Genomic DNA, 57,671 nt, shown 5'->3' on the forward strand with positions numbered 1-57,671 from the left:
TGACTGGGGGAAGCGGCTGGTGCTGGACGCGGGGCGACCCGTGCAGGCTACCAGTGCGCAGAGTCGAGGGCTTCCCTCCCTCGCCGCACGCGGCGGGGCAATGAGACGGTAGGTATATCCACGGGCGCTTCAGTTGGGAGGGTAGGACCCCCTCTGCCAGTGAGTGTGTGTGGAGCGTGGTGGAACCACCCCGTCCCATCCCGAACCGGGTCGTGAAACGCCGCAGCGCCGATATTACTGGGGCCTGAGCCCTGGGAAGGTAGGTCCACGCACTCGCCCATTGTACGCCGAAGCCCGCACCAGTTGGTGCGGGCTTCGGTGTGTGCTTGCCTGGGAGCGCGCGAACAAATAGGTGTGTGAGGGAACCTGGTTCCCTCACACACCTACAAGCAGTATAATGGCCCTATGGCATCAAGCAACCGTTTTTTGCGCCGTCAGATGAGAATGAACCCCGATGCTGCGCCGGGAGGGCCTGAGGAACCGAAGTCGTTTGGGGAGCGTTGGCGTGAGGCGCGGGCTGCGTTTCGGAATGTGCCCCGTGCGTTTCAGTTGGTGTGGCAGGCCCATCGGGGGGCGACGTTGGGTATGGCGCTGGTCGCCTTGATTGGTGGCTTGTTGCCCATTTCGCAAGCCTGGGTTGCCAAGTTGATTGTGGATGCGGTGGTTGCTGCGGTGGTTGATGGTATCGCTGCGGTGGTGGCGCTGCGGGCTGTCTTTCCGCTGCTGTTGGTTGAGTTTGTGCTGCTTACCACTGGTGCGGTACTCAATCAGGTGCGTACCCTGAGTGAGCATATCCTCCATTCACGCTTGGGCCATACGATCAATACGGCGATTATTCGCAAGTCGCTTGCGCTTGATCTGCACTACTTTGAAGATGCCCAGTTCTACGATAAGCTGCAGAATGCGCGCCGTGAATCCAATTGGCGGGCAATGAGCATGATCCGCACCAGCTTCAATCTGCTCGAAAATGTGATCACCCTGAGCTCTTTTGCCATTGGTCTGCTTGCGTTTAGCCCGCTGATTGCCCTGTTGCTCTTTGGGGCCACTATTCCCTCATTTGTCGTGCAGACGCGCTATAGCCGTTTGACCTTCCGGCTACTGACCTGGCGGGCGCCGGAGTTTCGGCGTATGAACTACTTTGAACATCTGTTGACGGTGGATAGCAGTGCGAAGGAGATTAAGCTCTTTGGTTTGGGCGAGCCTCTGTTGCAGCGTTACCGCGATCAGTTTTGGCAGATTGCCCACGCAGATGAAGCGCTGGCCAAGCGGCGTTCGGTACTCAGTACGCTTTGGGGTCTGTTGGCAACGCTGAGCTACTATGCCGCGTATGCTTGGATCGTCTTTCTTACTGTGGCCGGGAGCATTACCATTGGAGCGATGACCTTCTACCTGACGCTCTTCCGCCAGAGCCAAGGGACGTTCCAGGGTCTTTTTACCAACATTGGTCAACTCTACGAGAGTGGGCTATTTTTGGAGAATCTCTTTGGGTTCTTGGCGCTGACCCCGCAGATGATGACAGGTCAGGGGCGCGCGGTGCCGCATCCGGTGGTGCAGGGGCTTGAGTTTCGCAATGTGAGCTTTCGCTACCCTGATCGCGAGGAGTGGGCCTTGCGCGAGGTGAACCTTGTGGTGCGTCCAGGCGAGAAGATCGCCCTTGTAGGTGCCAATGGAGCGGGCAAGACGACACTGATCAAGCTACTCACCCGGCTCTATGATCCAACCGAGGGGCAAATTCTGCTTGATGGGGTGGATCTGCGCGAGTATGAGCTTGAGGCGTTGCGCCAGGCGATTGGCGTCATTTTTCAAGATTTTGTGCGCTACCAGGTTTCGGCGCGTGAAAACATTGGCTTTGGCCAGATCGAGCAGTTGGGCGACGAGCCGCGGATTGTGAGTGCGGCGGCACGCGGTGGTGCAGATGAGGTAATCGCGGGCTTGCCGCAGGGCTATGATACCATTTTGGGCCGTTGGTTCGAGAAGGGGGCCGAACTTTCGGGTGGCCAGTGGCAGAAGATCGCCTTGGGGCGGGCCTTCATGCGCGATAGTGAAATCTTAGTGCTTGACGAACCGACGGCTGCCCTCGATGCTGAACGGGAATATGAGATCTTTCAACGGTTCCGCGAACTTACGGCGGGACGGATTGCCTTCTTGATCAGCCACCGTTTCTCTACGGTACGCATGGCCGACCGCATTGTGGTGATTGAGCAGGGCCAACTAAGCGAAAGCGGCACCCATGCCGAACTGCTGGCGCTTGGGGGTACCTATGCGCGGCTCTTCCACATGCAGGCGGAGGGGTATCGGTGAGGAGCGGGAGGCAAAGAGGTTTTTTCACCACAGAGGCACCGAGAACACAGAGTGGAGAGCAATCGCCCCCCTTCAAAACCTCTGTGTCCTCGGTGCCTCTGTGGTGAATATCTCGGTATCTCTACTTCTTGCTGGGCTCAGCCGCATTGGGCGTACCAGCGGCCTTCATCATCATCTGGCTGAACTGGGTCTGGGCCTCGACCGCCTTCTGAGCGGCGTCCTGCCAGGTAGCCATCACCTTCTGCGCCTGGCTCATGTCCCAGCTTTGGGCGAGGGTACCGGGATCAGCCTTCTTGAGCATATCGAACCAATTCTCGGAGAAGCGAACCTGCATATCGGTCCATGTGCGGGTCATTTCGAGCATCTGGCGTGTCCACTCAATGGCGCTGGTGGGCATACCAGGCATAGCGGGCATGCCGGGGATCGTGGGCATACCGGGCATGCTGGGCATGTTGACCGAGTTAGCAGCCACACTCTCGGCCCAGAGGCGCGTCAGCTCAAGCTGCTGCTCGAGGGCATACTTCACGGTGCCACGCCAGGTCTCGACAGTCTTCTGCCAGGCTTCGGCACTCTGGGGGGTTGCCGCCAGTTGCATCGAGGACACCCAGCTCTCCCAGACCTTCTGCTGCGTGCTAGTGAAAGTCTTGAGCATATCGTTCGCCTGCTTCGTCCAGTCCATGCGGTCCTCCTTGTATCGGGCTCGTGATAATTAAGAGTGGCCCTGTAACGGTACTACAATTACGCTCGGCGTATGGATTGAGCGTACCAGAAATGGTTACAGATGAGTTACGTTGGGGCTACGCCCCAAACCCTTTTTTTTCTTTCGTGTTGGCGGCTTCGCCGCCAACACGAAAGTGAAGAAGTTTTTCGGGGGCGGCTTCGCCGCCCCTGCACCCCCGCCGGGGGTGGGTTTGACAAGCCTCGCTCTCTTCCCTACCATGAGAGCTTACACCTGCCTACTACTTTCTCACTGCTCTTTGCTATTTCCTAACCTGCTCTTTCCTATTTTCTCACCTGCTATGGATCCAAAAAACCGGGTCACGATCATCACGGGGGCTTCGGCTGGGATTGGGGCGGCAACGGCGCGGCTCTTTGCCGAGGCTGAGGCGCGTTTGGTGTTGGCCGCACGGCAACGCGAACCGTTGGAGGCGTTGGCGGCTGAGTTGCCTGGTGCGCTGGTGGTGCCGACTGATGTGGCCGATCCTGAGGCTTGTCGCCAGCTTGTGGCCCGCGCTAAACAGAGTTTTGGGCGGGTTGATCTTTTGATCAACAATGCGGGGGTTGGCTTGGCTGGGCCTGCGGCTGAGTTGCGAACGGAGGATGTGCAGCAGGCGTTGGCGGTGGATCTGTTTGGCCCGCTCTGGTTGATGCAGGCGGTGGTGCCGTTGATGCGTGCCCAGGGTTTGGGCCAGATTATTAATGTGTCGAGTGTGTTGGCGGCCCAACCGTTGCCCTATTTGGGGGCCTATGCTGGGGCTAAGGCGGCCTTGGAGCGGGTGAGTGAGGCGCTGCGGATGGAGTTGCGTGGTACGGGTGTGGAGGTTTCGGTGGTGCGGCCTGGTACGACCCGTACTAATTTTAGCGCCCATCGGCTTGGGATCGGGCGCGAACGGCGGAGTCGCTTCGCACCAGCGGGCGTCACGCCGGAGACGGTGGCGCGTACCATTTTGTATGTCGCCCGCCATGAACCACGGTGCGCCTATGTGACGCGGGGTGACCGTCTGGGCGTGTTTTTGGCTACACTCTTTCCGGGTCTGCTTGAACGTCTGCTGGCCCGGGCAATACGTTGGGAGCAACCGTGAGTGATCCTGCTGCTCAAGCTTTGTTTCGGATGTCTGCGATTGACCCTGATGGCCGCTGGGTTGCGTTTGTGCATGCTGGTGATCTCTGGTTGGTTGATGCGGCTGGTGGGGTAGCTGAACGTCTCACGGCCCATCCCGCTTCGCACTATAGTCCCCGCTTTAGCCCCGATGGGCGTCAGTTGGCCTTTACCTCCAATCGGAGTGGGAGTGGTGATGTCTATTTGCTGCCGCTGCATGGTGGTACGGCGCGCCAGTTGACCTTTCATGATGCGCGCCATACAGTAGAGGATTGGACGCCTGATGGCAGTGCGCTCTATGTGAGTAGTGGGCGTGATCAATGTGGCACGGCGCTCTATCGGGTGGGGCTGGAGGGCATGATGCCGACGTTGCTCTATGCCGAACCCTATGAGCAGTTGGGGCAGCTTAGTGTTGCGCCCGACGGCGTGTGGGTTGCTTTTAGCAACATGCGCGAGCGTTGGTGGCGGCGTGGGCCCAATCCGTTTGCACCGGGTGAGATCTGGCTGGGCCCGACCGATCCTGATGAGAATGCACTGCGCCTGATTGCTGGCCCTGGGCCGGTGGCGGGCTACCCGCAATTGGCTGCGCCCTATGCTGGGCGGAATGCTTGGCCACTCTGGGCCGCTGATGGGCGCGGGATCTATTTTGTCAGCGACCGCGATGGCAACGAGAATCTCTGGTATCAGCCCCTGGATGGAGGGCTGCCCAAGCAGATTACGTTTTTGCGCGATGGGCGTTTGTTGCATCCGCAGATTGCACGCAATGCGGGCCTGATTGTCTTTGAACGCGAGGGGCAGATCTGGCGTTGCGATCTTGAGACGGGTGAGGTTGCGCCAACTCAGATTACTGCGCGTGGCGATGGTAAGGTGATGCCGGTGCGCTATGAGCATTGGCAACGGGGCTTCAGTGATATGCGTCTGAGCCCTGATGGGAAGAAGGTTGCGTTTGTGGCGCGGGGCGAGATTTTTGCCGATTTTGCCGATAAAGAGACCGACCGTGAACTGCGGCAAGGGCCCAGTTTTCGGGTCACCGATACGCGGGCCCGCGAACGTCAGCCGGTCTGGACGCCCAATAGCCGCACGCTGCTCTATGTTTCTGATCGTCATGGCGAAGATGAGATCTACCGCTATGATTTTGTGACGCGCCAAGAGCAACGCTTAACGCATGATCTGCAACCAAAACAATTGCCGCGCGTCTCGCCCGATGGCACATGGCTGGCGTATCTCAGTGGCCATGATCGGGTGCAGTTGCTCAATTTGGTTGAGGAGGGCGCAGAGGTGCGCGAGCTCTGCCGGGCGCGCTTTGTGGTTGCGGCTGATCTGGCTTGGTCGCCCAATTCGCGTTGGCTGGCCTATATCGCCCAGGATGAACGCTTCTTCAGCAATGTCTATATTGTGCCGGTTGAGGGTGGTACGCCCCGTCAGATTACCTTTTTGAGCAACCTTGATGGTGGTGATCTATTGTGGGCACCCAATGGGCAGTTTATCATTTTTACGACGGAACACTATCGGGCTGAGGCGCAGATTGTGCGGGTTGATCTCTTGCCGCCCCATCCGCTCTTTCGTGAAGCGGAGTTTGAGAAGCTCTTTCAGGAGAAGAAAGAGAAGAAGGAACAGCAGCGCAAGGACGAAGGGGCGCCGGAACCGGAGGGCGATGAGCAGCCCACTGAAGAGGCGCCTGAGCCTGAGCAGGGCGTTAAGCATGCGCAGGAGCGTGCAGAGTTTGAACGGCTGCTCGCAGGGATTGAGCGGCGGCTACGCTTTTTGACTCCGATCCAGATGGATGCAACGGCGGCAGCGCTTAGTCCTGACAGCAAAGAGTTGCTCTTCACGGCGATAGTTGCGGGCAAACTCAATCTCTGGGCCTTGCCCTTGGATGAACCACGGGCTGATCATCCGCCGCGTCAGCTTACGGCGAGCGAGAGTAGCAAGTATGCGGTGCAGTTTGCGCCTGATGGGAAGACATTCTTCTACCTTGAAGATGGTGTCATAACCATGCGAAAGTTCCCGTCGGGCAACGATCCGGTGCGGGTGCATGTGCGGGCCGAAGTGACCGTGGACTTTCATGCGGAGAAGTTGCAGATCTTTGGCGAAGCGTGGCGCGCCTTGCGCGACAGCTTTTATGATCCGACCTTTCGGGGGCAAGATTGGAACGCGCTACGCGAACGTTTTGCCCCCTGGGTTGCGGGGGTACAGACCACGGGCGAGTTGCATAGCTTGATCAACCTGATGGTCGGCGAGTTGCGCACCTCCCACTTGGGCATCCGCTTTGGTGCTTGGATGGGCAGTGACGGGTATACTGGGATTATGCTTGATGCGGGGGTGTTGCGGCAGCATGGCCATGCGCGGATTGAGCGGATTATCCCTGACAGCCCTGCGGCGCTTGTTGCGCAGCCGCCTGTGGCGGGCGAATACCTCTGCAGCATAGACGGCACGGCTTTGGGGCCAGGGGTAAGCTTAGATCAACTCTTGCGGCGCAGCGTAGGGCGGCGGGTGCGGCTCGGCCTTGCGGCCACCCCAAGTGGCACCGAGGTGCGTGAGGTGGACGTGCGCCCGGTGGATGCGGCTACATACTGGCAGTTGCGCTACCGCGACTGGGTACACCAGAACGAAGCCTATGTCCATCGGGTGAGCCAGGGGCGTTTGGGTTATGTGCATATTGACAGGATGAGCTATCCAGCCTACCAGCAATTCTTGGCCGATCTGGATGCTGAAGCGCATGGCAAGGATGGCGTCATTGTTGATGTGCGCTACAATGGAGGGGGGCATACCGCAACCTTCATTCTTGACGTATTGACGCGGCGCTCTTCGTTGTTGAGTGGCTTTCGTGAGCGGGCAACGCTGGATGCGAGCCATCTTGCGGGTAACCGTGTGTTGAACCGACCCACTGTGTTGATCACCAACGAGCGCTCGGCCAGCAACACCGAGATGTTGAGCGAGAGTTACCGGCGGCTCGGCCTCGGGCGCGTGGTAGGGCGACCCACTGCTGGCGCGGTGATCTGGGCTTACACGATGCGCTTATTGGACGGAGCTGGCTTGCGCCTACCGCGCCTCTCGGTCGTGACCCCAGAAGGTGAAGACCTGGAGGGGCGGGGGCGTCCGGTGGATGTTGAAGTGGCGCGGCCCTTGGGTGAATGGAACCGTGGGCGGGATCGTCAGCTTGACGCGGCGGTAGAGGTGTTGCTTGGGAAGTAGTCATATGGACAAAAGAGTCCCAAGGTTTACAAAAAGCCAACAGTAGTATATAAAAGGTTTAGTACTACCAATCGTCATAGATTGCACAGAGCCGGGCGTTGCCCGGATAGCAGGTAGACTATGAGCAACCTTGCCCCCCTTCGTTTTTCGGTCTGTATCGAGACCATGTTCACCGAGATGCCCTTCGAGCAGCGGCTCGAATATGTGGCGGATCTGGGCTTTTCAGCCTTCGAGTTCTGGTCGCGCCAGGGCAAAGACATGAACATCACGTTGGCCCTCAAGCTAGCCTTACGGCTTGAGGTGAGCGCCTTTATTGGGAGTCGCGCAGCCCTTGTTGATCCAGCGCAGCACAACCAGTTCATGAGCGAAATCACGCATGCTGCCGGGTTAGCCGTTGATCTTTCATGCAATAATTTAATTGTGACCAGCGGCCCGGCCTTGCCCGATGTTTCGCGTGAAGAGCAATATGCCAGCATTGTGGCCGCGTTGCGTGAGGCTGCACCGATTGCCGATGATGCGGATGTGTGTATTGTGCTGCAACCCATGAATGCACGCGACAACCCAGGCACATTCCTGACCTCGTCGGACGAAGGCTTTGCGATTGTACGCGAAGTCAACAACCCGCATGTTAAACTCTGCTTTGACCTGTACCACCAGCAGATCAGTGAAGGCAACCTGACCACACGGATCATCGAGAATTTGGACATGATCGGTCACATCAAAGTTGCCGACGTGCCAGGGCGGCATGAGCCGGGCACCGGCGAGATCAACTTTGAACACATCTTTGGCGTTTTGCGCGAACACGGCTACCGCGGCTTCGTGGGGCTGGAGTATACGCCACTAGTGGATGCGATTGCGAGCCTCAAGGCGGTGCGGGCGCTGGGGCAGTAGGATGGATGTATCGGGCTGGATCTGAGAGACTGTCTGAGCAGGGGCTCAGTGTTGTTGCACACGATGTTGAATACGTTGGAGTGCCGGCTTTAGCCGGCTGAAACCGGCATTCCAACGCCAGTTCATAGACTTTTCAGACAGCCTCTCAGACCGGCTTGATCTATAGGAATTTTTGTGTTATCATACACGATATAGGATTGCATGGTCATATCATAGGGGTTGTAATCTTATGGGCAAACCATGGAAGCAGTGTGAGTTGCTATGGGATAATGGTATGTCTTCTGAAAATACAAACAAGAAACGGGTTGTCAAGAATGGCATAGCTACATCGAATGTTATTCAATCAGCACATGTAACAGGAAACGAGGATGTATTTCCTCAAATTCTCCAATTACATGTTCCAATTGGATCAATTGTTGCGGATGTAACCTGGGGTAAGGGTGTCTTTTGGAAAAATGTCTCAAAGGAAGATTATATCGTTCGGGCTTCGGATTTGAAAACCGGCGTTGATTGTCGAAGATTGCCTTATGCAGATGGTGAAATTGACTGTGTAGTGTTGGATCCTCCTTACATGGAAGGTCTGCTACGCAATAATGTTGATCATCTTGGTGCTACAGGGACGTATGCAGCATTTCGCGAATCATACTCCAATGGTAAAGCGGTTGATGGTGAACCCAAGTGGCATGATGCAGTATTAGATTTGTATTATAAGGCTGCTGATGAAGCATATCGTGTACTACGCAAAAAAGGAGTATTCATTGTTAAATGTCAAGATGAAGTAAGCGCTGGTAAACAGCGACTGACTCATGTGGAGATTATCAACGAATATGAGAAGAAGGGCTTTGTACCCAAGGATTTATTTGTAGTTGTTAGAAAAAATGCGGCATCGGTTAGCCGTATGGTCAAACAACTGCATGCACGCAAGAATCATTCCTATTTTCTAGTTTTTATCAAGAAGTAGTCTGAATTTTGCCTAAATCCGGATCAGGCTGAGAACACTCTTTCTTGGTATGTAAAATTAAGATCCGATTTGGTCTTTTTATGATCGTCATCTCGATAATATTCTGTGATGCCTAAAACATTGGTTAGATGTTTAGTAAATTCATATTCAGCTACATAACCATATGCCATTCCACGCAGGCTTGGGATTTTGATGACTTCCAACAAATCTTCTGCAACGGCCCAACGTTCGGGGTTGATAACATTCGACCGGATGGTTGCTAGGGCTTGCATCTGTTCTTCTGTTGGTTGATAGCGAGTGGTTCTATTGTGCTTCATGTGATTCCTCCTCACAACGGAAACGTCACCATCACGCGGGTGCCTTGCTCGCCTTCGATTTGGAGTTGGCCGTGGAGTTGGCGGGTGAGGTTTTGGACGAGGCGCATGCCGAGGGAGTTGCTGAGGTTCTGTTCGATGTTTTCTGGTAGCCCGATGCCGTTGTCCCAGACGGTGAGGCAGCAGTTGCTTGGGGCGCAAGCTTCGAGGGTGATGCCGATGCTGCCGTTGGCGCCGTTGGGGAAGGCGTATTTGAAGCTGTTGGAGAGTAGTTCATTGACGATGAGGCCGCAGGGGACGGCTTGGTCGAGGTTGAGGCTGACTTGGTTGGCGCTGATGGTGAGGTTGATGCGCCGCGCCGCCGGGCCGTAGATGCGGACCAGTTGTTCGGCAAGCTCCTGGAGGTAGGTTGCTGCATTGATGTTGGCGAGGTCGCCTTCGCGGTAGAGCAGTTCGTGGACGAGCGCCATGGTGACGATGCGCTGCTGGCTCTCGGCGAGGGCTAGGGCCGCCCGTTCGTCTTCGAGGGTGCGTGCTTGCAGGCGCAAGAGGCTGATGACCACTTGGAGGTTGTTTTTGACCCGATGGTGGATCTCTTTGAGTAGCGTCTCTTTTTCGGCGAGTGAAGCGTGCAGTTGGTTGACGACGCTGGTGAGGTTGGCCTCGGTGGCTTGTACGTCGCGAATGCGCTGCTCGAGGGCGGCAATGGTGGTCTGGAGTTGCTGGGCCATATGCTCGAAACTGGTTTCGAGGCTGGCGAGTTCTGCCACTTGGCTGGTACTCTGGTTGGTGATGGATGGGCTGTGCCCGCTGGCTAGATCGTCGGCCCTGATGACCAGGCGCTCAATTGGTTTGCTGATCTGACGGAGACCCCAGCGCTGCACGAAGGCGGTGAGTAGGGCGCTGAGCGAAAGGGCGACACTGGCTACGGCGAGCATCCAGAAGAGCGGGCGCATAGCAACACTCAGGGGTTGCTCGGTGATCACCAGCCAGTCTGCTGCGCTCATCAGGCTGGTGCTGCCGATCATCCAGTGGCCATGCTGATCATTGTAGAACATGCGTAGCGCTTGGGTGTTGCTCATACCATCTTGGAAGATAGCCAGATGGCTGAGGTTGCGCCGCTCTTGCACCCACTCCGGTTCGGGATGGGCCATCACGGTGCCGCGCTGATCGACAATCAGGACAAGTTCGTCTGGGTTGATGGGCAGGCTACTCAGGGCTGCTTGCAATTCTTCAAGGCTCAATTCGCCCATGAGGACGCCCTTACGCTGGTTATGTTCAAATACGGGGATGGCGAGGGTGGCTGCAATCTTGTTGGTGATAGTTGACATAAAAGGAGGGGAGATGCTGAACTGGCCCTCGTTTAGGTTCTTCGCTACATTGAAGGCAGGCTCACGCGAGAGATCAAAGCCGATGGCAACGTTGTTTGGATTGGAACTGGCCTGAACCTTCCCATCTTGATCGAGGAGGTAGAGGCCATTCAAGCCTGCACTGAGCTGAACGATCCCGCTTAATAGGGACGAGCGCGTTGTCTCGTTGGCCGATAGTGCTGCCTTGCCTGCAAGTTTAATCAAATGCTCCATTTGCAGTACAAACGTGTCACCATAGCGTGCCAGGGCATCGGTATTGGTCTGCTGGCGCTGGCTAATACTCTCTTTGAGCAACCCGATGCTGATCAGGGTCATGGCCATAATGATCAGCAGGGCGCCAAGGGCGATACCCCCGACAATGCGTAAGAGCATCACTGGCAAGGTGGGCGCCCGCATTATGGGAGTTCCTCGGCGGGAATGGTCGTAACAACTTGGAATGTTCCAGCACGGACGCTTGATATGTACAGATCACGGCGAACATCACCAAACTGATCAAACTCAAAGGTACCCTGTAGCCCAGCTATGGGCCCAAGCTCGCGCAGCACTTCGCGCAGCCCCGTAGTGCTGCCCTTGGTCTGATGCAAACCTTTGGCCAAGACGAGGATTGCTTCATAGCTAAAGGCTGCGGCAAAGGAGACGGGGCGTTGGTAGCGTTGGTCGAAACGTTCAATGAAGCGTTGAAAGGCTGGATCGGAATGTTGTGGGTTGAAGGCAATAATCAGGGTCATGCCCTCGACGGCGTTGCCGCCCTTGATTAGCAGTTCCTCGGTTTGGGCCCAACCCGACGAGAAGATGGGCGTCGTCGGATTGAGTTGACGAAAGGCTTGTACGATCAGGGCTGCATCAAAGGCTGAGGCAATCAACAAGAGTGCGGTTGGCTCATGGGTGGCCAAGCTTTGGGCAATGGTGCGTACATCATCGATGCGCGAGGTGAAGCTGAGAACTAGCTCAACCTCGCCGCCTAGTTTGTGAAATTCAGCTTCAAAATTTTCCTTAAAAGAATTGCTGAAGGTGAGATTTGTTTGATCATAGACAATCGCTGTTTGGGTGTACCCTTGGGTGTAGACGTAGCGGGCCAAGGCGCGCCCCTGCATGCTCGTGGTAGAGGTAATCCGGAAGAAGTAGTCATCCTGCCCAGTAAAGTAGTCACTCGACGTTGTGGGGCTAATCATCACCATATTGGCCTGATTGATCTGCTCAAAGACGGCCTCGGTCTGGGCGCTCGTACTGTGGCCAATGATCGCCACGACGCCCTGTTCAATCAATGCGCTACTCACTTGGCGTGCCACCTCAGGATCGCCCTGATCATCGTGGATGACGAGTTGCAGGGGGCGGCCATTGATCCCGCCTGCCGCATTGAGCGCTTCAACCGCCAAGATCGCGGCGTCGCGCCCATCCACACCGAGATCGGAGTGTGGCCCGGTGAGTTGCGCCGCAAAGCCTACGTGGATGGGCTTAGGGCCGCCACAGGCTGCACCCACAAGCAGGGTAAGGGTGAGGAGCAACAAGATTGTGTGATGTCGCATGGTAGCTCCTTACGTTTGCATGCAGAAGAGCGTTTTGAAGAGGTATATGAGTTTTTTACCACAGAGGCACCGAGAACACAGAGATGCTGAGGTGAGTGGATCACAGTTGTTTATACGCTCAATCTCAAAACCTCTGTGTCCTCAGTGCCTCTGTGGTGAATATCTCTATCCCCTCTACTCCAACATGACCATGAGGGCCGCACGTAGCGTATCATAGCGAAAAGGCTTCTGCAAAAAGCCTTTCAGTTCTAGGTTGGCATACTGGGCGGCAATCTCCTCGGCGCGGTAGCCGCTCATGAGCATGATCGGGGTGCCGGGGTAGATGCGGCGCACATGGGTGGCCAGTTGGTCGCCACTCATGCCGGGCATGGTGAGATCAATCAGGATGCCGCGTAGCTTGGGGATGCCAGCGGCAAGGCGGTCGAGGGCCACGAGGCCGTTCTCGGCGGTGATGACGTTGAAGCCCATGCGCTCGAGGTAGCGGGCGAGAATGGTTCGAATACCCGCTTCGTCGTCTACGACCAGGATGGTACCGCTGAGATTGCTGCTGGCGACCGGTTGTTCAGCCGTTTCCTCCTGCGCTGTTGGCGCACTCAGGCCCGGCGCGGCGGCCAAGAGGGCCGGGAAGATGGCGCGGAAGGTGGTGCCGCGTGTGGGCGCACTTGCGACATAGATGGCCCCGCCGTGGCCACGGATAATCCCATGGACTGCGGCTAAACCTAAGCCCCGGCCCATGCGTTTGGTTGTAAAGAAAGGATCGAAAATCCGTGCCATTGTCGCCGCATCCATACCACAGCCTCCATCGCGCACTTCCAGAGCAAGATACCATCCGCCATCCAGTTCGTCACCGTGTACGTAGGTGCCAAGCTGTTCGGGTGTACATTCGATCAGCTTGGTACTCACATGAATCAGACCGTCGGAGCTTGTAAAGGCCTCTGCCGCATTGGTGAGTAGGTTCATGACCACTTGGCGCACCTGGGTCGCATCGCCCTGGAGTGGCGGAAGCGCTTCGGCTAGTTCCAATTCTACTTGGGTGCGCTTGGCTAGATTGCCGCGTAGCAGCGCAACCACATCGCTCACGAGGGCATTGAGATCGAGGGCTTCCATCAGCATGTGGCCACGCCCGGAGTAGGCCAGCATCTGGCCGGCCAAGTCGGCGGCGCGGCGTAGGCCCGTGAAGGCTTGCTGCAATGAGGCGTAGATCGGACTAGCGCTGTTGAGGTCGAGCATGGCTAGTTCGATCTGGCCCTGCACCACACTGAGCAGATTATTGAAGTCGTGGGCGATGCCGCCAGCCAGCAGGCCGAGACTCTCGCGGCGTTGGGTTTCAAGCAATTTGCGTTCCATGCTTTGCCGTTCTGCCTGCATCGCGCGGCGTGCTGTCTCGTCGCGCAGCACCACCACCACGCCACTGACCACCTGGGGCAACTCGAGCAGCGGTGCGAGCGAGGCGCTCACGGCGTGCTGGCTGCTAGTGCGGCTCGTGAGGCTCAGATCGTCCAAATGGTTGGTGTTGGCGGGCAGATGGAGCGCCTGTGCTACCAAGCTGGCCAGAGAGGTATCGCTGGGGGCATGGTGGGCCACAAGTACCTCGGCTAGGGGTTGGCCCAGGGCCTGCGCCACGGGCCAGCCGGTCAACTGAGCCGCCACCGGATTCATAAAGCTCACATGGCCAGCCGCATCGCTCACCACCACCCCATCGGCAATCGCCTGCAGGGTCGTGGCAAAGCGCTGCTCACTCGCCCGTAGAGCCCGGTCACTCTGGCTCTTGAGCAGGGCCAACTCAACGGCAATCGCCAACTCACGCTCGGCGAAGGGCTTCAAGAGATAGTGGTAGGGCTGGAGCGCCTTTGCGCGACCGATGGTGGCCGCATCGGCGTGGGCCGTCAAAAAGATGATCGGCAGCTCCCAGTGGTGCTGCAACTCCTCAGCAATCGTAATCCCATCGGGGCCGCTACCCAGATGAATATCGAGCAGTACGAGATCGGGGCGCGCCCGCTGCACGGCTGCAAAGGTCTCTTGGGCATCACCCGCAATAATGGGCACCTGGTAGCCGAGGCTCTCTAGCAGCCCCTGCATATCCATAGCGATCACCGCCTCGTCCTCAACAATCAGGATGCGCTCCCCAGGCATAGGATTTCCCCGCTACGTTACCATTGATCTCGCTCCTCTTAGTATAGCCGTGATTGCGTCCCCTTGGATGCGCTCCGAGGGTAAAGATCGTGCTACCTTAAGGAGCGTTAAGGTGAGCGCAATGCCATCCTCAAGAACCCTGTTCGTCATGTTAGCGCATCCGAAAGCCTTATCTGCGGGGTTAGTATAGTACTAGCTTAGCTTGGACTATACTTTGTAGTCTAAGCTGGACTATACCTAGACTATACCTAGACTATACCTAAAGTATAGTGACATAACGGGAGAAATGGGTTACTATTATTGGAGGCATCAAGGATCTCGGTAAGGATGCGCGAGGCAACCTGGTTCCCTCGCACCCTCCTACACTGTGCGTCATACTACCAGAGGGTACTAGCTCCAAACAGGACTATGCAAAACGGAATCAGGTGCTACAATCGATTCCCCCCTGTAGCCAGACACCCCAACACGCACACACTACACAAGCTACATACAACCTGCACGGAACTTTATCTCGACGTACTATGTTGCCTAGCATATAATAGGATCACCGACAAGTTACCGTGTCAATCCCCTCGTAGCGTTATTGAACGGCGGACGTTATGTACGCCGGGTTTTATTGTCCCTTAGATGTTATTCCACAGGGAGCCAGTTATGTACCATCATGTTGTTCGTCGTCGTTCTCCCATTGCTGCACTCTTGGTTCTGGTGATGTTTGCGTTGGCGGGTCTGGCGGCGTTGCTGCCGGTTAGCACCGCCTATGCGCAAGGCCCCATCCTCAACCTGCGCCTTGAACTGGCCCCCGGCACACCCACTGATGCGCTCCCTTCGGGCGAGGTCTTTACCGTGCGCCTCACCTACGAGTGCAGCTCCTCACTTGGCGCGAATGAGTGTAACGATATGGTGGTGACCAGCACCCTCCCCCCGGAGTTTGAAGGGGTGGCGGTGCAGGGCAATAATGATGTCACGCTCACCTCATACGACCCGGATACCCAAGTTGCCACCTGGACCTTCCGTAGCCCGCTGCCCCTCGGCACTACTGGCCAGCTCGATTTCGAGGTGCGCTATGTGCCGGGTACGACGCTTGAGGGTACCGAGGGGATTATTAGCGCCGAAATTAGTGGCACTGGTGCAACGCCGGTCGAAAGCACCATCACGCCGCCCCCCGCTACCGCCGAGCCCCAACCAGAGCTCACTAAGAGCCTCGTCGCTGGTGGGGCCAATGATGATCTCAGTCTCTATAGTGTCAACCTCTGTGCTGGTACGACCGGTGCGCTCAACCTGACCAATAGCACCATCACTGATACCCTGCCGCTCAATGCGGTCTATATTAGTTCGAGCCCTGAGGGGGTCTTTAATCCGCTTGATCGCACGATTGTCTGGAGTGATGTCAATGTACCTGCGACTGGCACTGGTTGTCGTAGTTTTGATGTGGTGGTGAGCTACCCTGGAACTAATCCCGCGAACATCGAGGGTGCCGAGCGCATCAATGAGGTTGCTGCCAGCACCACGCCCTACAGCGGCACATTGCAGAGCCTGACTAGCAGCGTGACCCACACCCTCGCCGGCCCGCTCCCTGGCTTGGGTTTTAATAAGAGCGTTACCGGCGCTGAGGGTACTGCTGATACGATCGTTGGTGTTGGTGGTGAGATTACCACGCGTTTGCGTGTCGATAATACTGGCAATGTTGGTCTGAATAATATCCGTATTACTGATACGATTCCGCTTGAATATAGTGTTTTTGAAGTTAATACCGGCCAGGCAACCAGTGTTGACTACCAGCGCAATGACGATGGGGTCTGGATTAGCGGTGTTCCTCTTGGCGCTACGGTGGAGGTGACCAGCTTCCCCAGTTGGAATGCGGGCGACTATGTCTCGCACCTGCGCTTCAACTTCGCCACCCTGCCGCTCACCCAGACGAGCCAGGCGGTCAGCTTCCGCAGCATCGTGATCAACCCGCCCAATGGTGGCGGTGCGGCCTATACTGTGACCGCCGATGGGCCGCAGATGGTGGAAAATACCGCGACGGCCAGGGCATTCCACGGGATTGAACCCTTGACGCAACAGAGTTCAGCCGCCACCGTCGAGGTCGCGGTGCCCAAGGCGCGCCCCGATCCGCGCAAGACGATTGTGAGCGGTAGTCCGGCCCTGCCCGGCGGCACCGTGCGCTACGAGGTGCGTCTGCGTAATGGCGCCTTTGCGCCCCTCTTTGAGCCGACGATTGCTGACCTGCTGCCGCCCCAGGTGACCGATCCAACCAATTTTGAGGTTACGGAGAATATTCCGGGTTGTTTAGTCGATCCCAACTTCGAACAAATTGACAACTACAACGGTAGCGGGCGCACCATGCTCATCTGGAGTTGGGCCGATACGGGCTGTAGCATCCCGTCTGATGGCAATGCCCGTATTCGCTTTGATGTCACCGTGGTTGATGGTACCCGTGCGGGCAACTACGCCAACTACTTGGCGCTGGTCAACCACGGCATGGAACCCAACCTGGTGCGCGATGGCCTCTGCCAGCCCGCCCCCTCCGATGCTGGTATCTTCCAGAATGGCGATGGCATTGACCCCTCGCGCCTCTGCTTCTCCTCGCCGAGCAACCTCACGGTGCGGAGTATCGCCTCGATCGGTTCGGCCAAGTATGTCGCTGGTCAGCTTGATGTGCTGCTCGATCCTGAAACTGGCGAACCAACAGATCTCGATTTCCACCGCGACCCGCGTGTGGGCCAGACGGTGCAGGGTGGCCTGATCTACTACCGCATGACCCTAGAGAATACTGGCAACATTGACCTCACCAATCTGCAGATTATTGACATTCTGCCCTTCAGCCGCACCATTGGCTTGGAGACAAACCAGAACCTCGGTGTGCGCGACCAGGCGAATGTAGGTACAGCATGGACGGTGCAGTTGGGCGGGCCGGTTATCGTTGACCCTGAAATTCCCGGTCTTGAGATTCGCTATAGCTCCGAGCTCAACCCCTGTCGTGACGAATTCACCGTTGCCCCTAACCCCGACTGTATGCTCATGGTGGATGGTGACCTGCCTGGCCCTGGCGTCTGGAGCCTTGAGATGCCGAGCGACCCCACGGCGGTGCGTTCGTTGCGTTTTGATTTTGGTGACTATATTCTTGATCCTACCGAAGAACTCACCTTCTACTTCCAAGCCTTGGCGCCTGTTGATGCGCCGCTTGCTGGCCCAGGGCCGGATGGGGTCTTTGGCAACAATGACGATACCAATGTCGCCTGGAATACCTTTGCCTACACCGCCGAGCGTGGCGATGATGGGAGTACCCTCGTCGCCCAGCCGCCGCGTGTTGGTATCACGGTGAGCGATACCATGCGGGCCGCCTATGGCAACTATGTCTGGCACGACATTAATCGTGATGGCATTCAGAATGATGGCTCCGCTAGTGGCATGAATGGGGTGGTCGTTACGCTCTATATGATCTCCGGAACAGAGGCCATCTCGGTGGCGCGCCAGTTCACCCGCGATGATTCCAATGGTAACCCCGGCTACTACCTCTTTAGCGATCTCGATCCGGGTGATTATTTTGCTGAATTTTCGCTGCCTGAGGGCTTCACGGTGACAGTGCGGAATGCGGGGGGTAATCCCCTGCTTGATAGCGATATTTTTTCTGACACCCTGCGTACCATCACGACCACGCTGACTGCAGGCCAGACCGACCTGAGTTGGGATGCCGGTTTTGTGAGCGATGATGCTAACGCGGTCAGTATCGGTAACCGCGTCTTCTTCGATACCAATAATGATGGCTTTGATAATGATGGTGATGGTAGTGATGGCTCCTCCACCGGCATCCCCAATGTCACCGTGCAACTCTTCCTTGATGCCGACGGCAATGGCTTCCTGACCGGCAATGAGCAGACTCCGATTGCCACCACTACGACCGATCTTGAGGGCTACTACATCTTCACCCGTACTGCCGCGCTCGCTCCGCTCGCCCCGGGTCAGTACATCGTTGGCATTCCGCCCAGCCAGTTTGATCCGGGTGGCCCGCTTGAGGGCTACCACAGTAGCCACACGAGGATTGATGAAGAGGGTAGGCTCAGAGAGACCGCTGCGCAGCATCCCAGTAATAATGACGACTGGGACGACAACGGGCGCACGGTGCGCTTTGTTAGCACTGATACGCTACATACCGCCTTCGATGTTGGCTTCCGCTTCTACAATGGCGGTGTCCTTAGCCGCCCAATTGACCTCACTGGCGATCAGCCTACCGACGAATTCCATCCTGATGCCGATCCTGGCGATCCGCTCTACGATCCCAACCCCGACAACCGCAGCAACCTGACGATTGACTTTGGCTTCTATACCGCCAGCCTGGGCGATCTGGTCTGGATCGATAACGGCGATGGCGACGGCGTCTTGGCCGACGGCATCCGCAATGGCACCGAGCCTGTGACCCAAGGCGTCGTGGTGCGCCTCTTGTCCTCCGATAACACCGTCCTGATGACCACCACCACCAACGCGAGTGGCATCTACTCCTTCACCGGCTTGGCTGCGGGTGACTATTTCGTGGAGATTGACATACCGGAGGGCTTCGTCAGTACCCGCGATACGGCCAATACTGCCGATCCCAATAGCAATGTCAACGACCACGATAAAGGTGTTGGTACGGATCCTGGTACGGCGAGGACTAATCTTTTTGAATTGAGGCCAGGTGTTACCGCTATCAGTAATACGGTCATTACGGAACTTGGCAGCACCTACGATCCCACTATTGACTTTGGTATCGTGCGCTACTACTCGCTCGGTAACCGCGTCTGGCACGATACCAACAACAACGGTATCCATGACGACGGTGAGGCCGGTATCAACGGCGTGCGCGTGCGCCTCTGGGAAGTGACGAGCAGTGATGAGCTCACGCCGGCGCTGCATATCAATGGTACTCTTGTTGCCACCCAGACTACCGATGCGAACGGCTACTACCGCTTCGACAACCTCTTCGCGGGCGACTATGTGGTCGAGATTCTGGCGGAGAACTTTGAGGGTACTGGGGCGCTGCGTGGCTATCGTAGTAGCACTGGGCCGTTGCCTGGCTTGCCACTTGCCGATGTTCGTGTTCTTGGTGGTCAGGATCGAGAGGATGACGGCTTCCATGTTGGTGCTCTGGTGCGTAGTGGCACCATCACTCTGGGTGGTGACGATGGCGTTAGTGAGCCGACTGGCGACGACGACCCCACTCCCAACCCCGACACTGATGGTGGCGAAGCGCCCGATAACCAGTCCAACCGCACGGTAGACTTTGGCTTCATTCCGATCTACTCGCTCGGCAATCGGGTCTGGTACGATGCCGATAATAGCGGTCATATCAATGACGCTGATGGTGACAACCCCGGCATCCCCGGTGTCGTCGTGCGCCTGCTGAATGCCGACGGCGTGACCCCGGCGGTTGACGTGACTGGCACTGAGGTTCCCACCCAGACCACTGACGCCAATGGCTACTACCGCTTCGACAACCTGTTCGCTGGCGACTACATTGTTGAGGTTGTGGCCGATAACTTCAGCGGCGACGGGCCGTTAGTCAACCACTTCAGCAGCACCGGCCCCCAGGAGAAGCCCGACCCCAACAGCAACAATGACGACAACCGCGATAACGGCCTGAATACGCCGGTTGATGGTGCGATTCGCAGCGGCATTGTGACTCTTGGCAGCGGCGACGGCAACCAAGAGCCAACCAACGACAACGATCCCACCACGAACCCCGAAGATGGCGAATCGCGCAATGATCGCTCCAACCGCACCGTAGACTTCGGCTTCGTCGAGCCGATCAGCCTTGGCAACCGCGTCTTCTACGACACCAACAACGACCGCCGGGATAACGATGGCGGCGGTGCCAATGGCTCCTCCACCGGCATCCCCGGTGTGCGCGTCCTCCTCTACCTAGACGAAGATCGCTCAGGAGATCTGGATGACGACGAGCTGCAGTGGATCGCCGAGGCGACGACTGATGCCAATGGTTTCTACCTCTTCACCGCGCAGACTCATGAGGCTGGCTCGGAGCTTGCCGAGCCACGCGTGCTGCTACCCGGTAGCTACCAGATCGTCATTCCCGCCGATCAGTTTGAACCGGGCGGGCCGCTCTTCGGCTACCACAATAGCGGCGTGACGATCAACAACGCGGGCCAACTGGTTGAGGTAGCGCCTCCCACGCCGCCCAACAATGATCAGGATCACTTTGATAAGGGCAGCCTGCAGACCACTGGCATCTTTAATGGCGGCGTTGCCACGTCAATCTTCAGCGTAACCGCGCGTGCCATGCCCACCGGCGAACCAGAAGGTGCTGGCACCGCCCCTGGTGGGATTGCGATTCTCGACGAAAATAGCGACCTGACGATTGACTTTGGTTTCTATACGCTCAGCCTGGGCAACCTCGTCTGGATCGATAATGGCGAGGGCGGTGGCACGCTCGCCGATGGTATCCGTAATGGCGATGAACCGGGGATGCCCAATGTCCCCGTGCGCCTGCTCTCGGCTAATGGTAGTCAGACGATCAGCAATACCGTCACCGATGCCAACGGCATCTACACCTTCACCGGCTTGGTTTCGGGTACCTACCGGGTGGAGATTGACATACCGGAGGGCTTCGTCAGCAGCCGTGATACGGACGAAACCGCTAATCCCAACGGCAATGTTGACGATCACGATAAGGGCGTTGGTAGTGCCACTGATACTGCGACGAGTGAGCCCTTCAACCTGACGCCGGGTAGCGAAGGTGCGGAAGAAAATAATGATGTTGATACCGCTACGGGCAGCACCTACAACCCCACCCTCGACTTTGCTGTGGTGCGCCACTACTCGCTCGGCAACCGCGTCTGGGAGGATACCGACAATGATGGTATCCATGATCTTGATACCGAAGCTGGCATTGCAGACGTTGTGGTGCGCCTCTGGTATGGCGATGGCACGACACCGGCGCGCCACATTGATGGCTCGCTGGTTGAGGACGAGATCACCGATGCCAATGGCTACTACCGCTTCGATAATCTAGCTGCGGGCGACTATGTGGTCGAGATTATTGCCGATAACTTCACTGGCAACAATCCGCTGCGTGGCTTCCTCAGCAGCACCGGCTTTGATGGCGCCAATAATCCTTATGAGCCTGCACCCGATCCCGATAATGACGTTGATCTTGACGACAACGGCACCTTCGATCCGATCAGTGGCGGCGTGCGCAGCCTGCCCGTCACCTTGGGTGGTGGCAATGGCTTTAGTGAGCCAACCGGCGACGACGACCCCGACACCAACCCCGAGGCGGGCGAAGCGCCCGATAACCAGTCCAACCGCACGGTAGACTTTGGCTTCGTGCCGCTCTACTCGCTCGGCAACCGCGTCTGGTACGACGTTAACAATAGCGGCGACATTGATGATGCTGATGGTTCCAATCCGGGCATTGGTAATGTCGTTGTGCGCCTGCTCGATGACGAGGGTAATCCGGCTCTCTTTATTGATGGCACGCCCGTTCCCACCCAGACCACTAACGACAACGGCTACTACCGCTTCGACAACCTTGGTGCGGGCAACTACATCGTCGAGATTGTTGCTGATAACTTCACCGGCGATGGGCCGCTGGTCAACTACTTCAGCAGCACCGGCCCCAACGTCTCGACGAATGCCAATGATGGCACTGATAGCAACGATAAGGGTATGGTGACGATGGGTGACGGGGCGATTCGTAGTGGAACGGTCAACCTTGGGCCGGGCAACAGCGAACCCGATGACGACAATGATCCCATTACCAACCCGGAGGATGGTGAGTCCGTTAATGAACGCTCCAACCGCACGATTGACTTCGGCTTCTACCGCCCGGTCGCTATCGGCAACCAGGTCTGGTACGACACCAACAACAACGGCATTCTTGATGACGGTGAAGTGGGAATCCCCGGTGTGCGTATTGAGCTCTTCTACGATGCCGATAACAATGGCACTATCGATCCTGCTGAGCAGACGCCGATTGCGGTGGTAACGACCAGCATCACGGGTACCTACCTCTTTACCCAGCATACCAACCTTGATGGTTCGCCACTGACTACGACGCGCTTGCTGACGCCTGGACGCTATCAGGTGGGCATCCCCGCCAGCGAGTTTGCGCCAGGCGGGCCGCTCTACGGCCTCTATAGCAGCGGTACCTTCATTGAGGCCAATGGCACTATCAGCGAAAGCGCCGCGTTCGATCCCATGCTTGATCCCAACGATGGGCGCGACCGAGGTACGCTCCAGACCACTGGTTTCTACACTGACGGCGTCTTGAGCCTGCCTGTCATCATGAGCATTGGCGGCGAGCCTGTAAACGAAGATCCCAGTGTAGACCCGCATCCCCCCTACCGCCTCGACAATAGCAGCAACCAGACGATTGACTTCGGCTTCTACGCCATGAGTCTTGGTAATCTGGTCTGGCTTGATGATGGTGCAGGTGTTGGTGGCGTGGTCAATGATGGCATTCGCCAGCCCACCGAGCGCGGGTTGCTCACGGTCACCGTGCGCCTCTTTGCCGCGAATGGCACGACGCTGCTCAGCACCACCACCACCGACAGCGACGGGCGCTACCTCTTCACCGGCTTGGTCTCCGGTACCTATATCGTTGAGGTAGACACCAATAGCGGTGAGATCGCTACTCTCGGTTTGGTCTCCAGCCGCGATCCGGTTACTGCCAACACGCCGAGTAGCGACGATAACGACGACAATGGCACGCTGGTGACGAGTACCACTGTGCGGAGCGTGCCGGTGACGCTAGTGCCGGGGACGTTGCCGACGCTTGAGAGCGATCAGAGCCTGACTCGTGCCCCCGCGCTTGGTATGGGTGATCCGCGCGTCCTTGACCATCCCCTCACCCCCGACAACAACTCCAACCTGCACGTAGACTTTGGCTTCGCGCCCGCCGATTGGGGCGATCTGCCTGATAGTACGATTACCCATCCCGACCCCGAAGCTCCGCCGTTGCCGGTCTACAACACGCGGCGTGAGGATAATGGCCCGCGCCATGCCATTCGCCCCGGCCTGCTGATTGGTAGTACGGTGGATGCTGATGCCAATGGCCAGCCCCATTGGAATGCGCTTGGCGATCTGCCCGATGAGGATGGCGTCACCTTCCCCACCTTCTACACCGGCCTGCCTGCCGACGTTACCGTGGTGGTCAGCAATACTACCGGCACAACGGCGACGCTCTACGGCTTCATTGACTTCGACCGCAACGGCGACTTTGATGGCGAAAATGAGGCGGTGAGCATTGAGGTGCCGAGTAGCCCCGATCCTTTTACCGCCATCCTGACCTTCAACGTGCCCCATACTGCCGTCTTTACCGAGACGGTGGGTGCCCGCTTCCGCCTCAGCACCGACACCGGCCTTGGCCCCGACGGCTACGCCTCCGACGGTGAGGTGGAGGACTACATGGTCTCGTTGGGCGAGGTGATCCCCACCTACAGCCTGGGTAACCGTGTCTGGCGCGATCTCAACAATAATGGCTTCCACGATGCGGATGCGGGCGAAACCGGCATCGATGATGTCCTCGTGCGTCTAACTAATACCGCTGGCACCACGGTCACCGACGTGCTGGGCAATCCGGTGCCTGACCAACTCACGCGCAATGGCGGCTACTACCGCTTCGACTACCTCATCTCTGGTACCTACCGCGTTGAGATTCTGCCAGTGAACTTTGACGAAGGTCAGCCGCTCTACGGCCTCTACAGCAGCACCGGCATTCAGCAATCGGCGAATCCCAACAATAACATTGACCGTGACGACAACGGACTTGACGATCCCAACCCGCGGCTCAATGGCATCCGCAGCGGCGACATCACCCTGGGGCCGGACAACAGTGAGCCGACGGGTGAGACCGATCTTGAGCCTAACGATCCCAACCCCGAGCGCGAAGCGCCCGATGGCCGCTCCAACCTCACCGTTGACTTTGGCTTCGTGCCTGCCGACTGGGGCGATCTGCCACAGGGTATTGACGGCCTACCAAGCTACAACACCACGCTTGAGAACGACGGCCCGCGCCACGTCATCCATCCCGACCTGCGGATGGGTACGGAGGTGCAGCCCAATGTGGATGGCGATCCGCATCCCAATGCCGCTGCCCACGCTGATGATGATGGCGTCACCTTGCCCACCTTCTACACCGGCCAGACTGCCAATGTGGTGGTGACGGTCACCAACAACCTCACGACGGAAGCGACGCTCTACGGCTTCATTGACTTCAACGGCGACGGACGCTTCGACGGCCCCGGCGAAGTGGTGACTGTCAATGTGCCTGCTGGCAGTGATGGCATTACTACCACCCTCAGCTTCAACGTGCCCATGACCGCTACCTTCAACAGCGACCTGGGTGCGCGCTTCCGCCTCAGCACCGATCCCGCGTTGGGGCCGGATGGCTACGCGCCCAACGGCGAGGTGGAGGACTACTTGATCCAGGTGGTGCCCACCTACAGCCTGGGCAACCGCGTCTGGCGCGACGATAACAACGATGGCCTGCGCGACGATAGTGAGCCGGGTATCGCCAATGTGGTGGTGCGCCTGCTTGATGATAATGGTACGCCGCTGCTTGATAGCAACGGCCTAGAGATCACCACCACCACCAACATCAGCGGCTACTACCGCTTCGACAACCTGCTCGCCGGTGACTACATCGTCGAGGTGGTACGTGAGAACTTTGCGGTGGGTCAGCCGCTGGAGGGTCTCTTCAGCAGCACCGGCCTGAACCAGTCGGCCACGCCGAACAACAACCGTGACGACGACGACAACGGGATTGATGATCCCAGCCCGTGGGATAACGGCATCCGCAGCGGCATCATCACGCTAGGCGATGGGCCTGGTGGCGCGAATGAGCCGGAGAATGGGGATGTCGCCAGCCCCAACCCGCCGGGTGAAGCGCCCGACGACCGCACCAATCTGACAGTTGACTTCGGCTTCGTTCCCTCTGACTGGGGCGATCTGCCGCAAGGCACTGGTTACAACACCACGCTTGAGAACGACGGCCCGCGCCACGTCATCCACCCCGATCTGCGGATTGGCGCGGAGGTGCAGCCCAATCTGGATGGCCAGCCTGATGACAATGCCGCCGCCCACACTGATGATGATGGCGTCACCTTCCCCACCTTCTTTACCGGCCTGCCCGCCAACGTGGTGGTGACCGTCACCAATAACCTCACGAGGGAGGCGACGCTCTACGGCTTCATTGACTTCAACGGCGACGGACGCTTCGACGGCCCGGGCGAAGTGGTGACCGTCACGGTACCTGCGGAGAGAGATGGCATTACCACCACCCTCGAATTCACCGTGCCGATGACCGCTACCTTCAACAGCGACCTGGGTGCCCGCTTCCGCCTCAGCACCGATCCCAACCTGGGGCCGGATGGCTACGCACCCAACGGCGAGGTGGAGGACTACCTGATCCAAGTCGTGCCCACCTACAGCCTCGGCAACCGCGTCTGGTACGACCGCGACAATAGTGGCGACATTACTCCGGCTGATGGCGTCAACCCCGGCCTCGATAATGTCTGGGTGCGCCTGCTTGACGAGAATGGCAATCGGGTCAACGATGCCACGGGCAATCAGGTACCCGACCAGCAGACGAGCAACGGCGGCTACTACCGCTTCGATAACCTGCCTGCTGGTGAGTACATCGTTGAGCTTATCGCCGAGAACTTCGCTGACGGTGCGCCATTTGATGGCTACCGCACCAGCACTGGCCCGGCTCACCAGCCGAATCCCAACGTGCCGACTGATAGCGATGACAATGGTATCGCCCATGCCAGCGGTAGCATCCGCAGCGGCGTGATCAACCTCGGCCCCGGCGCGAACGAGCCGGAGGGCGAGAGCGACCGCAACCCCGATCCGTCTACGGACGCGGGCGAGTCGCCCGACGACCGCTCCAACCTCACCGTAGACTTCGGCCTCTTCACGCCGGTCAGGTTGGGCGACCTCATCTTCCACGACCGCGACAACAACGGCCTCTTCGATCCCGCCGTGGATAGCCCGCTACCCGGTTCGCTGGTGGAACTCTTCCTTGCCGACGGTATCACTCCGGCCCGCGACATCACCGATACGCTGGTGCTCTCGCAGACCACGCTTGCCGACGGCAGCTACCTCTTCCCCAACCTGCGCCCCGGCGGCTACGTGGTGCGCGTCACCCCGCCCGACGGCTTTGTCTCCTCCACCGACATTACGACCACGCTCGATCCCAACAACAACCGCAACAACGACGATAACGGGCTTGGCAGCGGCATCACGGGCACCGTCCAGAGCAATGTGATCACCCTCACTTCGGGCCTTGAGCCGGTTGACGATGGTGATACCGATCCCGATAGCAACCTGACGCTCGACTTCGGCTTCTACCGCCCGCTCAGCTTGGGTAACCTGATCTTCATAGACAACAACAACGATGGTCTCTATGACCCCGATGTTGATGAAGTGCTACCGGGTGCCCTCGTTGAACTCTTCCTCGCCGACGGCACTACTCCGGCCCGCGACATCACTGGCACGCTGGTGCTCTCGCAGACCACGCTTGCCGACGGCCTCTACCTCTTCGAGAACCTGCCCCCCGGCGACTATGTGGTGCGCGTCACCCCGCCGACCGGCTACATCTCTTCGGACGACATTACGACCACTGCCGATCCCAGCAACAACCTAGACAACGACGACAACGGGATCGGTAGTGGCAGCGTTGATGGCAGCAGCCAGGTGAGCAGCGCTGTGGTGCAACTCCGCTCGGAGAGCGAGCCGGACGGCCCCAACAACGATGTCAACCTGCGCCTCGACTTCGGCTTCTTCCAGGCGGTTGCTGTAGGCAACCAGGTCTGGTACGACACCAACAACGACGGCCTGCTCAACAATGGTGAGGTTGGTATCCCCAACGTGCGCGTCGAACTCTTCTACGATGCCGACCGCAACGGAACCATTGATGGCGCCGAGACCACCCCCATTGCGGTGGTGACCACGAGCATCACGGGTACCTACCTCTTCACCCAGCACACCAACCTCGACGGCTCGCCGCTGGCTACGCCGCGCCTGCTCAATCCGGGTAGCTACGTGGTGGGCATCCCGGCGAGCCAGTTCGAGAGCGGCGGTTCGCTGCATGGCCTCTTCAGCAGCGGTACCTTTATTGGTGCGAATGGAGTCCGTGATGAGCTTCCCGCGTTCGATCCCATGACTGAGCGTGATGATGGGCTCGACCGGGGTACGCTCCAGACCAGCGGCTTCTACGAGGGCGGCGTGCTCTCTGCGCTGGTGACGCTGGAGATCGGAGAAGAGCCGACGGATGAACTTCCCAATGTGGACGATCATCCTGAGTTCCGCCCCGACAACAACAGCAACCAGACAATTGACTTCGGCTTCTACGGCATGAGTCTCGGTAACCTGGTCTGGCTCGATGACGGGCGCAATGGCGGTACCGCCAACGATGGCCTGCGCCAAGCGAATGAGCCAGGCATTGCAGGCGTCACCGTGCGCCTCTTCGCGGCGGATGGCACAACCGAGTTGGCCTCGACCTTGACCGATGGCACCGGACGCTACCTCTTCACCGGCCTTGTCTCTGGTACCTACATCGTCGAGGTGGATCGCACCAGCGGCCCGATGCCGGGCTTGGCCTCCAGCCGCGATCCGGTGAACGCCAACGATCCGAGTGCCGAAGATAACGACGACAACGGCGTGATCATTACGGCCAATACCGTGCGGAGTGTGCCGGTCACGCTGGTGCCGGGGCAACTGCCCACGGAAGAAGAGGATCAGGACGAGACTCAGACGACCGGCATGGGCAACCCAGTCCAGCGCGACCACCCCAATACGCCCGACGAGAACTCCAACCTGCACGTGGACTTCGGTTTCGTGCCGGTGGACTGGGGCGATCTGCCGCCACCCTACAACACGCTTGATGCGGACGGTGGGCCGAACCACGGTATCACCCCCGACCTGCGTATGGGTGCGACGGTGCTGCCCAATCTGGATGGCAATCCGCATCCCAATGCCAACCATCCCGAGCATACCGACGATGACGGCGTGACCTTCCCCACCTTCTACACCGGCTTGCCAGCCGAGGTGACGGTGCGGGTCTACAACCAGACGGGACGCGATGCGATCCTCTATGGCTTCATTGATTTCAACGGCGACGGGCGCTTCGACGGCCCGGGCGAGGTGGTGACCACTACGGTGGCGACGGGCTCTGATGGTACCACTACCCTCACCTTCACCGTGCCCATGACTGCGACTTTTGGCAGCGACCTGGGTGCGCGCTTCCGCCTCAGCACCGACACGGGGCTTGGGCCTGATGGCACTGCCACCGACGGCGAGGTGGAGGACTACCTGATCGAGGTGGTGCCCACCTATAGCCTGGGCAACCGCGTCTGGCTTGATGAGAATAACGATGGCTGGCGCAATAACGATGAGCCTGGCATTAACGGCGTGACCGTGCGCCTGCTCGCCCCCAACGGTAACCGCGTCAATGACGCCACCGGCAGCCAAGTGGCTGATCAGGTGACCAGCAGTGGTGGCTACTACCGCTTCGACAACCTGCTTGCGGGTGACTACATCGTTGAAGTGGTGCGCGAGAACTTTGCCGCAGGCCAGCCGCTCCATGGCCGCTTCAGCAGCACCGGCGCGGGCCAGGAGGCCAACCCCAACCTCGATGGCGATGACAACGACAACGGGATTGTCTCGACCACCCCGGCAACCACCGGCATCCGCAGCGGGATCGTCACCCTGGGCAACGATGGTGGCGCGAGCGAGCCCTTGGATGATAATGATGCCCCCGAACCCAACCCGCCAGGTGAAGCACCCAACAACCGCTCCAATCGCACCGTTGACTTTGGCTTCGCCCAGGCCGATTGGGGCGATCTGCCGCAGCCGCGCTACAACACCACCGCAGCCAACAACGGCCCGCACCACCTGATCACCGAGGGCTTGCTGCTGGGGGCAACGATTGATGCCGAGCGTGATGGCCAGCCCAATGCGAGCGCAACGGGCGACGATAACACCGGCATCAATGACGAAGATGGGGTCTTCTTCCCCACCTTCTACACCGGCCTGCCCGCCGAGGTGGTGGTGACGGTCACCAACCTGACCGGACGCGACGCCTTCCTCTACGGCTTCATTGACTTCAACGGCAACGGCGACTTCAATGGCCCGGGTGAGACGCAACGCCTGACGATCCCCAGCGGTGCGGACGGTGAAGAGTTCATCCTCACCTTCAATGTGCCGATGACCGCCACCTTCGACAGTGATCTGGGGGCACGCTTCCGCCTGAGCACCGATCCCAACCTGGGGCCGGACGGCTACGCGCCCGACGGTGAGGTGGAGGACTACATCATTCGTGTGGCGCCCACCTACAGCCTGGGTAACCGCGTCTGGTACGACCGCGACAATAGCGGCCATATCAACGCGAACGACGAACCCAACTTCGGACGGGACGGCGTGATCATGCGCCTGCTGGACGAGGATGGCAATCGGGCGATTGATGCGACGGGCAATGAGGTGCCCGATCAGACGACGAGCGACGGCGGCTACTACCGCTTCGACAACCTACCCGAGGGCCGCTACATCGTCGAGGTGATCGCCGATAACTTCACCGTCGGTGCCGCCTTGGCGGGCTTCAGCACCAGCACCGGCCCCAACCACGAGGCCGATCCCAACGTGCGGACTGATAGCGTTGACAATGGGATTGAGCATGGCAGTGGTAGCGTGCGTAGCGGTGTGGTTGTGCTTGGCCCAGGGGCGAACGAGCCAACGGGCGAGGACCGCAACCCCAACCCGGCTGCGGACGCAGGCGAGGCGCCCGACAACCGCTCCAACCTTATGGTTGACTTCGGCTTCACCGGCCCGCTCAGTCTGGGCAACCAGATCTTCCACGACCGCGACAACGACGGACGCTACGATCCCGAGGTGGATACGCCGCTGGCCGGTGCGCTGGTGGAACTGATCTACCCCAATGGCAATCAGGTAACCGATGTCTTTGGCAACCCAGTGCAGCCGCAGACCACCGGAGTGACTGGCACCTACCTCTTCCAGGATCTCTGGCCGGGCGACTACGTGGTGCGCGTGACGCCGCCGGAGGACTTCCGCTCCTCCGACGATGTTGAGGGCATCACCGATCAGCCCAACAACAACGATGACCACTACGACAAGGGTATCGGCAGCAGCACCACCGGAACGGTGCAGAGCAACCCGATCACCCTCAACGCGGGCACCGAGCCGGACTTCAACGGCTACGGCAACCTGCGCATGGACTTCGGCTTCTATCGCCCGCTCAGCCTGGGTGACCTGGTCTTCCATGACCGCGACAACAACGGGCGCTACGATCCAGCGGTGGACTCACCGCTGGCCGGGGCGACGGTGGAACTGCTCGACCGTGAGGGCAATGCGGTGACCGATGCCGACGGCAACGCAGTGGGTAACCAGACCACTGGTGAGGATGGGCTCTACCGCTTCAACAACCTGAAGCCGGGCGACTACGTGGTGCGCGTGACGCCGCCGGAGAGCTTCCGCTCCTCGGATGACATCAGCACCAGCGCGAATCCCAACAACAATGTGAACAACGACGACAACGGGATTGGCAGCAGCACCAGCGGCCCGGTGAGCAGCAATCCGATCACACTCACTTCGGGTGACGAGCCGCAGGAGGAGGGCTACGCCAACCTGACGCTCGACTTCGGCTTCTTCCGTCCGCTCAGCCTAGGTGAGTTCATCTTCGAGGACTTCGCCAACAACGGTGTCTTCGATCCCGACCGCGATCTGCCGCTACCCGGGGCCACCGTTGAGCTACTGCTCGGCGACGGCAGCACCCCAGCGACCGACGTGAACGGCAATCCGGTACCCCCGCAGACGACCGATGCGAACGGCAACTACCGCTTCGAGAACCTGCGTCCGGGCGACTACGTGGTACGGGTGACCGCACCGCAAGGCTACGAGTCCTCAACCGATATTCCGGGCGTGACCAACAACCCGAACAACGACATCAACCTCGACAACAACGGGTTGGGCACTGGGCGCACCGCGAGCAGCAGCCCGATCACGCTCCGCTCGGAGCAGGAGCCGGACGGCAACTTCAACGATGCCAACCTGCGCCTCGACTTCGGCTTCTTCCGCCCCTCGACGATTGGCGACCGCGTCTGGCTCGACCTTAACAAGGATGGGGTACAGGATGCCAACGAGACCACGGGCGTACCGGGGGTACGGGTCACCCTCTACGCCGCCGACGGCACCACGGTGCTGAGTACCACCACCACCGACGAGAACGGCTACTACCGCTTTGAGCGGCTCGGCGAGGGTGAGTACGTGGTCGGCTTCGATTTGCCACCGGGCTACGAGCGCAGCCCGACCGGCGGCACCGATGACCGCACGCGTGACAGTGATGCTGATAACAGCACAGGGCGCACGCCGGTGATCAGCTTGCCACCGGGCACCACCGACCTCACCTGGGATGCTGGCCTCTTCTTCACCGGCAGCCTGGGCGACCGGGTCTGGTTCGACCGCAACGCCAACGGCATCCAGGATGCCGACGAGCAGGGCATCCCAGGCGTGACCGTGCGGCTCTACGCGGGCGACGGCACCACGCTACTGGCGACCACAACGACCGACGAGAACGGCTTCTACACCTTCCCCGACCTGGGGCCAGGCGAGTACATCATCGAGTTTGTGCCGCCAACGGGCTACCACATCAGCCCACCCAACCAGGGCGACAACCGTGCGGGTGACAGTGATCCCGATCCGACCACAAGGCGCACCGGCGTTATCACCCTGGAACCGGGCGGTAACGACAACACCTGGGACGCGGGGCTCTACGAGCGGGTACGCATCGGCAACTTCGTCTGGGACGACATCAACAACAACGGCCTCTTGGATGCTGACGAGATGGGCATTCCCAATGTAGAAGTACGGCTCTACCGCGACAGCAACGGCGACGGCCAGCCTGACGGCGATGCCATTGCCACCACACGCACCAACGCCCAGGGCTTCTACCTCTTCGACAACCTCGTCCCGGGCAGCTACATCGTGGAAATCGTCGCACCGGAGGGCTATGTCAGTAGCACCGGCGTCAACGGTTCACGGACTGGCCCCTACGAGCCTGCCCCGAACACCAACATTGACGACCGTGATCGTGGCACCCAGCATGATGGCAACATTATCCGCAGTGGCACAATCACCATCTGGAGCCGTGAGGCACCGGATGAGGAGATTGACGGTGACGACAGCAACGGCAACATGACGGTAGACTTCGGCCTCTTCCGCCCCGCCGCGATTGGCAACATCGTCTGGTTCGACCGTGACGGCAACGGGCGACGCGACGAGGGCGAAGAGCCAGCAGTAGGCGTCTTGGTGAGCCTGGTCTACGCTGACGGCACCCCCGTGCTCGACAGCTCCGGCCAGCCCATCCGGGTACGCACCAACGAGAACGGAGAATACCTCTTCGACTACCTGACCCCTGGCAACTACCGTGTTGTCTTCAGCGACCTGCCAGAAGGCTACAACTTCACCACGCCAGGGTTGGACAGCGATGCGAACCCCTTGGATGGTCAGAGCGACGTCGTAACCTTACAGCCTGGCGACCGCAACATGAGCGTCTGGGCGGGCCTGATCAACCCAACCGCGATCGCGCTCATCCAGTTCACAGCCACAGCCCAAGGGGATAGCGTCCTGCTACGCTGGGCCACCGCCGACGAGCGCGACACGTGGGCCTTCCACCTCTGGCGCAGCGCCGACGGCAACCGCGCCAACGCGGAGCGGATCACCCCGCAGCGCATCCTCGCCCGCGGGGGGCCGCAGCTTGGTGCGAGCTACAGTTGGGTTGACAGCAGTGCCACCCAGGGTGTACGCTATAGCTACTGGCTAGAAGAGATCGAAACCAACGGACGAACCAACGAATACGGCCCGATCACCGTTACAAGTGGTCTCAGCAGCGGAGAGTTCCGCGTCCTGCTGCCGTTGGTAGTGCGGTAGAGTTGGGTGGGGGGGGGAGGTGTAGCCTTCTCGGGAGACAGCTTACAACTCCGTTGTGACAGCGAAGCTGCCACAACGGAGTTGTAGAGCAATGGAGTAACAATGAAACACTTCGTATCTGTGCTGGCCCTAGCCCTGTTGTTGGCCCTGGCAGCGAGTTGGAACGCAGCGAGCGTCGTTGCCCACAACGGCTCAAGCTTGGAGTTGTTGGCGCTGACCGAAGAGGCGGAACCAACTCCGCCGCCACCCGCGACGGCGACCCCGCCGCCACCCGCGACGGCAACTCCACCGCCACCCGCGACGGCGACGCCCCCGCTGCCCGCGACGGCGACCCCACCGCCGCCCGCGACGGCAACTCCACCGCCGCCCGCGACGGCGACCCCGCCGCCGCCGGATGATCCGCCGCCCCCGCCGTCACCAGAACCAACCATTGAGCTACCGCCGCCGCAGGAGCCAACCATCCCACCCCCGCCCCCACCCCCACCCCCACCCCCGCCGCCGGATGAGCCACCTCCGCCGCCGCCGGATGAGCCACCTCCGCCGCCGCCGGATGAGCCACCTCCGCCGCCGCCGGATGAGCCACCTCCGCCGCTGTCGCAAGATGATGAGGGGCTCTCAGTGAGCCCAACCGCAACCGGCGAGCCTACTCCTACTGAGACCGCACTGCCCACTGAGACCCCAACGCCGGAACCTGAGCCAACTCTCCCCACTGAACCACAGCTTCCGCCGGCTGGTCTGCCGCCCACAGGTTTGCCGCCGACTGGCAGCAGTGGGAGTAGCAGCCTCAGCGGGTTCCTGATCGGCCTTGCGTTGCTCGTGAGCTTGGGAGGTGGAATGTTCTTGCGCTGGCGCTTGAGGTAGGCTTGTGTTGTGCTTGGTGAGCCCTACGCTGGCTGAGCCTGTCGAAGCCAGCGCGGGGCTTCGACAGGCTCAGCCACCGCGTCACCGCGTCACCGCGTCACCGCGCCACCGCGTCACCGCGTCACCGCGTCACCGCGTCACCGCGTCACCGCGCCACCGCGTCACCGCGTCACCGCGCTACCTCCTCTTCCTCTTCCTCCTCCACATAGATCAAAAAGACTGCCCGGTACTCCTGGCCCTCAATCTGGGCGACGACGGTAATTTCCCAGTCGCCGGCCATGGTATAGACGGTGGTGGCGCTGTAGCGTCCAGGGGCTTCTGGTTCGGCGATGGGCCGGTTGAGGCCCATAGGCATGGCGGGCATGTCGAGATCGAGGTAGATGTGGGGGGATTCAAGCGGTTGTCCTTGAGCATCGCTCAAGCTTACGGTGAAGCGATAGGGCAAATGGAGTTTGGGGTTCGCCTCGGTGGCAAGGCTAATGGTTATGCCGTTGACTTGTTGCACTTCAATGTAGCTCGCACTGGGGCGGGTGGCGGTGCTGCATGCGCTCAGGCAGAAGAGGAGCAGGAGCAGGCTGAAACTGAAGATACGCATAATACCATTTACGATTGTAGATTGTAGATTGCCGAACATGGTGTCCCAATGGGCTTTCGCGTTCTTGATAATGCGGCATGTTCAAGGGTAATTGGTATAACTTTACAACACAAGCCGTCGCTCTGCGATCAATTTGTTCCGCAGCTTGCGATAGAGATCATCGTAGCTTAAACGCCCCATGGTAATCTCGTACTTGTAGGCTTGCAGCATCTTATGGACCTCGGCATCGAGGCGTTCTTCGACCATCAGTTCATCGGTGATGACGTGGGTGATGGCGCTACGCAGAGCCGTGTCGTCGTCTTGGAAGAGGACGCCGTCAATATCGGCGAGGGCATCGAGCAGTTGATCGGCAAGTGCTTCGATCTTGGGGGCCGAGAGTTTCATGGTCGCTCCTCAGGGGTTTGCAGCAGATCGCGGATACGTTGAGCCAGCATAAGGGCAAAGAGACCCCAGCCAAGCCAAGCGAAGAGGTTGGGGCTGAAGCGGGCGAAGAGCAGCCCGCTTAGTATCGCGCTCCGTAGGCTGCTGACGAGGGCCACTTTCCAGGTAACCGCCTGTTCAGGGGCGTCCCAGTTGATCGTGGCGAGCCGAGGTAAGAGGCCACGTTCGACACACCCTTCAAGTGAATAGATGTAGATCATATCGGTATGGCGAGCGGCCAAGATTAGGTCGCGTTCGAGGGCCTCCCACGCGAGTGGTGGGAGTTCTTCGCTGCTTTCGCGTGGGCTAGGGCTTACGATGCCCACCCCAATGCTATCGGCGGAGGGGCCATAGCTAGTAATCAGGGCACCGCCGAGATCATGGTTGAGCTTATCGAGCGGGGCGCTGCTGTAGCAGATCAGCACCTCCAAATCGGCAGGCAGATCAACAATATCGAGGACGCGCTGCACCAAGGTTGTGCCGGCGCGCCGGTCGTCGGCAAGGATGGGTAGTTGGTAGGTATGTACCTCATAGCCATCGTGGTGGATGTGGGCAATCAATTCAATATAGGCGGCGCGGGCGGGCAGGAAGAGGACGTTTTCGTGGGCGAGCCAGATGCGGCGCACGAGATCGGGTAGACCCCAGCGTTGCAGACGATCCAACTCGGCGCTAGGGGGTTCAATATCGAGCCCAACCCCATCGAAGTGCAGGGTGTTGGCTTGTACCCACATGCGAAATGCTTGGTAGCGCTCGATCACCTGGGGGTAGTTCTGCACATTCAGCCAGACCCCCTCGGAGGGGGGCAGCAGCAGCCACGCGATGGTGGGGATGCGTTGCGCATTGAGCGTGCGCACAAGTTCGGCGGTGCTTGCATCAAGGTGACGTAGGGCGAGGGCAACGCCGTAGCCTTGGGTCGCCAACTCAGTCAGCACGCCTGGCCGAGCGAGTAGCGGCTCAAGCTCGCTGCTAGGCAGATCGCAGAAGAAGATAATCTGAGGGTTACCAAGACTATTGCGTTGGAAGGTGTTGTTCTCAGATAGGGAATCAAGCATACTCACGTTACCTTAGCAATCTCTGTGCCCATTATAACACTCTGTTTGCGTATAATGCTTCATCCTCTCGATGTTGTTGGGGCTTGCGCCCCAAAGCTCGTCTTTTGTTCCATTCTGGCGGCGAAGCCGCCAGAATGGAACAAAAGGTGTTTTCTTGGGGGATGCGTAGCCGTTCATCAAACTCCCGCCGGAGGCTAACCGTCATGCGTATGGCAGCGACTTCCCCCTAGACAGGTGTATTATCATAGGGAGTGGGTGCGTTACTGGACAAAGGAATACTGCTAATGCGCTTGTTCGTATTAGCCAATATGAGGATTGTGCGTGACTGTTGAGATTCTGACTGTCTTTGTGATTCTTGGGGTGACGATTGCGCTCTTTATTAGTGATCGTTTGCGGCTCGATCTGGTGGCCTTGTTGGCCCTGTTGGCCCTGGCTTTGACGGGCTTGCTGACCCCGGCTGAGGCGGCGGCGGGTTTTGGTGATACGACCTTGCTGCTGATTGCGGCGCTCTTTGTGGTTGGTGAGGGTTTGATGCAGACGGGCGTGGCGGCGTCGTTGGGGCGCTGGCTGGGCCGCGTGGCGGGGAAGAGTGAACGGCGGATTCTGGTGGCGATGCTGCTGCTAGTTGCGCCGATGTCCGCCTTTATTAGCTCGACGGGCGCGGTGGCGATTATGCTGCCCGTGGTGGTTACATTGGCCCATCGTTCGGGTATTAGCCCCTCGCGCTTGCTCATCCCATTGGCCTATGGGGCCTTAATCGGTGGCATGCTCACTCTGATTGGGACTCCTCCGAACATTATTGCGAGCGAGGCGCTGGTGGGGGCTGGGCGGGAACCGTTGGCCTTCTTTGGGATTACGCCAATTGGTCTGTTGGCCCTGCTGAGCTTGACCTTGCTCTTGTTTGCGGGGGGGACACGGCTGATTCCGGAGCGGGTGGCGCCACATGTGGCGGCATCAGCCGAGCAAACGGATCTGTCGGCCCGTGATCTGTTGATTAGCTATGGCGTGCGTGGCACCCTGGCGCGGCTGCGTGTCCGCCCCGAATCGCCGCTCGTAGGCTCGTCGTTGGTTGAATGTGGACTGCCCCGCCGCTTTGGGGCGCTGGTCTTTGCTTCGCACCCGTGGTCGCCAGAACGCCAAGAGCCGGCCCCGGCCCGTCCGGCCCGCGCCGATACCCGTATTGCCGCTGGTGACCTGCTTGATGTCCAGTTGACCAATGGCCAACTTGATCGGCTCGTCAATGAGTTGGCGCTTGAGCCGATTGATCTCGGCAGTAAGAGTAGACTCGATACCGAGTTGATCATCCTCGAGGTGGCCTTGACGCCGCGTTCGCGCTACATTGGTCGTTCGGTGCGTGAGATTGCGATTCGGCGCGAGTTTGGCGTTTCGGTCTTGGGTATTCAGCGTTTGGGCCAGAAACTGAGCGATAACCCGATGCTCGAGCCGCTACGCTTTGGTGATACCCTGCTGGTGATTGGTGCAGCCCAAGCGCTGGCCCCACTTGTACGCGCTCAACGCTACTACGATGATTTTGTGATTGCTGCTGTGCCTGCTGCACTTGAGCAGCAGCAGCCCGGCGAGCGTTTGAGTTCCCGTGCGCCAATTGCGATTGCGATTACGCTGGGCATGCTGGTGATTATGGCCGCAGGCTGGCTGAGTGCCATGGTTGCGGCGCTGCTGGCTGCCATTGCCTTGGTGATGACTGGCTGTGTGCGCTTGAGTGATCTCTACCAGCGTATGAGTTGGGAGAGCTTGATCCTGATTGGGGCGATGCTGCCGATGGCTACCGCCTTGGATAAGACCGGCGGGACGGCCCTGATTGCTGGTGGCTTGGTAGATGGCCTGGGTAACTATGGGCCGTTGGCGTTGCTTGTTGGCATCTTTCTGCTGACGGCTATCTTTAGCCAGTTTATCTCCAACACGGCCACTGCCGTCTTGATGATGCCAATTGCCTTGGCTAGTGCCAGTCAGCTTGGGATTGCCCCCGAACCGCTTTTGGTTACCGCCGCGATTGCCGCTTCGGCAGCCTTCGCCACACCAATTGCCTCACCCGTCAACACGATTGTTCTCAAAGCTGGGGGCTACCGTTTTGCCGACTATGCACGGGTGGGAGTGCCGCTACAGTTGGTGGTCTTGGCGATCTGTCTGCTGGTGGTACCGTGGTTGTACCCCTTCTAATTTTTTCGTTCGTGTTGGCGGCAAAGCCGCCAACACGAACGAAAGAAAGTTGCTATCGCTGCGGTGGCTGAGCCTGTCGAAGCCACCGCGCCGCTGGCTGAGCCTGTCGAAGCCAAGCGGCGTGGCCCAGGACTTTTTCGCGCTAACAAAAAGTTCTTCGGGGGAAGCAAATCCGCTGCCGAAACCCCGCTGGAGGCTGACAAGGCGAAGCCTGCCTAAGCTATAATGAAGCAAGAAACTATGATGAAGGTATAGGGTACTCCCATGGAAGATAATCGCCGTAGTGGTAATGCCTTTAGTTGGGTAGGTTGGCTCGTCTTCTTCTTGTTGATCTTTGGTTCCAGTTTTCTCCCACCACTCGCCCATTGGTTAAGCCAACAAACCGGAGTGAGCATCACGCCATCTATGCTGATCGCCGCCATCATTGGGGGCGGTGTGCTGATCAGCATTGCCAGTTCAGTGATTCAAGCGGTCAACCAAGGGCGTGACTCCAACGAAACACGCCTGCCCACCGAGTTGCCCCCAGACTTCCAAGCGCCTTCACTGCCCACATCGAGCACGCCCCTGCCATCAAGCACACTCAGTGAGGCAAAGCTTAAACAGCGCGCCCTCGGTGAACAGAAGTTGCCCCCACCCCCCCAGTTTGAGCCGATCATTAGTCCGCGTATTCTGGCCTTTGGCATTGTCGGCTTGATCGTGTTTGGTGGGCTATTTGGGATTCTGTTTTTGGTGGCGAGTGCGATCTAGCCTGTGATACCAATGACCCTTGAACATGCCGCATTATCAAGAACGCTAACGCCCATTGAGGTGCCATGTTCGGCAATCTACAATCTGCAATCTACAATCAACAATCGTAAATGGTATGAGGGGTTGGGACTACGCCCCTAAGCGGATCAAGCTGCAACCAATATGCTATACTGGCAGCACGAAATGTCATGATGAGTTAAGTAACTGCCTATGAATGTCCTGCTTATCGGTTCGGGGGGCCGTGAACACGCCCTCGCTTGGAAGATCGCTCAGTCGCCACGTCTCCGCCGTCTGCTCTGTGTGCCCGGCAATACCGGCACGGGTAGCTATGGGCAGAATGTGCCCTTTCCTCTTAATGATAGTGATGCCCTCGTTGACCTCGCGCAGCGCGAGAATGTTGACCTACTTGTGGTTGGCCCCGATAACCCGCTGGCCGATGGGATTGTAGACCACTTTCTGGCTGCTGGGATTCCTGCTTTTGGGCCTACTGCTGCCGCTGCACGGATTGAGAGTAGTAAGGCTTTTGCTAAAGAGGTGATGGCTGCGGCTGGGGTGCCAACTGCTCAGACCCACGTCTTTGAGCGGGCTGAAGATGCATTGGCTTTTGCCCGTGCCAGCGGCCAAGCTTGGGTGGTCAAGGCTGATGGCCTTGCCCTTGGCAAGGGGGTTGTGGTTGCCGATGATCTGCCTGCGACCCTCGCCGCGATTGAGCGCCTTGCTGCGACGCCGGCAGGCTCGCGGCTGCTGCTTGAAGAGCGCTTGCACGGGCGCGAGGTTTCGATTATGGCCCTCTGCGACGGGCAACGCCTGTTGGTGCTACCCCCCGCCCGCGACCACAAGCGCCTCGGGGAGGGCGACACTGGCCCCAATACGGGCGGCATGGGCGTCTTTGCCCCCGTGGATGATGTGAGTCCTGCGTTGCTCGACCAGATTGTTGCTACCTGCATGCAACCTGTGGTGGATGAACTCGCGCAGCGTAAGGTGCCATTCCGTGGTGTCCTCTACGGTGGCTTTATTCTTACCGAAAAGGGGCCATCCGTCCTAGAGTTCAACGCTCGCTTTGGCGATCCCGAAGCTCAAGCGGTGCTGCCATTGCTCGAAGGTGACCTGCTTGAAGTGCTCTATGAGTGTGCCATAGGCGGGCTGCATCCTGAGAAGCTACGCCGTCGTCGTGGTTACGCCGTCTGCGTAGTGCTCTGTGCCGAAGGCTACCCCGGCAAGCCGCGCAAAGGCGATCCCATCCAAGGGGTTGAGGCGCTCGACGAAGAGGAACTGCTGGTTTTCCACGCGGGTACCCAAATCTCAGCCCGAGGGCTCTGCACCAACGGCGGACGGGTCCTTGGGGTCACTGGTCTGGGTAACACCCTCGCCCGCGCTCGGGCCAACGCCTATGCTGCTGCCGAACGGATCACCTTTGAGGGCAAGCACTACCGCGAAGACATCGGACAAGGGAAGGATACAGAAACGAGAAAATAGAAAATAGGTTTGCGGCATCAGGATGCACTGAATGTCTCCAAACTGTAAAGTGGCCTGAAACCATCTCCTACGGTTGAACATTCCGCATGATCAATAACGCTAAAACCCATTGGAACGCTATGTTCGGCAATCTACAATCTACAATCTACAATCTACAATCTGAAATGGTATAAATGGCATACTCTGTCGCAGTACTCCTGAGCGGTTCAGGCTCGAACCTGCAAGCTCTCATTGATGCCGAGGCGGCAGGCAAGCTAGGCAAGGCGCGTATCTGCTTTGTGGTTAGTGATCAAGCCGAAGCCTACGGGTTGCAACGGGCGCTGGTTCATCAGATTGCCAGCGCCTACCTGCCCCTGCCGCGCACGCGCAACTCCACCGAACGCCCCGCCATCCGCGCCGCATGGGAGCAGCGCCTTGCAACGATGATCGCTGCCTTCAGCCCCGACCTGATTGTCCTGGCTGGCTTTATGCGCATCCTCTCGCCGCGCTTTCTCGATCAATTCCCCGAGCGGGTGATCAACCAACATCCGGCCCTGCTGCCCGATGATGGCGGTAGCCACTACACCACCAGCAGCGGCATACAAATTCCAGCTCTGCGCGGTGCCCACGTCGTTCCTGATGCACTGGCCCACGGTCTGCCTCTCACCGGCTGCACCATCCACCGCGTCACTCCCCGCGTAGACGACGGGCCGATCTTGGCCCGCACTGAAGTTCCCATCCTGCCCCATGACAGCATTGAGACGCTCCATGAACGGATTAAGCTCGAAGAGCGCCGCATGATTGTTGAGGTGGTGGCGCGGTTGAGCTTGCTATGATGCCATTGCAGATTGTAGATTTCAGATTGTAGATTGTAGATTGCCGAACATGGCGCACCAATGTGCTTTGGAGACATTGATGGTGCGGCATGTTCATATTGGCTTGGTGTAATGCCATTGTAGATTGTAGATTGCCGAACATGGCGCACCAATGTGCTTTGGAGACATTGATGGTGCGGAATGTTCACATTGGCTTGGTGTAATACCCTCTGTTAGATGATGTGTCATGGCAAATCAACTCAGGCTTGATGCGGGCCAGCCCCATGCCAATCAGCGCCTCTTTACCAATCGTTACCTGAATGTCACCCTGCCCCGCCGGGCAGCATGGATTGATGCGGGGGCTGAGGTTGCGCCGGTCTTTGCAGCGGTACGGCAGATTTTTGGAGCGTATAGCCCCTCGCCGAATGAGGCGCAGACGGAGCATGCTTTGGTGCGCCCTATCTTGGCGGCTTTGGGTCATACCTTTGAGCTCCAGGCGAGTCTTAAGACGCCCTATGGCACCAAGCAGCCCGACTATCTCTTCTACCACGATGCAGCAGCCCTAGAGTCTAATAAGGGGCTGATCCTAGCGCGTGAGCAGTTGGGGGCCGTCTTTGCCGTGGGTGATGCGAAGGGTTGGGATCGCCCGCTGGATCGTAGCATCAAGGGCACGCTCGATGCGATTAGTAAGGTGCCCACTGAGCAGATTGCCTTCTATATGCGCCATAGTGGCGTTCCGTGGGGAATCTTGACCAATGGCCGCCGCTGGCGGCTCTACCATAAGGATACGGTTGAACGCCAAGATCAGTATTATGAGGTAGATCTTAAAGCTTTGGTTGATGCGGGGAAGCAAGAAGATTTTATGTATTTCTATGCCTTCTTCCGCAGGGCTGCCTTTGAACCGTTGGGGCCGTTGGCTCTAGCGACGATGTTGCAAGAGAGTAGCGACTATGCGCGCGGGGTGAGTGAAAATCTGCGCTTGCAGGTCTTCGATGCACTACGCCATGTTGCGCAAGGCTTCTTGGACTATCCCGACAACCAGCTTGAGCCTGAACCGAAGACACTGCATACTGTCTACCATCATAGCCTGATCATCCTCTACCGACTGCTCTTTATCCTCTATGCTGAGGCGCGGGGGTTGTTGCCGTTGCATCAGAATCGGCTCTACCGCGAGCATTATAGCCTCTACAAACTGGTGCGCCTCACCGCCTTGCACCTTGATAATGATGGCCACCTTTTGCCTACCTCAAGCCGTACATGGGCTTGGTTGCACGATCTATTTGCCTATGTCAATGCGGGTGAACCAAAGCTTACCGTTGCGCTCTTCGATGGTGGCCTGTTTGACGTGCAACACAATCGTTTTGTCGCTACGCATGTGGTGGGTGATGCTCAGTTGCAACTAGCACTCGATAAGCTGGCCCGGATTGGCAAAGAGTATATTGACTACCGCGATCTGGCGGAACGCCACCTGGGGACGATCTACGAGGGTTTGCTTGAGTACCATCTGCGGGCGATTGAACCCACGGGTGATGGCTTCACCATCGATCTCTTCAACGCGAAGGGTGAACGTCAGCGCACCGGCAGCTACTACACCCCCGATTTTGTCGTGCAGTACATCCTTGAGCAGACGCTCCAGCCGATCCTTGAGGCGGCAGTGGCGGGTAAGCCGGGCGCTGAGGCGCAGTTGGAGGCGGTGTTGGCGCTCAATTGCCTTGACCCGGCGATGGGTTCGGGCCACTTCCTCGTTGCCGCCGTCGAGTATATTGCGGGCTATCTCGTCAAATTGGGGGTGACACCGCCTGCCGAGGCTGGTGATGAGGCTGATCTGCTCTACTGGAAGCGTCAGGTGGCCCAACGTTGCATCTATGGGGTGGACATCAATCCTTTGGCGGTGGATTTGGCCAAGCTTTCGCTCTGGTTAGCTACCGCCGCCAAAGGGCGGCCCCTCTCCTTCCTGGATCACCATCTCCGTTGTGGTAATGCGCTGGTGGGGCGGCGCGTAACCGATCCAGAGTTGTTGGTGCAGCAGACGAAGCAGGCAGCAGCACCTGAGCAGTCCTCAATGCTCACCGATGCGGGCTTTGCCGGGGCGATGCGTAGCGCCGTAGGCACAATGGGGCTGATTGTAACTTCAGCCAGCCGCACGTTTGACGATGTGAAGGATCAAGAACGGCTCTATGAGCAGATTCGCCATGATCTGGTTGAGCAGTACGCCCTGCACGCTACCCTCCGCACCGCTGCTGGCTTTGAACAAGAGTTAGGCCCGGGGGTGTATGAAAGCTTGTACCTTTATGCACAGCAACGCAACAGCGGAACGGTCAAGCGCGATGCGACCCTCGATACGCTGTTGGCACAAGCCGAAGCGTTAGCCGCAGAACACCGCTTCTTCCATTGGGATCTGGAATTTCCCGAGATCTTTTTTGATCACCACGGGCGGCCATTGGGCGAACAGGCGGGCTTTGACCTGATCTTCGGCAACCCACCCTATGTGCGCCACGAGCAGTTTGGGCCACTCAAGCCCTACCTCGCGGTAGCCTATGCCGCAACCTACAGCGGTACCGCCGATTTGTCCACCTATTTTCTCAATCAAGGTGTGCAACTGCTTGCGAACGCAAAGCAGTTAAGCTACATCACGTCTGGCACATTTCAAAAATTGGCCAGTGCGGCCTCGCTGCGCGCTTGGCTCACCAGCACAACGACGCTGCAAGAGCTTGTGCATTTTGGTGAACATCAGATCTTTCGCGATGCAACAACCTACCCCATCATCATCACGTTGTGCAAAGCACTTCCCCCTGCCAGCGCAACGGTACGGGTACGGCAAGCAGATTCGTCTACGTCCATTGCAACCAAACTAGAACAAGACTGTGCGCTGCCAACTGGTGCCAGTGCGTGGGTCTTTGTCAATGGTCGCTTGCGTAATGTGCTAGAAGGCTGGTCGGGCTCTCAGCCGTTACTCACGCACTTGGATGGGGCTATATATCGTGGTGTGACGACGGGATTCAATAGAGCTTTTGTAATCAATGAGGAGGTATACAAATCCTTAGTATATGCTGATCAAAACAGTAGTAATATCATTAAACCTTTTGTGCGAGGCGCACATCTGCATGCTTGGTATCGAGAAGACAGTGGCTTATACCTTATTTTTGCGCGTCGTGGCATAGACATCATAGATTACCCTGCTATCTCACAATACCTTAGCCAGTTCTATGAGCAGTTGATGCCTCAACCAAAAGATTGGGATTCAAGCATTCCTTGGGAAGGACGCAAGGCGGGTAATTATAAATGGTTTGAAATACAAGATTCGGTGGATTATTGCAGTGTATTTGAACGACCACGCATCCATTCTACAAAAATCACCTTACACCCTTGCTTTTCGCTCAACGAAGCGACTTGTTACGCTGCGAATACGTCATACGTCTTGCCACTCGTAAGCGTCGAGGCGGGCTGGTATCTGCTTGGGCTATTAAACAGCCGTGTATCCGAATGGTACGGGCGCACTACCTCTTCGCCTAAGGCCAACGGCTACTATGAGCTTCAGCCCGAAGCATTGGGGCGTTTCCCCATCCCCGACGCTCCCGTAGCCCAACGCGAGGCGCTTGCTACCCTGGCGCGGCAGCTTGCCCAAACGGCCCAGATGCGCTACCGGCTTCAGCAACGCACCCTATGGCGCATCAGCGCAGATCTTGGTGGGCCTGGGGTTAAGCTCAACCAACGGCTCAAGGCATGGTGGCACCTCGACTTCGCCGCGTTGCGGACAGAACTGCGCAAATGCTTCAAGCGTGACATTCCGCTCAAGGAGCGCGACGAGTGGGAAGCGTGGTTTCACGATCAGCACAGCACCCATACCACCCAGACAGCCGCGATTGTCGCGGCAGAACAAGCCTTGAATGAACAAGTCTACCAACTCTTTGATCTCAGTAGCAGTGAAGTGGCCTTGATCGAGGCGCGCAGCAGGTAGGGGGATGAGGGGCTGCTTTGCCTGCCCCAACCCCGCCAAGGGCTAATACCATTTACCCTTGAACATGCCGCATTATCAAGAACGCTAAAGCCCATTGGAACGCCATGTTCGGCAATCTGCAATCTGCAATCTACAATCGTAATATGGTATAACGTATTGCGATCACTTCACCAAACGATGCTCAAACCAACGGTTGATCAAAGCAATCACCTGATCGGCTGTCTCTTCAATCGGCTTATTGGTGACATTGATCACCGCGAAGTTGCCCTGGCGAAAGACGCGCCGGGCGTGCTGGATCTCTTCATAGAGGTATTCGGGGTCGGTGTAGGCGTGGCCTGCCGTACCAGCAAAGGCGTGGTTGCGCCAGCGCCGGTGGTGGCCCAAGACATCGCTGTCAATCGTGAGCCCAATCACACGCCGCCGATCAATCTCAAAGAGTTGCCGTGGCGGCGCAAGCTCCTTCACCAGGGGCACATTGGCCACCTTCCAACCCAACACGCCCAAATAGATACTCAAAGGTGTCTTGCCCACCCGCGACACGCCGGTCAAGACCACCTCGGCCTCGTGGAGTTCGTGGGGGTTGCGGCCATCATCGTGATCTACCGTATACTCAATCGCCTTAATGCGATCCAAGTAGACCTCGTGGGAGCGTTGGTAGAGCCCCGGTTGGCCCACGGGGACGCGCTGGTAGAGTTGCGCCAAGCAAGCCAATGGGTCACCTATAGTATCAATCGCAACAATCTGTTTTTCAGCACAGGCCCGTACCAAAGCTTCACGCATGAGCGGATCTACCATGGTATGAATAATAATCCCTTGACGCTCTAGAACTTGGGCGATAATTGCGGGCAACTGATCTTGTGTACTCACCTGGGGAATAACGATCACTGGTGGCGTTAGGTCGGGAAACTGTGAGAGCGCAATGCGTGCGACGTGCTTGCCAAGTGCACCTGCACCACCAGACACAATGAAAATGGGGTTTAATTCAGCCTGCTCGGCGGATGTTGTCTGCTCTGCCATCGTGGGACTCCTGTAATCCTGAAGAGCTTTTTCGTGCTAACAACGCTTTTTGTTCCGTGTTGGCGGCGAAGCCGCCAACACGGAACAACAAACGGGGTTTGGTGCGTAGCCCCAACGCGAGTTTCAGGGCGGCAGCCCTAAACGTCATGTGAATGGGGCGTAGCCCCACCTCTCATAAGGGCATAGTGTAGCACAAGACATCCCACGGCTGCATCTGGTATACTTCTTGTGAAGCACAAGATGGTTCGTAGACACTTTACCGTTTGCGAGGACGCGAGGACGCGAGGATGCGAAGTCCTCGCCGCTTCGCCTCACGCATCCTCGCAAGATGCTAAAGCAACCTTCGGCTTTTCTGAAACCTTCCCTAAGCCTTAAGGAGATACTTTTGAATACTCCTGCACTCCAACAGCGTATCGCCGAGCTCGAAGCTGAATTAGCGACAGCACAACAGCAAATTAGCCAACTCCAGCGCGACCAAACCCTGTTTCAGGGCGTTGTTGAACATATGCCAGCGGTGCTGGTGGTTAAAGATCTTGAGGGGCGCTTTATGATGCTCAATCGTACCGCAAGTATGGCGAGCAACTTGACGCCTGAGCAAGCTGTGGGCATGAATGATCATGATCTTATGCCCCCTGAGATTGCGAACGCGATCCAAGCGCGTGACCGCGAGGTGGCAAGTAGTGGTGATCCGGAATTCTATGAAGATACCGTAATGATCGATGGAAAGCTCGACTTCTTTAGTACGGTACGCTTTCCTATTCGTGATAGTCAAGGCCAGGTTTATGCAACGGGCACGGTTGCAGTGAACGTGACCGAGCGTAAACGTCTTGAGCAGGATAATGTACTCTTCCGCAGCATTGTCAAGCATAGCCCGATTGCCATCGGCAACGCGCCGATGGATCCACCTGAACTCAACTATGTGAATCTAGCCTACTGTCAGTTGCTTGGCTATCGTGAAGAGGAATTGCTTGGCTTACCAATCACAGAGGTTTTTGGCGAAGATCCAGCATTTATCAATGCTACGTTTCAAGAGTGTGTCACCAAGGGAACATGGACTGGAGAGATGCGCTACCGCCATAAGGATGGCAGGCTGATCCCAACGTTGCTGGTTGCTAGTGTAATCTCCGATGATCAGGGTCAGCCCATTGGCGTCACGGGTTTTGTGCAAGACCTGACCGAACTGAAGCAGCAGGCCGGGCAGTTGCGCCTCTTCCAATTGCTGGTTGAAAATGCCCCCGATGGCATTGTCATTGCCGATGGCCAGGGCCAGATTACCTATGCCAACCGTGCGTACCATGAGATGTTCGGTGCTCGTGAGTCGCTAGTTGGTCACTCAGCTCTAGAGTTGCTTACCCCTGAAGAGCGTGAACGCATGACCAACATTTGGGCAACCCATATGCTGAACAAAGATACCTTCGTGGAGCAGATCAACTACCGACGGGTTGACGGTAGCACCTTCCCGGCGCAATGCTCTGGGCTGGTGATCCGCGACGAACATGAGCAGATCGTTGGTTATGCAACCATCAACCGCGACCTCAGCGAGCAACTGCGTGCCGCCGAGGAGCGCCAGGAGTTGCAAGAGCAGATCATCATGGCCCAACAAGCGGCCCTGCGTGAACTCTCTACTCCGTTGATGCCCATAGCCGAGGGGGTGGTGGTGATGCCCATCATCGGCAGCATTGACACCTCGCGCGCCCAACAGGTCATGGAGACTCTGCTAGAGGGCATTGCCGAGCATGATGCGGCCTTAGCCATCCTCGACATCACCGGGGTCAAGGTGGTAGACACCCAAGTCGCCGGGGCACTCATCCGGGCCGCGCAGGCCGCCCGCTTGCTGGGGGCCGATGTGGTGTTGAGCGGCATCAGCCCCGAAATTGCCCAGACGCTCGTTCACATCGGTGTCGAACTGCGCGAGATTGTGGCCAAAGGCAGCCTAGAGAACGCCATTGCCTACGCCCTTGAGCGCCATCGGCTTGATCATGGTTGAACGGATGTGGCTTAGGATCTGTCTGAAAATCTGGGGGGCACACGCTGGAGTGCCGGCTTTAGCCGGCTGAAGCCGGCACTCCAACGCCAAACCATAGACTTTTCAGACAGCCTCTTATGGCACTTATCCCTTTTTAGCATTCCTTTGCGCTCTTTTGCGGCCTCGCGCTATTGCGAATTCTGCTTGTCACTTGGCACTGATACGGTTTTACCCGACGCCACTTGATGGGCAAGGCGCGTTGGCTCCGGCAGGCGGTAGCGCGTAGTGCAAGCCATCACGAGGTTAGCCGCTCGTGCGAGGCTGACGCGGTGCCCCGGCGAGACATAGACGGGCTTGACGCCTGAGCGGGTACGTAATACCCAGCCAAGCTGTTCACCTTCGTGCATGAGCGCCGTGCATGCGCCCCGTTCGTTGCCAAGCGGCTCATGTTGGCCAATGAGCCGCGTTTTGGCGCACCCAATCGTCGGTAGATCGCAATAGACCCCGAGATGGCAGGCAAGGCCAAAGCGACGCGGGTGGGCCAGCCCTTGACCGTCGCAGATCACCAGATCGGGGCGCTGTCCGAGTTGCTCCAAGGCCGCAATGATTGCCGGTGCCTCGCGGAACGAGAGCAGGCTAGGCACGTAGGGGAAGCGCACGGGAACATACGCGACGGCTTGGGCCACGGGCTGCAAATCGGGCAGACGCAGCAGCACCGCCGCTGCCCGCACCGTCGCCCCGTTATCCACAAAGCCGCCATCAACCCCGGCCACTGTGCGTGGCAACTCTGGCTCATCGCACAGATGTACTTGAGTACGTAATGCTTGCTGGAGCGCAAGGGCGGCATCAACCCTGGTTGGCCAGTCCATAAGCTTTGCTTTCTTATTTTTTCTTCCGTTTGGGTGGCGAAGCCACCCAAACGGAAGATGTTAGCAAGCAACAAAACGCACCCCGTCACCCGGCGCAAGCAGGGCTGGCGGATCGCCATGCGGATCGAAGAGGGTCACAGGGGTACGCCCGATCAGGTGCCAGCCGCCCGGTAGACAAGTCGGGTAGATGCCGGTCATACCAGCAGCAATAGCAACAGAACCGGCTGGAACGGCGTTTCGCGGTGTGGCGCGGCGGGGCAGGTGCAGTGCCGCAGGCAATGGCCCCAAGTAGGGAAAGCCCGGGGCAAAACCGAGCATCATCACCCGGTAGGTAACGCTGGTGTGCAGGTCAATAACCTCATGGGGCGTTAGTGCCAGCGCTTCTGCAACCGCAACGAGATCAGGGCCAGCCGCCCCACCATAGTTTACCGGCAACTCGTGGATGTGCAGCGGTTCTGCGGGCGCGGGAGGTACGCTGGCAAGCAGGGGCTCAAGCCAAGCCTGCAACGCTGCGCTGGTGAGGACTAAAGGCTCAAAGGTGAGCAACAGCGAATTGATCGCGGGCACGGCAGCAATGAGTCCTACTGGCGCTGTGGCACGCACATGTTCCGCCAGCGCCAACACAGCCCGATTGGCCAACTGGCCCACCGGATGAACCTCAAGCAGCAGCGCTGACGCGCCAAAGGGTTGCCAATGCCAGGTAAGTGGGTCTTGCATTGCTCCAGTCTTCAAGCTTTGTTCTCTGCTCCATGCTTCCAATTATAGAGGTTTTACAGAGATACAGAGATATTCACCACAGAGACACAGAGAACACAGAGAGATGCATGGCAGGGCAAGCACCATTGTTGGTACTTCCTTTGTTTCAGACTCTGTGCCCTCGGTGCCTCTGTGGTGCAATCCTCGGTACCTCTCCTTGTAGGCGTTTTGGATCACCTGTTCAAAAAACTCTCTACCTGAAAGCCTATTCTCTGCCCCCTGTTCTCTGTTCTCTGTTCTCTGTTCTTTGTTCTCCCCTCCTCACACGCGCCCGTTGAAACAGGTAGTCGCCATGCCGCCGCAGGCTCACCAGGCGCAATTGGGGCGGGTTGGTGGGCGCAAAGGCGACCCCTTCAACCAAGCCGGGGCGGGGCGGGGCGGGCGGGGCCGGGTTGCCTACAATCACCGGACTGAGAGTGGTGAAGACCTCGTCAATCATGTTGGCGGCAATGAGTGCGCCGTAGACATGGGCCCCTCCTTCACTGAGTAGGCTGCGTATGCCATACTCGTGGCGCAGGGTGGAGAGGAGTGCGGCAAGGTTCACGCTGCTACCGGGCGAGATGTGGTAGTGGGCGTGGGGCAGGTTGGCAAGGCTGCTGCGGGCCTGCGCGGCGCCTGTTTGGGTTGTGGCAATCAGCAGGGGTTGGTGGGGAACGTGGAGTGCCGCAGCGTTGGCCGGCAGTTGGCCAGTTGCAGTCAGCACCACCAGCAGCGGCAGCGCAGTGCGCCCCTCAGCAGCACGGAGCGCCGCCAATGGTGCTTGGGCGGCAGGAAAGGGCTCCCACGGCGTCCAACGGTGACGCAACGCCACCCGCAGCGTCCCAGCGCCCGTCATGATCGCATCGGCGCGGGCGCGCAAGAGGCTCATCAGCCATGTATCGTGGGGGGCGTGGCGGCTAATCGCCCCGCCGCCAGACTGCCCCGGTTCGGCAAACGAGATACGCCCATCGTGAGCAACCACAAAGTTGGTGAAGGTATAGGGGCGCTCGGCGGGGGGCGTTGGCATGTACCAATCGCCCCCGTAGATAGCACGCAACTCAGGTGGCAAGCCTAGCCCACCCGTGGTGGCAGCATCATCGAAGAGGACGGTATAGCGCGTCGCAGGGCCAATCATGGCAGGGGCGCAACTTCGCCGAGAGGCGTAATGCCAGCCACCAAGCGCACACCGGGGCCAACCGCAAAATGGGCCGAGTCGCGTTGCACATAGAGATCGGCGCGCGCCCCAAAGCGCACGGTGCCAAGGCGGGCACCCGAATCGAGCCGATCACCGGCGCTAACGCGGCAGATCAAGCGGCGTGCGAGCGGGCCAGCCACCATCGTTACCAGCAGCGGCCCCCAATCGGTATGCAGCCCAATATAGATACGCTCATTGCGATCACCAGCATCGGGATCGCCAGCGGGTCGAAACTCGCCCGTAATATGCTCCACGAGGCGCACCACACCAGCGGCAGGACTACGGCACACCGGCACACTCAGGGGCGTCATATTGATACTGAGGCGCAGACAATCCGAATGGATAAAGCGATGCTCGTAGACCTCCTCGACGCGCAGCACTACCCCATCAGCAAGCGCAAAGAGCGTCCCTGGATCATGGGGGGTTTGGCGCTTGGGATCGCGGTAGAACGCCGCCGCAAGGGCCGTGAGCGCCAAGGGAAGGGGCGCAAAACGCGGGCGTAACCCCAGAGCCAACCCGGTCAAACCGATGCCCAAGCCAAGCAAAGGCATGGCTTCAGGATCAATCCCAGGGATTGGCGTCGTCCGCTCTTTAGGAAGGGTCTGCTCTGGCATAAGTTCGAAGGATTAGGAAGTAGAAAATAGGAAATAGGAAATAGGAAATAGGAAATAGGAAATAGGAAATAGGAAATAGGGCAAAAATCGCGCTCATGTTGCGCTTCTCGTGTGTAACATTGATTCTATCACGCTCAACCAATCCGTGCAACCCTCACTAATCCAGAAAAACCCGTTTCGCAAGCAGCGCATGCGGATCTTGGAAGGGCCAGAGCATCACGCCAGCCGCTTCAGTCATGCGGGCGGTGGCAATGCCTTGGGCCAGATCGCGCCGCAGGGCGGCCTCGTCACGCAGGGCCCCTGGCCCACTCGGAAAGCCCAATTCAGTCACCAACACCGGCTTGCGGACAGGCAATGCCGTGAGTTCGCCAATGGCCCGTTGCAGATCATACGGGAAGCCTGCACCATAGTACCAATGTTCGGCGTAACGCCCTGAATCGAAGGGGTCATCGTCATAATAGTGGAACGAATAGATGTCCACCAGCGCAGCAATATCGCCCGCTGCCCCTAAGGGACGGAAATGGCTCTTGGCAAAGGCCATGCCAATGGTGAGGGGGCGGCCCGGATCGAGCGCCCGCGCCTCAGTACTGAGGCGGCTCAGGAACGCAAAACGCTGCTCGGCCAACACGCGACAGAGGATAAAATCGCCGTTATCCCAATCCCAGCAACGCTGATCAATTGGGCTACCGATGTCCGGCTCGTTAAAGAGGTCCCAAGCAATGATGCCTGGACGCCCCGCGAGGTGGTGCAAGACTGGGCGGATATGGAGCTGTGCGGCATACTCGTAGCCCTCGGCGGTCATGTATTGCTGGGGGAACTTGGCCAGCAGCACAGGCATGACATAGATACCGTGACGATTGGCACTGGCAATGAGTGCATCAAGGTTGGCCAAGGGGCGTGCCATACTATAGTTGGGATCATACGCCCGTGCGCCGCCGAAGACATAGTAGTTGAGGAAAATACGGATGCTATTGACACCCAAAGCCTGAAAGCGGGCCATGTCATCATCAATCGCCCGCTGATCCCAAGGGCAGTGGGCATCGGCCCCAAAGTGCAACTCCGGGCAACCCGCCGGTGAACCCGTAAAGTGAATATAGTTCATCCCGCGCACCTCAAAGGGCTGCCCCAGCAGCCAGAGTTGACCGGAAGCGGGGGTGACAGGGTGCAACGGCGGTGCAACTTGGGACGCACTAGCACGCGGTAGGCTCGTGAGCAGCAAGAGAACCAAGAGAACCAAAATGAGTGGGCGACGCATAATACTCCTTATCAGCGCGGCGGGGGCAAACGGCGGCGTTGAGCCTCAGCATTGGCATCAACAATCTGCGTTACATAACTATCATCAAGCTTAAAGACGCGCGCTGCAATCCACCCAAGGGTTAAAACCGGAATCGGCTGGGTGAAGGGGATGAGCGCTTGGATGACGGCTTTATTGCGTAAACTCCGTAGCCCCAAACGATCAAGCAGAATCCAACTGATCGGAGCGGCAAAGAAATCGAGGCCAAAATCAAGGAGATCAAGCAAGATCACCAAGATCAAGGGCACATAGTGCATCGTTGCGAAGAAGCCCGCATCGGTGGGCACACGCAGATTGCTGATGCTGCGCCAGAGCAACGCCAAACCCAGCACCGCCACCGTGAGCGCCAAGCCCATCACGATGAGCAGCCAAAAGAGGATTGCGTTTAGTTGCTCTAGCATGGTGTGTTCCTTTTGTGCTGAGGCGAGGAGGCGAGGAGGCGAGGACGCGAGAACGCGAGAACGCGAGAGGCGAGAACGCGAGAGGCGAGGACGCAAGGAGGCGAAGCCCTCGCATCCTCGCCTCTCGCATCCCCGCAAGGAGGCATCACGCTCAATTAGACGTCCTCATGCCTCGGTTGGTTGCAGTATTGGTGCCATAGCCAAAACATTCCCACGAGCAGGGGCAGAATCAGCGCGAGGGCGAGAGTCGAAAACTCAACCACCCCACCATAAGGCGGCTGGTCATAATCGAGCGCATGCAGCGGCGCAACCAGGGGGTTGGTGAGGCCATAGAGCAGCATAATGCTCGGATTATCGGGGCGGGCAGCCAACATCCGCGCCACAAAGCGGGCGAGCAGCAGTACTTCGCATGCGCCTGCGAGCCAGAGGATGATGAGGGAGAGTGATGGTTTAGAGGACATAACGCTAAGAGTAAGGGTACAGAAACGAGAAGATAGAAAATAGGTTTGCGACATCAGGATGCACTGCATGCCTCCAAACTGTAAAGTACCCTGAAACCATCCCTAAAGCCCATTGGGACGCCATGTTTGGCAATCTACAATCTACAATCTGCAATCTACAATCTACAATCTGCAATGGTACAACACGATCATCCGGTCAACAGGATCGGCCCATCTTGACTAATCGCCAGCGTATGCTCAAACTGAGCGGAGCGTTTCCCATCGGCGGTACGTACCGTCCAGCCATCGCGCTCAAGGCGTGTATCAGCTTTGCCCGCGTTAATCATGGGTTCAATCGTAAAGACCATGCCAGCAATCAGTTTGCGCCCGGTGCCGGGCTCGCCATAATGCAGGATGGTTGGCTCTTCGTGCAGGTTGCGACCCAAACCGTGGCCGGTATATTCACGCACCACACTAAAACCGTTCGTTTCGGCGTGGTGCTGAATAGCCGCCCCAATATCACCAAGCGTCTTACCTGCATGGGCTTGGGCAATGCCAAGCTCAAGGCAATTGCGGGCTGTCGTAAGCAGATGCTGTGTCTGGTCGTCCACCTCACCCACCGCGAAGGTTTCACAGGCATCACCAATCCAGCCATTGAGCCGCAGGCCAATATCAATCCCAATGATGTCGCCTTGGCGCAGCCGATCTTTTTTACTAGGGATGCCGTGACAGATCACGTCATTGATCGAAACGCAGATGCTGCCAGGGAAGGGCGGAATTTTCGACCAACCCCGGCGGCTTGGCGGCACATAGCCCTTATAGACCGGCTCGGCCCCACGGGAACGAATGAATTCTTCAGCAATCGCATCAAGTTCAGCCGTGGTAACTCCGGGGCGCACATGGTCGCGCAGCAGTTCAAAAGTTTCACGTACAAGCTGACCCGAGGCGCGGAGAAGTTCAATCTGGCGGGGACTTTTGAGGGTGATGGGCATAAGACAAACCTAATACCATTTCAGATTGTAGATTGTTGATTGCAGATTGCCGAACATGGTATCTCAATGTGCTTTCGCGTGCTTGATGATCCGGCAAGTGAACGGTAATTGGCATCATAGGGCTATGTCAACCTTCATACCGTTCACTGCCGATCATTGCGTGTGTCAAAGAAGGTCTTCAAGGTATCAATCGGCAAGGGGAAGATGATCGTACTATTCTTCTCCACCGAGATTTCGGTGAGGGTCTGGAGATAGCGCAGTTGGAGCGTGGCGGGTTCACTGGCGATGACGGCAGCGGCATCAGCCAGGGCGCGGCTGGCTTGCAGTTCGCCTTCGGCGTGGATCAGTTTGGCCCGCTTCTCGCGCTCGGCTTCGGCTTGCTTGGCCATCGCTCGCTGCATATTCTGCGGTAGCTCCACATCCTTGACTTCAACAATCGTCACCTTGATGCCCCACGGCTCGGTCTGTTCATCAATGATCTGTTGCAACTTCTGGTTGATCTTCTCCCGTTGCGCCAAGAGATCGTCGAGTTCACCCTGGCCAACCACTGAGCGCAGCGTTGTCTGAGCAATCTGCATCGTGGCACGAATATAATCAACCACTTTGGTGACCGCCCAGTTGGGATTCATCACTTGGAAGTAGAGTACCGCATTGACCTTGATGGTGACGTTATCGAGGGTAATAACCTCCTGTGCCGGCACATCCATCGTGATCACGCGGGTATCTACCCGCACCATGCGTTCAAAAACGGGAATCACGAGGAAGATGCCTGGCCCGCGTGCGCCCACCAGACGGCCTAGGCGGAAGATGACCCCCCGCTCATACTCAGGGACAATCTTGATGGCCGAGAGAATAACCATCAGGCCCAGAAAGAGAAAGAGCATCAGACATGCGACGATGAAGGCACCGTTCATACAAAAATCCTTTCAGGCTTGCGCTTCGGCAGGGGCCGCGAGGCGGCGCACTGTGAGACGCAGTTCGTATACACCCGTAATACGCACAAATTCTCCCACTTCCACGTCACCATCTTCGCTCACGGCGCGCCAGAGCGCACCTTCAACAAAGACCATGCCTTCCGGTTCAAGGCGCTTACGCACCTCGGCCATGCGTCCAACCAAGCCTTCCTGACCTGTAGCAATTGGACTGTTCCGGCTACGAAAGGCTAGATAGATCCCAACTAGCGCAAAGGCTGCGATCATTGCCGTCACGACCATTACCGCCCAGAGGGCCACCGCCACCCCAGGAGCTTGGGTGCCATCAAACATTGTCATGGCGCTCACCACTAGCACAACCAGACCAATCAAGGTGACGAGACCATTCGAGGGCAGGAAGAGATCGGCGGCCACAAGGCCAAAGGCTAGAATGATGCCCAGCACGGCCAACCAGCGTACAGGCAGGGCGATCAGGCCAATCAGGGCAAGAATGAACAGCACTACACCTAGTCCGGCAAGGGCACCTAAGGTGGGGCTGAGCAATTCGGCATAGACGGCGATTCCGGCCATTACCAAGAGCATAAACGCGATGGTGGGGTTGGCAAGCGTAAGCAGAATCAGTTCCCAAAGCGTCAGAGGAATCCGTTCCACATCACGGCCCAAGGTACGCAGGGTATACTCATTGCCATCCTCAAGGGTAACGAGCCGGCCTTCCAGCAGGGTCAGCAGTTCATCAAGGTCACGGGCCACCAACTCAACGGCGGGTGGATTGAGCGCACTGGCCTGCTCATTATTGAGTACTGCCCCTTCACGGATTGCGTCGGCAATCCACGCTTCACTGCGCCCACGCGCCTGGGCCCGCTCCTTCATGAGCGTTGCTACCTCACCGCGCAGCAACTCCAGCGTATCATCGCTCAGATCGCTGCCAAACTGCACCAAGGGCGTTGTAACCCCAAAGCTCGTATTGGGGGCCATCGCGGCAATATGGGCTGCATTGAGCAGCCACGCCCCCCCTGCGCCGCTGCGCGTCCCCGCTGGGGCCACATAGACCACCACGGGCACTTCGGCAGCAACGAACATATCGGCGAGGCGGCGGGCATCTTGCAAGACCGACCCTTCAACCGTGAGGCGCACAATCAATGCTTCGGCCCCGCTTGTTTCCGCATTGTGCAGCGCACGCTCTACCACACCGACACTATAGCGGGTCAGCACCCCCTCTACATCAAGCAGGTAGACCGAGCCACGCCCTTGGGCTGCGGCTGGTGTCAGCGCAAGCCAAGCCAACATGAATAGCATGAGCAACGGTACTAGCAGACGGGAATAGAACATATGGTAGAAGATAGAAACTAGGATATGGTGCCGCATCAGTCAGCCTATTTCCTCGTTTCTGTTTCCTTTCCTATAGGTATAATACCGCGTATACACACGCAGGGCAACTGCACTCACCTCGTGTATTGCCCCTGTGCCCCCGCATGCCGTCCTATGCCGCCACCAATGCCGCAGTCTGCGCGGCAACATCAGGTGCAGTGACGAGTGCTTCGCCAACTAGGATCGCATCCGCGCCATAGGCGCGCACTTGGGCCACATGCTCCGGCGTGAAGATGCCGCTCTCACTAACCAAGAGGGGGCGCTCTGGGCCGCTTGGGAGCAGTTGGGCCAATTGGCCTGTGGTAGCGAGGCTCGTGG

The 57,671-nt window shown here is 58.3% G+C and carries 33 protein-coding genes, 1 rRNA gene and 1 pseudogene (1 of these 35 running past the window's edge); 15 read left to right on the forward strand and 20 right to left on the reverse strand.

What is annotated here, in order from left to right; all coding sequences use genetic code 11:
* Positions 1–161: 161 nt before the first annotated feature.
* Both rrf and CJ255_RS07690 read left to right on the forward strand, forming a co-directional pair.
* Positions 162–276 (forward strand): 5S ribosomal RNA (rrf, locus tag CJ255_RS07685).
* A 129-nt stretch (positions 277–405) separates the two neighbouring features.
* On the forward strand, positions 406–2,301 hold the full coding sequence (locus tag CJ255_RS07690) for an ABC transporter ATP-binding protein (RefSeq protein WP_245863250.1): 1,896 nt from the start codon (positions 406–408) through the stop codon (positions 2,299–2,301).
* A 121-nt stretch (positions 2,302–2,422) separates the two neighbouring features.
* Here the strand turns inward: CJ255_RS07690 and CJ255_RS07695 are convergent, their stop codons facing one another.
* Positions 2,423–2,980, reverse strand: coding sequence for a hypothetical protein (locus CJ255_RS07695; RefSeq protein ID WP_097643503.1), 558 nt, complete (start codon positions 2,978–2,980; stop codon positions 2,423–2,425).
* Positions 2,981–3,320: 340 nt separating this feature from the next.
* On the opposite strand from CJ255_RS07695, the gene CJ255_RS07700 reads away from it, so the two are divergent.
* The 4 genes from CJ255_RS07700 to CJ255_RS07715 all read left to right on the forward strand — a co-directional run bounded on the left by CJ255_RS07700 (position 3,321) and on the right by CJ255_RS07715 (position 9,167).
* The gene (locus CJ255_RS07700) at positions 3,321–4,103 is read left to right on the forward strand and encodes an SDR family NAD(P)-dependent oxidoreductase (RefSeq protein ID WP_097643504.1); all 783 of its coding nucleotides are present in this window, start codon (positions 3,321–3,323) and stop codon (positions 4,101–4,103) included.
* Positions 4,100–7,315 carry a S41 family peptidase gene (locus CJ255_RS07705; protein WP_245863251.1) on the forward strand — a complete coding sequence of 1,072 codons (3,216 nt, stop codon included), beginning with the start codon at positions 4,100–4,102 and terminating at the stop codon, positions 7,313–7,315. Before CJ255_RS07700 ends, CJ255_RS07705 begins: the two co-directional genes overlap by 4 nt.
* Positions 7,316–7,435: 120 nt before the next feature.
* The gene (locus tag CJ255_RS07710; RefSeq protein WP_097643506.1) at positions 7,436–8,206 is read left to right on the forward strand and encodes a hydroxypyruvate isomerase family protein; all 771 of its coding nucleotides are present in this window, start codon (positions 7,436–7,438) and stop codon (positions 8,204–8,206) included.
* Positions 8,207–8,435: 229 nt separating this feature from the next.
* Positions 8,436–9,167, forward strand: a complete 732-nt coding sequence (locus CJ255_RS07715; protein WP_097643507.1) for a DNA methyltransferase — start codon at positions 8,436–8,438, stop codon at positions 9,165–9,167.
* A 23-nt stretch (positions 9,168–9,190) separates the two neighbouring features.
* Here the strand turns inward: CJ255_RS07715 and CJ255_RS07720 are convergent, their stop codons facing one another.
* The 4 genes from CJ255_RS07720 to CJ255_RS07735 form a co-directional block, all read right to left on the reverse strand.
* Complete coding sequence (locus CJ255_RS07720; RefSeq protein WP_097643508.1) at positions 9,191–9,484, reverse strand: hypothetical protein; 294 nt, start codon at positions 9,482–9,484, stop codon at positions 9,191–9,193.
* Between the two features lie 11 nt (positions 9,485–9,495).
* Positions 9,496–11,247: a sensor histidine kinase gene (locus CJ255_RS07725; protein WP_097643509.1), complete on the reverse strand. Its 1,752-nt coding sequence runs from the start codon at positions 11,245–11,247 to the stop codon at positions 9,496–9,498.
* A complete protein-coding gene (locus CJ255_RS07730; RefSeq protein ID WP_097643510.1) occupies positions 11,247–12,377 on the reverse strand; it encodes an ABC transporter substrate-binding protein in 1,131 nt (376 codons plus the stop codon). Before CJ255_RS07730 ends, CJ255_RS07725 begins: the two co-directional genes overlap by 1 nt.
* Positions 12,378–12,551: 174 nt before the next feature.
* Positions 12,552–14,510 (reverse strand): ATP-binding response regulator, encoded by a 1,959-nt coding sequence (locus CJ255_RS07735; protein WP_097643511.1) that lies wholly within the window; start codon positions 14,508–14,510, stop codon positions 12,552–12,554.
* A gap of 651 nt (positions 14,511–15,161) precedes the next feature.
* On the opposite strand from CJ255_RS07735, the gene CJ255_RS07740 reads away from it, so the two are divergent.
* Both CJ255_RS07740 and CJ255_RS24080 read left to right on the forward strand, forming a co-directional pair.
* Positions 15,162–33,449, forward strand: a complete 18,288-nt coding sequence (locus CJ255_RS07740) for an SdrD B-like domain-containing protein (protein WP_165774607.1) — start codon at positions 15,162–15,164, stop codon at positions 33,447–33,449.
* Between the two features lie 102 nt (positions 33,450–33,551).
* Positions 33,552–34,310: a hypothetical protein gene (locus CJ255_RS24080; RefSeq protein WP_217352424.1), complete on the forward strand. Its 759-nt coding sequence runs from the start codon at positions 33,552–33,554 to the stop codon at positions 34,308–34,310.
* A 169-nt stretch (positions 34,311–34,479) separates the two neighbouring features.
* Here the strand turns inward: CJ255_RS24080 and CJ255_RS07750 are convergent, their stop codons facing one another.
* The 3 genes from CJ255_RS07750 to CJ255_RS07760 all read right to left on the reverse strand — a co-directional run bounded on the left by CJ255_RS07750 (position 34,480) and on the right by CJ255_RS07760 (position 36,377).
* Positions 34,480–34,944: a FixH family protein gene (locus CJ255_RS07750; RefSeq protein WP_097643513.1), complete on the reverse strand. Its 465-nt coding sequence runs from the start codon at positions 34,942–34,944 to the stop codon at positions 34,480–34,482.
* A gap of 63 nt (positions 34,945–35,007) precedes the next feature.
* Positions 35,008–35,289 carry a DUF507 family protein gene (locus tag CJ255_RS07755; protein WP_097643514.1) on the reverse strand — a complete coding sequence of 94 codons (282 nt, stop codon included), beginning with the start codon at positions 35,287–35,289 and terminating at the stop codon, positions 35,008–35,010.
* Positions 35,286–36,377: a hypothetical protein gene (locus CJ255_RS07760; RefSeq protein WP_097643515.1), complete on the reverse strand. Its 1,092-nt coding sequence runs from the start codon at positions 36,375–36,377 to the stop codon at positions 35,286–35,288. The genes CJ255_RS07755 and CJ255_RS07760 overlap by 4 nt, the downstream gene beginning before the upstream one ends.
* Positions 36,378–36,698: 321 nt before the next feature.
* On the opposite strand from CJ255_RS07760, the gene CJ255_RS07765 reads away from it, so the two are divergent.
* The 6 genes from CJ255_RS07765 (at position 36,699) to CJ255_RS07785 (ending at position 45,530) form a co-directional block, all read left to right on the forward strand.
* Positions 36,699–38,555, forward strand: a complete 1,857-nt coding sequence (locus tag CJ255_RS07765) for an SLC13 family permease (RefSeq protein WP_097643516.1) — start codon at positions 36,699–36,701, stop codon at positions 38,553–38,555.
* Between the two features lie 264 nt (positions 38,556–38,819).
* Entirely contained in the window at positions 38,820–39,302 is a 483-nt protein-coding gene (locus tag CJ255_RS07770) for a hypothetical protein (protein ID WP_097643517.1), read from the forward strand.
* Positions 39,303–39,314: 12 nt separating this feature from the next.
* Entirely contained in the window at positions 39,315–39,443 is a 129-nt protein-coding gene (locus CJ255_RS24645; RefSeq protein ID WP_281257195.1) for a hypothetical protein, read from the forward strand.
* Between the two features lie 69 nt (positions 39,444–39,512).
* Positions 39,513–40,778 (forward strand): phosphoribosylamine--glycine ligase, encoded by a 1,266-nt coding sequence (purD, locus tag CJ255_RS07775; RefSeq protein WP_097643518.1) that lies wholly within the window; start codon positions 39,513–39,515, stop codon positions 40,776–40,778.
* A 173-nt stretch (positions 40,779–40,951) separates the two neighbouring features.
* The gene (gene purN / locus CJ255_RS07780) at positions 40,952–41,593 is read left to right on the forward strand and encodes a phosphoribosylglycinamide formyltransferase (RefSeq protein ID WP_097643519.1); all 642 of its coding nucleotides are present in this window, start codon (positions 40,952–40,954) and stop codon (positions 41,591–41,593) included.
* A 226-nt stretch (positions 41,594–41,819) separates the two neighbouring features.
* Positions 41,820–45,530 carry an Eco57I restriction-modification methylase domain-containing protein gene (locus CJ255_RS07785; protein WP_097643520.1) on the forward strand — a complete coding sequence of 1,237 codons (3,711 nt, stop codon included), beginning with the start codon at positions 41,820–41,822 and terminating at the stop codon, positions 45,528–45,530.
* 162 nt (positions 45,531–45,692) lie between these two features.
* On the opposite strand, the gene CJ255_RS07790 is transcribed toward CJ255_RS07785, so the two are convergent.
* A complete protein-coding gene (locus tag CJ255_RS07790) occupies positions 45,693–46,547 on the reverse strand; it encodes a pyruvate, water dikinase regulatory protein (RefSeq protein WP_097643521.1) in 855 nt (284 codons plus the stop codon).
* A 385-nt stretch (positions 46,548–46,932) separates the two neighbouring features.
* Here CJ255_RS07790 and CJ255_RS07795 point away from each other — a divergent pair, with 385 nt between their 5' ends.
* Positions 46,933–48,534, forward strand: coding sequence for a PAS domain S-box protein (locus tag CJ255_RS07795; RefSeq protein ID WP_165774608.1), 1,602 nt, complete (start codon positions 46,933–46,935; stop codon positions 48,532–48,534).
* A 167-nt stretch (positions 48,535–48,701) separates the two neighbouring features.
* On the opposite strand, the gene nfi is transcribed toward CJ255_RS07795, so the two are convergent.
* The 11 genes and pseudogenes from nfi to trpC all read right to left on the reverse strand — a co-directional run.
* Positions 48,702–49,382: a deoxyribonuclease V gene (gene nfi, locus CJ255_RS07800; RefSeq protein WP_097643523.1), complete on the reverse strand. Its 681-nt coding sequence runs from the start codon at positions 49,380–49,382 to the stop codon at positions 48,702–48,704.
* A 60-nt stretch (positions 49,383–49,442) separates the two neighbouring features.
* Positions 49,443–50,099, reverse strand: coding sequence for a 5-oxoprolinase subunit PxpB (pxpB, locus tag CJ255_RS07805; RefSeq protein ID WP_097643524.1), 657 nt, complete (start codon positions 50,097–50,099; stop codon positions 49,443–49,445).
* A 244-nt stretch (positions 50,100–50,343) separates the two neighbouring features.
* Positions 50,344–51,252, reverse strand: coding sequence for a RibD family protein (locus CJ255_RS07810; RefSeq protein WP_097643525.1), 909 nt, complete (start codon positions 51,250–51,252; stop codon positions 50,344–50,346).
* Positions 51,249–51,926 carry a phosphatidylserine decarboxylase gene (locus tag CJ255_RS07815; RefSeq protein ID WP_097643526.1) on the reverse strand — a complete coding sequence of 226 codons (678 nt, stop codon included), beginning with the start codon at positions 51,924–51,926 and terminating at the stop codon, positions 51,249–51,251. Before CJ255_RS07815 ends, CJ255_RS07810 begins: the two co-directional genes overlap by 4 nt.
* A gap of 358 nt (positions 51,927–52,284) precedes the next feature.
* Positions 52,285–53,181, reverse strand: a pseudogene (locus CJ255_RS07820) (glycoside hydrolase 5 family protein); the annotation flags it as partial.
* An 11-nt stretch (positions 53,182–53,192) separates the two neighbouring features.
* The gene (locus CJ255_RS07825; protein ID WP_097643528.1) at positions 53,193–53,621 is read right to left on the reverse strand and encodes a hypothetical protein; all 429 of its coding nucleotides are present in this window, start codon (positions 53,619–53,621) and stop codon (positions 53,193–53,195) included.
* Positions 53,622–53,776: 155 nt separating this feature from the next.
* On the reverse strand, positions 53,777–54,082 hold the full coding sequence (locus CJ255_RS07830; protein WP_165774609.1) for a YggT family protein: 306 nt from the start codon (positions 54,080–54,082) through the stop codon (positions 53,777–53,779).
* Positions 54,083–54,270: 188 nt separating this feature from the next.
* Positions 54,271–55,053 carry a type I methionyl aminopeptidase gene (map, locus tag CJ255_RS07835; protein ID WP_097643530.1) on the reverse strand — a complete coding sequence of 261 codons (783 nt, stop codon included), beginning with the start codon at positions 55,051–55,053 and terminating at the stop codon, positions 54,271–54,273.
* Positions 55,054–55,196: 143 nt separating this feature from the next.
* Positions 55,197–55,967, reverse strand: coding sequence for a slipin family protein (locus tag CJ255_RS07840; RefSeq protein ID WP_097643531.1), 771 nt, complete (start codon positions 55,965–55,967; stop codon positions 55,197–55,199).
* Positions 55,968–55,979: 12 nt separating this feature from the next.
* Complete coding sequence (locus CJ255_RS07845; RefSeq protein ID WP_245863253.1) at positions 55,980–57,350, reverse strand: NfeD family protein; 1,371 nt, start codon at positions 57,348–57,350, stop codon at positions 55,980–55,982.
* Between the two features lie 115 nt (positions 57,351–57,465).
* Positions 57,466–57,671 carry the end of an indole-3-glycerol phosphate synthase TrpC gene (gene trpC / locus CJ255_RS07850; RefSeq protein WP_097643532.1) on the reverse strand. 598 nt of this gene lie beyond the right edge of the window, so 206 of the gene's 804 nt are visible here — the last part of the coding sequence; the start codon falls outside the window, past its right edge; its stop codon occupies positions 57,466–57,468.

The organism is Candidatus Viridilinea mediisalina (assembly GCF_002532535.1).
Taxonomy (GTDB): Bacteria; Chloroflexota; Chloroflexia; order Chloroflexales; family Chloroflexaceae; genus Viridilinea; species Viridilinea mediisalina.

Coding starts and splice junctions, on each gene's coding strand:
- CJ255_RS07690 (WP_245863250.1), top strand. CDS start 406: ATGGCATCAAGCAACCGTTTTTTGCGCCGTCAGATGAGAATGAACCCC.
- CJ255_RS07695 (WP_097643503.1), bottom strand. CDS start 2,980: ATGGACTGGACGAAGCAGGCGAACGATATGCTCAAGACTTTCACTAGC.
- CJ255_RS07700 (WP_097643504.1), top strand. CDS start 3,321: ATGGATCCAAAAAACCGGGTCACGATCATCACGGGGGCTTCGGCTGGG.
- CJ255_RS07710 (WP_097643506.1), top strand. CDS start 7,436: ATGAGCAACCTTGCCCCCCTTCGTTTTTCGGTCTGTATCGAGACCATG.
- CJ255_RS07715 (WP_097643507.1), top strand. CDS start 8,436: ATGGGCAAACCATGGAAGCAGTGTGAGTTGCTATGGGATAATGGTATG.
- CJ255_RS07720 (WP_097643508.1), bottom strand. CDS start 9,484: ATGAAGCACAATAGAACCACTCGCTATCAACCAACAGAAGAACAGATG.
- CJ255_RS07725 (WP_097643509.1), bottom strand. CDS start 11,247: ATGCGGGCGCCCACCTTGCCAGTGATGCTCTTACGCATTGTCGGGGGT.
- CJ255_RS07730 (WP_097643510.1), bottom strand. CDS start 12,377: ATGCGACATCACACAATCTTGTTGCTCCTCACCCTTACCCTGCTTGTG.
- CJ255_RS07735 (WP_097643511.1), bottom strand. CDS start 14,510: ATGCCTGGGGAGCGCATCCTGATTGTTGAGGACGAGGCGGTGATCGCT.
- CJ255_RS07740 (WP_165774607.1), top strand. CDS start 15,162: ATGTACCATCATGTTGTTCGTCGTCGTTCTCCCATTGCTGCACTCTTG.
- CJ255_RS24080 (WP_217352424.1), top strand. CDS start 33,552: ATGAAACACTTCGTATCTGTGCTGGCCCTAGCCCTGTTGTTGGCCCTG.
- CJ255_RS07750 (WP_097643513.1), bottom strand. CDS start 34,944: ATGTTCGGCAATCTACAATCTACAATCGTAAATGGTATTATGCGTATC.
- CJ255_RS07755 (WP_097643514.1), bottom strand. CDS start 35,289: ATGAAACTCTCGGCCCCCAAGATCGAAGCACTTGCCGATCAACTGCTC.
- CJ255_RS07760 (WP_097643515.1), bottom strand. CDS start 36,377: ATGCTTGATTCCCTATCTGAGAACAACACCTTCCAACGCAATAGTCTT.
- CJ255_RS07770 (WP_097643517.1), top strand. CDS start 38,820: ATGGAAGATAATCGCCGTAGTGGTAATGCCTTTAGTTGGGTAGGTTGG.
- CJ255_RS24645 (WP_281257195.1), top strand. CDS start 39,315: ATGACCCTTGAACATGCCGCATTATCAAGAACGCTAACGCCCATTGAG.
- purD (WP_097643518.1), top strand. CDS start 39,513: ATGAATGTCCTGCTTATCGGTTCGGGGGGCCGTGAACACGCCCTCGCT.
- purN (WP_097643519.1), top strand. CDS start 40,952: ATGGCATACTCTGTCGCAGTACTCCTGAGCGGTTCAGGCTCGAACCTG.
- CJ255_RS07785 (WP_097643520.1), top strand. CDS start 41,820: ATGGCAAATCAACTCAGGCTTGATGCGGGCCAGCCCCATGCCAATCAG.
- CJ255_RS07790 (WP_097643521.1), bottom strand. CDS start 46,547: ATGGCAGAGCAGACAACATCCGCCGAGCAGGCTGAATTAAACCCCATT.
- nfi (WP_097643523.1), bottom strand. CDS start 49,382: ATGGACTGGCCAACCAGGGTTGATGCCGCCCTTGCGCTCCAGCAAGCA.
- pxpB (WP_097643524.1), bottom strand. CDS start 50,099: ATGCAAGACCCACTTACCTGGCATTGGCAACCCTTTGGCGCGTCAGCG.
- CJ255_RS07810 (WP_097643525.1), bottom strand. CDS start 51,252: ATGATTGGCCCTGCGACGCGCTATACCGTCCTCTTCGATGATGCTGCC.
- CJ255_RS07815 (WP_097643526.1), bottom strand. CDS start 51,926: ATGCCAGAGCAGACCCTTCCTAAAGAGCGGACGACGCCAATCCCTGGG.
- CJ255_RS07825 (WP_097643528.1), bottom strand. CDS start 53,621: ATGCTAGAGCAACTAAACGCAATCCTCTTTTGGCTGCTCATCGTGATG.
- CJ255_RS07830 (WP_165774609.1), bottom strand. CDS start 54,082: ATGTCCTCTAAACCATCACTCTCCCTCATCATCCTCTGGCTCGCAGGC.
- map (WP_097643530.1), bottom strand. CDS start 55,053: ATGCCCATCACCCTCAAAAGTCCCCGCCAGATTGAACTTCTCCGCGCC.
- CJ255_RS07840 (WP_097643531.1), bottom strand. CDS start 55,967: ATGAACGGTGCCTTCATCGTCGCATGTCTGATGCTCTTTCTCTTTCTG.
- CJ255_RS07845 (WP_245863253.1), bottom strand. CDS start 57,350: ATGCGGCACCATATCCTAGTTTCTATCTTCTACCATATGTTCTATTCC.